This is a genomic window from Psychrobacter sp. PL15 (assembly GCF_035984995.1).
GTDB lineage: Bacteria > Pseudomonadota > Gammaproteobacteria > Pseudomonadales > Moraxellaceae > Psychrobacter.
This window is the reverse complement of sequence record NZ_JAXCIB010000006.1, coordinates 115,343-173,013: the sequence shown is the minus strand read 5'-3', so window position 1 is coordinate 173,013 and position 57,671 is coordinate 115,343. Positions and strand designations below refer to the sequence as shown.

Below are 57,671 nucleotides of genomic sequence, written 5' to 3'. Positions count from 1 at the left end.
GTACGCTAATAATTTAAATGTTAACAATAACTTAGCTTTAAAATTAATAACAAGCTAAAAAATAATACTGTGCTTTAACGATAATAAATCTTGATTGTAAACTACTTATATAAGCAGCTTTTAACTAAATAACTTTTAACTAAACGGCTTTTAACTGCCACTGCTGATCAATAAGACTCAAACGATGTGTGAGATCTACAGGGCAATCGTGAACGTCTAGTGGCATGGTGACCTGATAGCCTTGCTGACGTAAGCTGGCAACCTGCTGCTGCAATGCTTGAGTTTGCGCATTGTCTGCACTATTGATGGCCTCATAATCGACCACTACCACTGTCGGCTGATCAAGGTGAACATGAGCCAGTAAACGGCTCACATCCATACTGAAGCCAGTCGCAGCGCGCGGCTGTTTGCTATAGCTTTGCAAGCCATCAAAGCGCCCACCACGTACTAACGGCTGAGTCTCGCTATTAATATAGCCATTAAACACAATACCCGTGTGATAGTGATAGCCTGAAAGCTCAGTGACATCGATGCTCACTTGACACTGCCACTGATCTTGCAAGTGTATTGTTAGACGTTGTAATTCATCGATAGCCTCGGCAATCAATAGGTCTTGCTGGGCGGTGTCTGACAGCTTAGTTAATAGCTGGGCCATATCATGACCAAAACGTGCTAACACATAAAAATCATTACCCATTGGCAATGCTTGGCAGACACTCTTTAGTTCTGGCAAATTCTTATTAGCATATAAATGCATCAACTGCTTAGTGTCATCATCTGACAGCTGGGCCAATACTGCTAGGCGTTTAAATATGGCCACATGACCTAAATCCACATGCAGCGCAGCGCTCATGTTTAAGCTATCTATCATTGCAAATAACACATCTATCAGTTCAATATCGGCGCTAAGTGAGGCGCAACCAAATATCTCGGCGCCCAACTGTAATGGCGTACGCGAGCCAAATAAACCTGATGGTAAGGTATGAATGACATCGCCAGCATAGCAATAACGCGCAATGCCCGTGCCACCATGATGCGAATCTATACGTAAAATCTGTGGGGTAATATCAGCACGCACGCCCATCAAGCGACCACTAAGCTGATCGATAATTTTAAAAGTTTGTCGCTTCAAATCTTCGGAGGCATTACTTAATAATGACTCAGTAAATTCAATCATTGGCGGGCAAACCAACTGATAACCATAAGTAATCAGCTGCTGAGTAAGTCGGTGACGTAGTACTTCTTGCTTTTGAGCATCGTCAAACAATACATCAACCACACCATCAGGGAGCAACCAACTATTGGCAACTTCGGCAGCAAAATTACTCAGATAAGGAAGACGATTGGGTACGGTACTATTATCAGCATACTCATTAGCCATAGCAGTAGCGGCTTTATGCGTAGCATTCGATGGGGCGGCGTTAGCGGAATCAGAACTGACAGACACAATAAATCCTTGTTTGGCGTATCGCTTACCAAAAAACGCAGTATTATAGGGTTATATTTATGATTAGATCACTACTAATGAGTACGTTATTTTTTTTAGCGCACAACACCACAGGCCTAATTATCATAAACAAACTAGGTAACACCCAGAGGGTGAGTAATAAATATTAATATAAGACTAGATTAAGACGATAAAACAACTGTATTAATGCGATAAATAATCAAGGCACTTCATATTCAAGTTTAGCATAGCAGCTAAGTTTCGCCTAGTCACAATTAGCGCTAATGTTTAACTGAATCGTTACTCACCATCAGCTCAATTGACTAACATTAGCACTATTTACTCACAGTGATTAACTGATTTTTGAACATTCATTAAAATATGTATTTGATAGTCATATAGCGTTTATAAGACAATTAGCAAACGGCGTAGCACTTATCTATAACGGTCACTACCGGTACTATTTGGACTACGTCTTCATCGCAAACTCATGTTACACTAACGCATAATTTTATCTTGGAAGCCTTATGTCATCTGACTACCATCCCAATCCCGCTATCAACCAAACCAACGTGCTAGGTACTGAACTGGCCAGCTGTTGCTTCGACCCTATCACTGGCTATTACCGTAACGGTTTTTGTCATACCGGTAACCACGATGTCGGCCAACACACTGTTTGTGTCAAAATGACCAGTGCATTTTTAAACTTTTCGGCCAGTAATGGTAACGATTTGATTACCCCACTTCCGGAATATAACTTTCCTGGCTTGAAGCCTGGCGACTATTGGTGTATCTGCGCCCTACGTTGGGTTGAAGCGCTAGACTTCGATATTGCACCGAACATAAAGTTAGAAGCCTGTCACGAAAGCTTATTATCGTTAGTCGATATTGAGACTTTGAAACGTTACGCCCTATAAAGTTGTGCACTGCAATAAAATATAGGTGGTGGTTTAAAAGCACTTATTAATGGCTTAACTTTTAGACAGTTATTTATATTGGACAGTCATTTATACTTAGTCATCGAAACAATGCTTGACTGTTTTTGTGGTGTTTACTTGTGATTATTTTTTATACTTAGCTTAAGGGAGGGTGTATGAATTACGATGACGACCAACTGGTCAAAACGACAGCTCGCATCACCCCTGAATCTAATGTCAACCACACCTATTCTGATAGGGATGATGATCGCTCCTACCTCGATTACGACAGTTATATCTACGGTGATGCCGACGCGACACCCGAAGATACTATTGAGACCATGACTGTTTATGACCCAGACTCTGAACGCTATGAAGACATTGATGTGTCAAGTGCCGATGAGATCGTCAACTGCTATGCCTATTCTCGTAAAACTGGAGAGCAGCTTGACCAATTAGCACTTAGCGATGTCAGTAAAGCGCTAACCAATAGTGGTCAGTTTATTTGGCTCGGTTTATACGACCCCAGTTTGCAAACTATCGCTAAAGTGCAAAGCGCATTTGATTTACATGAGTTAGCGATTGAAGATGCATTCGCTGATCATCAGCGCGCTAAAGTCGAAAACTATGACAACGATACGATATTCTTAGTCATACGTACTGCGAAACTTGAAGACAATATTATTCGTTACGGTACGACCGCGATATTTATGGGTAAAAACTACCTCATTACTATTCGTAATGGTCCGTCGAACTCCTACACGCCAGTGCGTGAACACTGTAACCGTCGCCCTGAGAAGCTGCGAATGGGACCGATTTTTGTCTTACACGCGATTCTTGACTTTATTGTCGATAACTATATGCCGGTTACCGATCGCTTAGGCAGCTACTTACGGGAGCAAGAACGCAATATTTTTACTTACGAGTTTAATAAAGAGACTCTAAAAAAGTTATATGAACTAAAGTCACAGCTGGTACATATGCGGGCGGTCATTTTACCAGTACAAGACATCTGTAGTTTTTTTATCAATCATCAAAAAAGTGACTTGGTCTCACCATTTTCTCATGCTGCCAAGCCTTACTTCCGTGACGTCAATGACCATTTATTGCACTCTTTAGATGCGATTAATGGACTTAATGAAATGCTCAGTGTGGTAATGAATACCTACTTAGCAATGGTTAATATGGGACAGAACGAAGTGGTACGTAAACTTGCCGCCTGGGCCGGTATCTTGGCGGTACCAACCGCCATAGCCGGTATTTATGGCATGAACTTTGACTTTATGCCTGAGCTACACTGGAAATTCTCTTACCTCGTCATTATGTTATTTATCGGCTCGTTATGTAGTTATTTATACTATAACTTTAAAAAACTGGGCTGGTTATAAGTGTCGATTAATTAATATAGGATTCAACTGACAGCCAAACAGCGCATAATTTCAGCACAAAAAAAGAGCTACCATTGTTAGCTCTTTTTTTGTGCATTTTTGGTGGTACCACTTCTTTATTGTGCCACATTACAAGCTTCAATCATCACTCACGACGATGTTTCGTACTATTATCAAGTGCCTCAGCGTTATCAGGAAGAAGCGGTTTGGTACGGTATTCTGCATGCTGACTGTCCAGATTGTCTTCTGTGTCCAGATTGTCTTCTGGACGACCAAACATTTTTGCTGTCCAAGTGAGCACTACAATAGAGACGCTCAATGCCATAATAGCCACAGAAATCGTTGCCAGCAACCACAGATGAAAGTAGTCTGATACCGCCTGCACATCAACAACCAAATGTCGTGACAAGGCCGTTATGGCAATAAATATCAAAAACTGTACCGGCAAACGATGAGTCTTGAAATAAATACCAATCATTGCTAGCAGTTCAAGATAAATGAATAACATTAGGATATCTTCTAAATCTGCTGAGCCTTTTTGGACAATCACGATAAACTCTTTGCCCGCGGTCCAGACCACCACCACACTAATCAAAAGTAAGATAATGTAATGGCATATATCGACAAACTCTCTGCCGATATGTTGTAGTCGCTCATGAATACCTACGTTTTTTTTAGCCATTTTAGAACCTGTCAACTTGGGCGTGGTCGGTTCAGCCTGAGACTCTGTCGCTTCAGGCTCCTGATTTTTATCTAATGGCAATTTCGGGTCGGATGAGTGACTCATTAGTCGATCATACTGACATCGAGACCGGCTGCTTTTTCAGCAGCAGTGACCGTTTGGCGGATAAGAGTATTGATCGTCATCGGCCCCACACCGCCCGGTACTGGGGTATAAGCGCTAGCAATATCTGACACACCGCGCATTTCAATATCACCCACGCCGCCGTTATCAGTCGGGTGAAAGCCCGCATCAATGACCACAGCACCAGTTTTAATCCAGTCCGCTTTAATCAGTTCAGGCACACCTACTGCGCCAACGATAATGTCAGCACGCTTCACATGAGCAGCCAAATCTTGAGTTCTTGAATGACATATAGTCACGCTACAGTTCGAATTTAATAACATCATCGCCATTGGCTTACCTAAGATGGGGCTACGGCCTACCACCACGGCTTCTTTACCCGCAAGCTCAATATTATAATGACCCAATAGATGCATAATGCCCTGTGGAGTACATGAGCCAAAGGCGGACTCTTGCATACTCATGCGCCCAAAGCCAAGGCAAGTCACCCCATCAACATCTTTTTTAGGATCAATTTTCTCAAAACAAGCGCGTTCATTAACATGATCAGGTACCGGATGCTGCAGCAGGATACCGTGCACATCAGGGTTGTCATTCAGCTCATTTATCTTAGCTATAAGCTGCTCTGTAGTCGTACTATGCGGCAGCTCTACCTTAATGGATTTCATGCCAACCCGCTTACAGGCATTGCCTTTCATACGAACATAAGTCGCAGAGGCCGGATCTTCACCGACTAATATGGTCGCTAAGATTGGTGTACGCCCCGTTTTGTCCTTAATAGCGTCCACTCGCGTGCGTAATTGCTGTTCTATTTGTGTAGCAAGTGCTTTGCCGTCCAAAACGGTGGCGGATCCTTCGGCAGTTGACGACTCTTTAGCAGTTGACATGATGACTCCAATAGAGGATAAGATAAAAAATAAAGACAGCGCGCAAACATCTTACATGGCTGTCTTATCCTTAATGAGCGGTTGATTAAGCATCGTATTGTACCTGCCTAAGCCCAAAAATCCTAGGATTCGCTATAACTTGATTGCTTGCTAAGACCTAACAAGGCAGAATAAAGCCAGTATACAACCACTACACTTAACCTTAGTTCTTGCTTGGCTCCAAAGTAATCGCAAATCCAATCAGTGCTTATGCAGCGATGTGTTATTCAGTTAACAGTGTATTAGGTTAGCTACTTTCTAGAGATGAGCTGTCGTTTCGTAACCATACTTTCTATAAATGCACTTTCCTAGATATGCTTTTATGAAGCCATATTACTGGCAGTAAGAGTCCGCAGTTAATGTCTAGTGTGTTAGTAACACGTCAAAAAACCAGTTATTGATCATTATTTTATAATAACCAACAGACACAAAAAAACCCCAAACAATCTAATGTCTGAGGCGAAACTTGCTTAAACTCAAAGTCTAAATTCGTTTTAACTTTTTACTAAATATGGCGCAGCGGACGGGACTCGAACCCGCGACCCCCGGCGTGACAGGCCGGTATTCTAACCAACTGAACTACCGCTGCTTAGGTCGTTTTTAGCGTCTTATCCTTATAATCAGGACCCACTCGCTAAAGAGTGGTGGGTGATGACGGGTTCGAACCGCCGACATTCTGCGTGTAAGGCAGACGCTCTACCAACTGAGCTAATCACCCTGAGAAGCGTTAAAAAATTGCATTGCAATTTTAGCTTCGCAAGTGAAATTCTTTAAATAGAATTTCTTAAAGCGTAAACTAACGAAGCACTGCTTCGTCCGAGCGCAAGAGAATTTACATTTTCGTAAATTCTAAAAACTCAGCACCTACATAACGTAGGTATTTATCCGCAAGTGAAATTCTTTAGATAGAATTTCTTAGAAGCTTTGCTATCTAAAGGTGTCACACTCTAGAATCATAAAACAACCTAGAACTGTTTAAAGCCCCTTGCTGTGGGTGTGTATTATATACACTTACACCTGCCTGTCAAATATTATTTGCCTTTTAACAGGCTATTTTTCGTATTGTTACTGACTATACTGACAAGCAGTTGTTTTCGTTAAGTTTATATTTTTGTAGATCATAGTGGATATTTACTATTTATCAGCTGCTGCTGCTAGTGCCTGTTCGATATCACCCTTCATAGATTCAGGTTTAGTCGTTGATGCATAACGATCTATGACCTGTCCATCACTACCGACTAAAAATTTGCTGAAATTCCATTTAATACCGTCCGTTATTACCCCACCTTTTTGTTCCTTTAGCCAATTGAATATTGGATGGGCATCACTACCATTAACGTCTATTTTTGCCATCATAGGAAAACTTACGCCATAATTCTTTTGGCAAAATTCGCCAATCTCGTCATTACTACCCGGATCTTGACCACCAAATTGGTTACAAGGAAAGCCAATGACTGTCACGCCTTGGTCTTTATACTCTTGGTGTAATGCTTCTAAGCCCTCAAACTGCGGGGTAAATCCACATTTGCTAGCGGTATTAACAATCAACAATACTTGACCTTGATAATCAGCAAATGCTTGCGATGTACCGTCCATACGTTCAGCTGTAAAATCGTAAATGCTACTCATAACTTATCCTTAGTTTATGATCTTCATCGTCTGATGAGGTGTTTTAAAAGCGTATTTAATTAGCGTTACTAGCCTAGATGATATTAATGCTAAGAGTTGGTAGAGAGATGTTATCAATCTCCCTACCAACTGCTGAATCACAATAGAAGCCGTCTCTACTTATTTACTTACTTAGTCACTCTTGCACTGACTTGTTATTGACGGGCTTTTATACTACCACTACTTTTCAGTTTTATCTAAATCTATAGAGACTGAGTTGATGCAATAGCGCATACCGGTGGTCTCTTGTGGGCCATCAGGGAAAACGTGACCTAGATGCGCACCGCAATTGCTACAGGTGACTTCGGTACGACGCATACCTAAAGAGTCGTCAACGTGCTCGTCGATAGCTTTGTTGTCGATACCTTGGTCAAAACTCGGCCAGCCACAACCGGCATCAAACTTGCTGCCAGCATCAAATAAGTTAGCGCCACAGCCTTTACAGCGATAGACACCCTCATCTTCAGTATCATTATAAACACCAGTAAATGGACGCTCTGTACCTTTCTCACGCATCACATGATATTCATCAGCACTCAGGCGCTGCTTCCAGTCCGCTTCGGTCAGTTGGGTAATCTCTTCTTTGCTAAGTTGGTTGTCTTGCATGATTGATCCTTATTTAATTATGTATTGTCTGATCTGCTATAACTTTTTTATCGTCATCATTAGTAATTTATGATAGCAATGCGCTCTATCTGTTGGTTTTTAACCAGTATTCAAGTGCTAGCGCCATCCTTTATTGTTGGCGTTGTATAGCGATATAGACAATTAAGATATAGCAATTGCTTTTGATTATGCAATAAATAGACGCTGATGTTTACCAAATCCACACGTGCCAGAATGAGTAGTAATATGGGCGGTAATATGAGTGCTAAGGCCCTGCTTAATAAGCAGTTAAGTACGACCATATAGTGGCAATAGTAAAGCTTATATGAGAATTAGGCAAAGCGGTACTGAGAGCAATGCTGTTAGAACACACAGTTTTAATGCAAGTTTTTCTTGCATTAAAAATTATTGTAAAATACTTGCATTTCGCTACTCAATGCAATAATATCTTGCATTAGGTAATCGAGTTAACTTATTCGTTCAACACCATACTTATTGCAAAATTATTATATTAGAAAAGAAGGCTTGGATAATTATGGATAATGACCAACGCAAACAAACACAAGCCGAACGCTTAGTAAAACTACGCCGTGATAAAGGCCTTACCGCTGAGCAGTTGGCACAGGCCATGACAGAGGCTGGCGCGAAGGTCAGCCGAGGTGCTATCTCTAACTGGGAACGGGGTATCAATGGTATCGTCTCCTCAAAGCTGCCTACTCTTGCGCGCATATTGGGCTGCACTGAAGGCTATCTGTTACGCGGTGATCTTCATAATGACCTTGGTTATACTCTTGACGCTAATGCTAATACTAATACTGGTTTGAACACGCCTAACAGTGCAGAAAGTGACAACCTCACTCATGTCGTGCCAGCAGACACCCCTCTTAAGAACAAAAATCAGCCGCAAGCCAGTACTTTGGCAATAGCAGCTGACAACCGTAAAAACTCACAAAACAATACTATGGATAGTAACTCTATGAGTGCATTAAAAAAATCTGATAAATTACAGAACGTCTGCTATGACATCCGTGGTCCACTATTACAAACGGCCAATAAGATGGAAGCGGAGGGTCAGAAAATTTTAAAGCTCAATGTGGGCAACCCAGCTCCTTTTGGCTTTGAGGCACCACATGAGATTCTCCGTGATGTCGCTATGAACTTGCCTGAGGCCACCGGTTACTCAGACTCGCAAGGGATCTTTGCAGCGCGTAAAGCCGTGTTGCAATATTATCAAGCAAAAGGGCTACTGTCGGCAGTCGACGTACGTGACGTGTATTTGGGTAACGGCGTTTCTGAGCTGATTGTAATGACTATGCAAGCGCTAATGAATGATGGTGATGAAGTATTAATTCCCATGCCAGATTACCCGCTATGGACAGCAGCAGCTAACCTTGCGGGTGGTACAGCAGTGCATTATCGCTGTAATGAAGAAGACAATTGGCATCCTGACATCGAAGATATCAAGTCAAAAATTACCAGTAAAACCAAAGGTATTGTGGTCATCAATCCCAATAACCCCACAGGCGCGCTATACTCTGATGACATTCTCAAGCAAATTATCGAAGTGGCTATAGAGCATGACTTAATCATCATGGCTGATGAGATCTATGATCGGGTGTTATATGACGATATGGTTCATACCCCCATCAGTACCTTGACTGATGAGGTGCTGGTCTTATCCTATAACGGTCTATCAAAGTCGCACCGTATTGCTGGGTTCCGTGCCGGCTGGCTGATGGTATCGGGTAGAACACATCACGCTACCGACTTTATTGAAGGCTTAAATATGCTGGCCTCCATGCGCCTGTGTTCTAACGTACCCGGACAATATGCGATCCAAACGGCGATGGGTGGCTATCAAAGCATGAAAGACTTGACCTCAAAGAAGGGCCGTCTCTATAAGCAGCGTGAATTGGCTATCTCACGGCTGAATGCGATTCCAGGCATCTCTTGTACCATGCCCCAAGGTGCCTTCTATTGCTTTCCAAAAATGGACCCTAGCGTTTACCCTATCCAAGATGACATGCAGTTTATGATGGAATTATTACTCGAAGAAAAGGTCCTCATGGTGCAAGGTACCGGCTTTAACTGGAATGTGCCTGATCATTTCCGCGTGGTGTTCTTACCTAACTTACATGAGTTAGAAGATGCCATGGATCGCTTGGATCGCTTCTTTGCGAAAAAACGCCTGCAATTTGGTACGAACTCAGCTGCTTAGTCCGGATTCAGCTGTTTGGTAAGGGCTAAGTAATCGTTATTGAGGTCGAGATCTAACTCTAAACCTTATTAGCTTGTCCATAAAAAACGCTTATTGGTAATATACCAATAAGCGTTTTTTATGCTTTGTTCTGACCAGTGATGCTGTGCAGTGGCAACAATTTATAGTGACCAAAAAAGTCACTACACTTTTAGCGAGCTACAAAGCCCGTTAGAAAATTTGTTTTAAAATTATATAGCTAACGGCGGACAACGAGGCTGCGACCGGTAAGGTGATTATCCATGCCAGCCCAATAGGCTTCATCAAGGCCCAATTGGTATCTCTATTAACGATACCAATGCCTAAAACGGCACCAACTAAGGTATGGGTACTTGATACCGGTAGACCCATGGTTGATGCGCCCATTACCACGGCAGCTGCTGCTAATTCGGCTGAAAAACCAGACGCTGGGTGCATCTTGGCCAAGTTAGTACCGACCGTCTGAATGACTTCTTTACCAATGAACCAAAGACCAACGATCAGCGCCACACCAAAGGTCAACATCACCGCTGGTGGTACCGCTGCCTGAGTCGCAATGGTATTGGTACGAATAACATCCATGATCGCAGCAAAAGGACCGACTGCGTTGGCAATATCATTCGAGCCATGACTGAACGCAAACGCTGATGCGGTAAATACTTGCATCCAGCTGAACATAATAAAAGTCGCTTTGGTAAGATCTTCTTTATGCTTACCGCGGATACTTTTGGTATAGATAAAGGTGGCAAGCCAAACCAGCGCACCCACCATGCCCATGAATAAGAAGCCATGCAAGGTCGTGAGATTACTATTGACGTTTTTGAGGCCTTTAAAGACCACTAACGAAGTCATGACCACCCCGCCCATAGCGGCAATAATAGGTACCCATTTTTTTAGTGCTTTTAAAGTATCGAGACCATTACGCTCATGTTCAATCTCATAAAGGTTTTTATAATAGTCGGTTTCTAAATCTTCAAGCGTACAATCATCATCTTTATAGATGTCCTGATCGCGCAGCATCGCTGAGGTATACGATAGTTGCAGAGACTCTGACAAGCCATCGAAGAATTCTTTATGGTCTTTCTTTAAAGTTCTCTTGTCTATTTTTAATTCAGCAATATGGGCTTCGGTCTTGTCATTATAGTCAATAATGTTTTTCTTAATTTGTCCATAAAGTAAGTAGGCCAACACACCACCTAATAGTGGCGATAATACCCACGACATGGCAATTTGACCAATAGTTCCCCAGTTAACTGTCGATAATGCAGTCTCGGCACCACCCAAATCAAAACCTAAAACAATAGAACTACCGATTACACCACCGATGATGGCATGCGTTGTAGACACGGGTAAGCCTTTACGAGTGGCAAATAGTAGCCAAAATGCCGCCGCAATCAATGCAGAAAGCATCACATAAATAAATTGGTTGGGTGAGACCGCTAAACCGTCTAAGTCAACGATACCTTTGCGAATGGTATCAGTCACTTCACCACCGGCCAGCACTGCTCCTGACACTTCAAATATTGCCGCTATCACTAGTGCTTGGGGAATGGTCAAGGTTCCGGCACCTACTGAGGTACCAAAGGAGTTGGCGACGTCATTACCACCAATATTGAAGGCCATGAAAATACCAAACGCGGTGGCCATGACAAATAGCAGCGTTTGCTGATGCATGGTGTAATCAAGACCCCACCATAAGAAATAGCTGGTCATTGCAATCAGTAAAATGGCAAAAAATAGATTCATTTTCATAGTGCCAACTTGTTCGGTCGGCTCTGTAGAACTACTGCTAATACCCATAGGTTAATACGCCCTGCGTAAGCTTATTAAAAATTATGCGATTGATAACGTGGCTATTACCGGTACTATGTCGAGTATCTGACGACAAGACCATCTAAGCCGTATGATTTTTTCTAGCAATAATATGTTGAAATATGATATTAAAATACGATATTGAACTGAGCTTTTAAATTAAAAATTTGATTCTGATTCTATTTGAATGCAAGATAATACAGCCAGTACGGCAAGCGACATGTCATTAAGCCGCAAATCAAATGACCAAATCTTATGATTCAATCATCTTGCGGCTTAAATATTCTTGCGGCTGAAATATAGTATTATTGTGGCTTAAATATATAGTATGTGATGCTTTCAATCATGACGGGGTCATTTATAATCGCTAAAAGCTGGGACTTAATACCATTAACGATTGCCCGCTGTTATCACGCGCCTATTATATGAAATAAATGAACATAATGCATGATGATACTGCGAAATTTGTAACCGTAGCGGTATGGTTTTAATATTGCCCTAACAGTACACTGTTAGTTAGGCTTGATAAAAGAATAGTGCGCCTGATGGTGCGCCTGTTTGGCATCCGCCCTATTATGGTTATTTGTAGTGAATTGTCAAAGACAATCGTATCAATGATTGGTATTTAACGGTTCTGTAGTTAACCATTAAAGAATTATATTTTGGAAACTGCTGCTAACTGCTTAATAGCATGGTCTAGAACGTCTAGGCGTGCCTGACGCTTATCATTAGTCGCCACCACGCACCATGGCGCTGCTTTGGTGTCGGTACGCGCCAACATATCAGCAGCAGATTGCACATAGTCTGACCACTTGTCACGATTGCGCCAGTCATCATCGGTGAGTTTAAACTGCTTGTGCGGGGTATCATGACGGTCTTCAAAGCGCTCTAGTTGCTGTTGTTTGTCAATAGCCAGCCAGTACTTAATCACTAGGGTTCCGGCTGCTGTCAGATCTGCCTCAAAACGATTAATTTCATCGTAAGCGCGCTGCCATTCATAGTCATCCGCTAGCTGCTCAATGCGCTCAACCAAGACCCTGCCATACCAGGTGCGATCAAAGATGGCGATGCGACTAGGGCGATCGGCTTGCTCGTTGGGCAGCCGTGTCCAAAAGCGCCAGAGATACGAATGTTGACGCTCATAAAGCATGGGCGCACCAATATTATGAACCTGATATTCACGTGGATCGAGCGGTGCAACCAGCCTTTTGATGGCGCCGCCTTTGCCCGCAGCGTCCATACCTTCAAACGCAAAGACCACGTGGCGACCATCACGATTGCGTAATAATTTAGCCAATTTAGCCTGTTTAATGTCTAATTGCTCGTGATAGTCTGATTTATTCAGATCAGGATCATCGATATTTTTTAAAGTTTTGGGTATCTTGACAGGCTCAAATCTTGATAACTTTTGAGTCCTTGGTCCTGGTTTCAGCTTATCGTCTGACTGTATATCACTGTCATTATACGCAGTAGTATCAGGCGCCGGCAGGCTGCTACTACTTAATAGCGCGGTTTGCATCGCCTGCAGCACTGCATGACAAAAACGGGTCGCAGCTTGTGACTTATCACCGCCATCAATAATGATCCAGTCATCTTGTTGCTGTAACAAGCTAGTAGCGACTTGATTGAATCGCTCTAAAACCTCAGCCTTATGCCAGTCAATCTGATATAAAAATTGTGGATCTGCCTTCTCTTCACTTAAACGTTCTTGCAAGGTCTCAACCTCAACATGAAACCAACATTTTAGTAGTTTGGTTTGATTGGCATCGAGATCACGTTCAAACGTTTGTAGTTCAATGAGTTGTTGTTGCAAATAGTCTTGCCACTCAGCAACAGGTAACGCTTGCCACTCATCCGTTGGCTTATCTTTAGACTTTTTACTCAACTTTCTATTCGTATCTTCATTTTCACTACTAGTTGCCATGTGCATGACGTTATGTATCAAATCGGCATACCAATTACCAAAATAAACCATAACGTCGCCGTGACGCGGCATGGCCTTGGTATGTGCTTGCCAGAGTGGTTGGTAAGCCAACGGCGGATAACCAATGGTGGCCTCAACCTTTAGGAGGCGCGGATCCACCCATTGCCGCAGTTGCTTGACTGCGATACCCTTGCCGGCCTGCTCCATACCATTGACCAGCACCAATAAGCCAGTCGGTTTATTGCTGGTTGGCGGCGACTGTTGGCGCGTTGCTTGTAGGGCATATTGCGCCGTCACCAGCGCTAGCTTGAGCGTGTCTTTATCCATTGAAAACTGGCTTAAAGGGTTAGGTATTAAGCGCTGATTAACTACCTGCTCGCTAAATTGTGCACTTACCGCTTGTGGCGCTGCTTGTTCGGTAGTATTATTTTTTTTAGGCATATCTAGACTCGCTATGTTGTCATCAAATGATATGGTTATTGAACACCCTAATCGAATACCCTGATCGAATCGCTTAATCACTTAATAATAGCACTCACTTGGTGAGTAAATAGTGCCGCTATGTAGCAGTTTGGCATTTGTATTGTGATTTATTTTCTTTTAAAGTGGTCACTATAATAGTGGTATGCGTTACTGGTTAAGCTTACCAACAGTTTTATATTATTATTGGCTATTTTTATACTATTACAGGTTATATTGTTACTATTACTTTTTAGATCATCACCAGCTATGTAACTGGCTTAATAAGCCTGATTTTAAGACTAACGCTCTCAAAACCCAATGTTACCCACCGTTTATTTACACAGGATTCAACATCATGGCCGCTTTATCAGAGCTGCAACAGCATTTAACGCGTTATTGGGCGCTACCTTATCACGAAGACGCTAAGCTAAGGGACATTCTCAATGGCGTGCAAACATGGCAACGGGCACGTATTCAACGTACCCATAGTGCGCTGTTTGAGCAGCCAAAAAACCAAGCTATGGCGAGTTACTTTCTCACTCAACTATATGGTGGTGAAGAGTTTAAGCAATTGGCTGAGCAGCTAGCCCGTATTCTCCCTAAAGCAAAAAAGCTTGAGCGTCTCGCCAAAGAGTCAGCATTAGAAACGGGCAGTATGGCCATTCAGGCGTCTATTTTAGCGATTGAATTGGATTTGCATTTGGCTGAGTGGTTGGTTGCTCACGATTTGTCAGTGGATGAAGAAAATATACTAATGGCTTATCGCACGGTTGATGAGTCGAGTGCGCGGCGCATCCAGATTAATAACCTCAAAGACGTCTGTTATCGTACCGATAAGTATCTCAACTCGTTTATGCTAAAAAAGGCTTTCGCTTTAGCCAAAGGTACCGCCTATCGTCATAACTATCAGCCACTATATGACTTTATTAATGCCGGCTTCATTGCTATGAAACCGCTGGATAGCGTCAGCGAATTTATCGATTCTTTTTGCGAGCGTGAGCTGATGATTATTGACCAAGTACACGCGTCGGATAATGACGGCAAGACAGCCGCGTTTGGTGTATCATAACCTTATAATTTTAGTCTGACGACCATACAAAACAAGCAAACGGATGAACTAATGACTGACACTACAAATAACCATCTAAACGATAACTTAGACAGTACCCTAGATAATAACTTGGACAGTAACTTGAATAACAACTCAAATAAAAGTAGCGACCACGCTCCTCGCTACCCCAGCAGCAATGGTAATATCCAAGATAAATTGATTAGAGATAGTATTGCTCATAAGCAAAATATTACTGCCAAAGTACTAGCACGTCAAACCCCTGCGTTTAATGCGGTAGCAGAAAATGATAGTGGTGCTGACTTTACTCAAGTTCAGGATCTACCAACTGGAACACCGCAAGGCCAACAAACCAGTATGCCAAGTGGCAGTAGTAATCCGAACAACACTAGTAACCCGCAAACGCAAGCTACTAGCGCACAAAAAGCCTTTCATCAACGTGATGATATTAATAATCCGCATACAGCAGACACTGATGGCGAAGAAGAAACCCACTTTGGCTATAAAACCGTTAACAAGGCTGAGAAACAAGCCCGTGTGGCCGATGTCTTTACCTCAGTGGCCAAAAAATACGACATTATGAATGACTTGATGTCTTTTGGTATTCACCGTTTATGGAAGCGTTATGCCATCAGCTTATCTGGCGTTCGTGCCGGCCAGCACGTGCTTGATATTGCTGGCGGTACCGGTGATTTAGCCAAGGTATTTAGCCGTGAAGTGGGTCGCAACGGTAAAGTGGTGCTCTCTGATATCAATGCGGCCATGTTAGAAGTTGGCCGTGAACGCTTGATTAACGCGGGCTGTAATAACGTTGACTTCGTATTAGCCAATGCCGAAACCCTAGCACCATTCGACGACAATAGCTTTGACTTGTTGACCATTAGCTTTGGCCTACGCAATGTCACGGATAAAGAGGCCGCATTGCGCGCGATGTATCGTGTGCTCAAACCAGGTGGTCGTTTATTAATCCTAGAGTTCTCAAAACCTATTTTTGAGCCGTTATCCAAGGCCTATGATTTATACTCGTTCACAGCCCTACCGATAATGGGTAAACTGGTTGCTAACGATTCAGAAAGCTATAAATATTTAGCCGAGTCCATTCGCATGCACCCTGATCAGCAGACTTTAAAGCAAATGATGACGCAAGCAGGATTTGAGAGCTGTGACTATCATAATCTGACCGCTGGAATTGTGGCCGTACATCGTGGCTTTAAAGCGTAACGTTGAAATATAGGCAGATAGTGCAAGATTGTCATAAACAACAGACCCTAATTGCATGTGTGCCCCATTTCCACATGCTTAAATAATATGCGAGTATTTTATGCTGACTGTATTACTTTTGGCCGGTGCCGAAAAGCTAATTAATATTGCCATTGCTAGTGATGAAATCACTCAAGCGGGCCTTGCCCCGCTGGCTGGCAAAGTGCTACGACTGAATATAGTCATGCCGGAGATTCACATCGATGTTTTATTCAATCACGAACGTCTGCGTTTTGAGCCGGTGACTACTGACGGTGTGTTTGAACCAAACGGTAGCACTTTAGATGAACGCCAACGAGCAGGTTTTGATAACAGTCGTATAGGTCATAGTAGCCCTGACTGCATCATCACTGTCGACAATCCAGCCCAATTACTCAATCTAATGCGCGGCGCGGAAGGTAATTTGCCGATTGCGGGTGATTATAAAGTACTCATGCAGTTAAAACAGTTAATAGCTGGTTTTGACCCTGACATTGCTGGACAGCTTGAGCCCCTGATTGGCAGACCACTGGCCGGCCAATTACAGCTCCTTATCTCACAGCTCAAAGGCAGTTTTCGCCACAGCGCCAAACGTGCCTTTGATGATGTGAGTGACTGGGCGAATGACGTGTCAGGAAATAGTGTGCCTGATCCGGCTGAAAAAGCGCAAGCAAATGATTTGAAGCAACAAATATTACAACTGCGCGCTGACGTTGAACGCGAAGAGGCCAGACTGGCTGCCATTAAGGCGGAACAAGCGCGTTTAAGACATCAACAATAGCCATAACCCACCCTCTTATTCGCGTATTTATCTAGAATATCTATACAGATTAACGATATAAAATAACCACTTAGAGTGTCTATCGCCTATGCTACTATCTCATCGCGCCCGTCTACTTGAGCTTTGGCGCATTGCCGCCAGCTACCGCATTGACACTCACTTTTCCGTTGAAGACGCGCCGCAGCTACAACCGCTTGCGCGCTTAATTCGTCTACACCCAGCAGCTTGGGGTAAAAAGCATCAGCCAAACGCGATTAAATATGCCTTAGAAGACATGGGCACCTTGTTTTTAAAGCTCGGGCAACTGCTCTCTACCCGTCGTGACCTGGTATCGCCTGAAATCATCACCCAGTTGATTCAGCTACAAGATAAAGTCAAACCCTTCGATGTTGATATTGCCATCACTCAAATTCAAGATTCTAAGCATGGCCTTGGTCAGTCTATTGACACTTTATTTGCCCGTTTTGACGTAAAGCCGTTAGCGGCAGCCTCGATTGCGCAAGTGCATACCGCCGCCCTAAACGATGGTCGTGAAGTGGTGGTAAAAGTCGTCCGTCCTGATATTCGCACTACCATTGTTGCAGACTTTGAGCTACTACGTGAACTGGCCAATTGGGTGTCAGCACGGGTAGAAGCGGCGCGCGCGATACATATCATTGCCATTGTCGAAGACTATCGGCAAGTAATGCTTAATGAGTTGGATTTAACGCTTGAGGCAGAAAACACCACGCAGATGCGTAATAACTTCTTGGGTTCAGGCTTAATGTACGTCCCTGAAGTCTATGACGCTGCCAAAAATGTCATGGTGATGGAGCGTATTCAGGGCGTCCCAATTTCACAAACACAGATCTTTGACCAACTCGGTTATGATCGCGCTATTTTAGCCGAAAAAGGCTTAACCATATTTTTTACCCAAGTCTTTCGTGATAATTTCTTTCATGCCGATATGCATCCGGGCAATGTGTTCGTAGAGACTCCGCCAGTCACAGCAAACACCGCTGACATGGTGGCTGTTGATTTGGGACGTGAGCCACGCTACATCGGTCTTGATTGCGCCATTATGGGCACCTTATCAAAGGATGATCAGCTGATTGTAGCGCGGATGCTACTGGCAGTAATGAATAATAACTTTACCGCTGTGGTTGATATCGTCAGCCGCGCGGGCTGGATACCGCCCAATAGTAATAAGCATGCCTTGATGCGTGATATGAGCCGTACCGTTGGCCCTATGCTAAAGAAATCCATTAATGAGATAGACTTTGCCGGTGTGTTAATGCAAATTTTAGATATTGCTCGCCGTCATCATATGAGCATTCCACCGCAACTAATGCTGCTGCTCAAGACTTTGGTGCATGTCGAGGGACTGGGACGCGACCTATATCCCGATCTAGATATTTGGTCATTAGCCAAACCGATTTTAAGCAGTTGGATTAAAGAACAGCTGGATCCGATGCGTAATTTACAACAGCTACGCGCGCAGCTGCCGGAGATTTTATTGTCCGCGACCGATATTCCAAAGCTACTGGATCAAAGCTTGCAGAGCCTAGCCTCTCAAGGCTCACGCCAAGACAGTCAACTGCGTGAGATACAACAGATACGCGCTGATATGCTCAATGACCGACGCCGTGACTGGATAGCGCTAGCAGGATTTGGACTGTTCATTGCCATTGCCACCCAAGTGGTCGGTTGGCTCTCGCCAGTCTTTTATATTTTAGCACTACTGATGGTAGTTTGGCGTATTTTGGGGTAATGAAAGCGGCTTAAAATGACTTGGTTTGTGAGAGCTGTTTGTATCCACATCTATAAATTAAGATGAACATTCTCACATCTGATCAATAGCCATCTGTGTCAACACCCGTCCACGCGCAGTACGCAGCACATAGCCTTGTTGTATAAGATAAGGTTCAATCACGTCCTCGAGCGTGCCACGATCTTCAGCCATGGCTGCTGCTACCGCCTCTACTCCGGCAGGACCACCATCAAAGCGTTCGTGCAAGATTTCAATATAACGCCGATCTAAATGGTCAAGACCACGCCGATCGACCGCTAGCATATCAAGAGCACTACCAGCAATATCGCTGTTGATCCGACCATCACCTCTTACTTGAGCATAATCACGCACACGGCGTAATAAGCGATTGGCAATCCTTGGGGTACCACGCGCCCGGCGAGCAATCTCGACCGCGCCATCCTCGCTCATCGTCACCCGCATCAGACGCGCAGCGCGGCTGACAATAGTAGTCAAATCAGCTATATTATAAAATTCAAGACGCTGAACAATACCAAAACGATCTCGTAATGGCGAGGTTAATAATCCTGCTCGCGTGGTTGCTGCCACTAAGGTAAATGGTGGCAGATCAAGCTTGATGGAGCGAGCCGCCGGCCCTTCACCAATCATAATATCCAGCTGAAAATCTTCCATCGCAGGATAGAGTATCTCTTCGATTACTGGGCTTAGACGGTGAATTTCATCGATAAAAAGGATATCGCCCGCTTCCAAGTTGGTCAACATCGCGGCCAAGTCGCCTGCACGCTCTAGTACCGGTCCAGACGTAGAGCGTAGATTGCCGCCCATCTCGCGAGCGATAATATTGGCAAGGGTGGTCTTACCTAAGCCAGGAGGACCAAAGATAAGGGTATGATCCAGCGCTTCATCGCGCGCACGTGCCGCCTCGATAAAGACTTCCATTTGCTCGCGCACGACCGGCTGACCAATATACTCAGCTAGAGATGAGGGACGAATGTTGGCATCAGGAGCGTCACTTGCCCCTTCCAAAGGATTAATCAAGCGATCTTGTGTCATATATTTTATCGCTATAGTCAATGAAAAGTAATATCGATACATAACATACTGCTAGGTATAAGTTTTTCTTGCTTGCTGTGCCTACGCAGACAGAGGCTGCAAAAAGCGTATACCAGCAGTACCGTCGCGTTTTTAAGGTATTTTAACTATATATTAAAGGCAGAGACAATATACAGCAAAGCTTATAAAAATTGCAGGACTTGCTTAAAAGCCAGAGAGCTGTTGAAGGGTGGCCTTTAATAGTCCCTGCGTGTCTTCAAAAACAGTCCCATTATTCTTGGCAGCTTTAATCGCTTGCTGGGCTTCTTTTTCTTTATAGCCCAAGCTAATTAGCGCGCCTTCTACTTCAGCAATAATACTGCTTTCGTGAGAAACCGGCGCTGATTGGGTAGCAAACTCCAAATTACTGTCATCGACTTCAATATTTTTGAGCTTGTCTTTTAGCTCAATTAATAAACGCTGAGCGGTTTTTTTGCCGATACCCGGAATACGCATTAACGCCGTTTCCGAATCTTGCTCAACATGCATCTTTAACTCTGCAGCCGACATAGCCGACAGCATAGCCAGCGCCATTTTAGCGCCGACCCCATTGATCTTGATCAACTGTCGAAAGACGTCACGCTCTTTACGATCGATAAAGCCAAACAGCAGCTGCGCGTCTTCGCGGACATGTAAATGAGTCCAAATTCTCGCGGGCTCATCCACGCGTAACTGGCAAAACGAAGGCAATGGCAGCTCAACATCATAACCTACTCCAGAGGTGGTCATGATACAGGCAGTAGGTGCCATCAAATATTGCACCTGTCCAGTGATCAGTCCTATCATAATCATCACCTATCATAAATAATAAAATGAGCTGCTATAGTTGCTTCAGAATAAAAAATAGACGTCTGTAACAGCGTGCTACTGCTGCAAATCTTCTTACCTGCTGTTCGCAAGCGTGTCTCGAGACTACAAAAAATTTATACCAGTAACACTGTAACATTTTGAGATTCGATTCACTGTATTACGATAATCTACAGAGCTTCATGAACCAACTCAAGAGGTTCGCTACGTTAACTTACTGATAAAAATCAACCATGCTTTCGAGACTAATTGGGCGAATTTTATGTGCTTGACCCGCAGAGCCGAACGCTTCAAAACGATTGGTACAGATGTCGGACATTGCCACCATTGAGGCTTTGAAGTACTTACGAGGATCAAAGTTGCTGGGGTTGTGCGCTAAATGCTGACGAATAGCAGCTGTTGACGCTAGACGTAGATCAGTATCGATGTTCACTTTGCGGACACCATGCTTAATCGCTTCCACGATTTGCTCAACTGGCACACCGTAAGTTTCGCCAATATCACCACCATATTCATTAATAATTTTTAGCCATTCTTGTGGCACTGACGAAGAGCCATGCATGACTAGGTGAGTATTTGGAATACGCGCATGAATCTCTTTTACCCGCTCGATAGATAAAATGTCGCCTGTTGGTGGACGGGTAAACTTATAGGCACCATGACTGGTACCAATAGCTATGGCTAAGGCATCAACGTTGGTATCTTTGACAAACTGTTCTGCTTCGTCTGCACTGGTTAATAACTGCTCATGACCGAGCACGCCTTCTGCGCCAGAACCGTCTTCTTCGCCAGCCAAGCCAGTTTCCAGACTACCCAAACAACCAATCTCGCCTTCTACCGACACGCCGCAAGCATGCGAAAACTTAACCACTTCGCGAGTCACACTAGCATTGTAGTCATAATCCATTGGGGTTTTACCGTCTTCACCGAGTGAACCATCCATCATCACTGATGAAAAACCTAACTGGATTGAACGCTGGCAGACCGCAGGTGACATGCCATGGTCTTGATGCATCACTACCGGAATATGTGGCCATTCTTCAATAGCGGCGCTGATTAAGTGACGTAAAAAAGCCGACCCCGCATAACCGCGTGCGCCCGCGCTGGCTTGGACTATCACTGGTGAATCACAAGCATCGGCTGCCATCATGATCGCTCGCATCTGCTCTAGGTTATTGACGTTAAAAGCAGGAACACCGTAGCTGTGCTCAGCGGCATGATCTAAAAGTTGACGTAAAGAAATTAAGGCCATAACACGCTCTCTAGTTGAGTTTTAAAAATAATTTTTGCACACAGGGTTTGCTAATGACTGTCTAAAAACACTGTTTAAAAATAGTTTTACGACTATAAGTCCATAAAAGATGCCATGATCTTTGATAGTCGTCAGTACGCGGTGATTATAACAAAACTACCTACTCTTCGCAGCTGTTACGGGGCTATTTATCTGTCTGAATCGTTCTCCATCACTTATAAGAGCTTCCATATAGTCAGTTCACAATAATCAGTTCAGAATAAAAGCCCAAGCCTGTTACCTTATCCTATAATAATTACAATATAAAACACAAAAAAGCCTTGGTAATCACCAAGGCTCTTTAGATATTTTGTACGCTAATAAAATTATTACTAGGATAGTTAATAAACACTACGTGGTTTAATAAATGTTAGTGTCTACGACATATCACTATTAATTATTTTCTTAATACCACTAAAGTTACTATTTAAAACCAGTTACTATTTAAAACCAGTAAATTTTTGGAATTAGTAACTTTTTAGAATTAGTACTGTTGATCTGCAGGTACTTTTTCTTCTGCGTTGTTCGCTACATCAGTGGCACCCTCAGCAACAGAGTTAGCACCATTAGCGACGGCTTCAGCGGTATTGGCAACTGCAGTGTTAGCACCATCGGCAATTGCGTCGCCAGTGTTTGCAACTGCACCAGTAGCAGCCGCGCCAGCAGTTTGGGCACCATCAGCAAGCTCAGTACCAGCATCTTGTGCTGCAGCTTCAGCTTCAGCAGTAGCGGCTGCAGTGTTGGCGGCAATATCATCACCAGCTGACTCAGCAGTATCTACAGCTTCTGCGGCGGTGGCTTCTGCTTGTTCTTCAGTTTGTTGGCTGCATGCAGTGACTGCGAAGGTACCAGCAAGCACGCTAGCAAGTAACAAATGACGTTTTAACATAATAAACCTCTAGTAAATAATGCATGTCAAAATACATGGTGGCGCTATTTTATAGAGTGCAAATAAGACATGCAATAACAGTTTTTAGTATATTAACAAATAATAACGACTTGATAATAGTCGTTATATATTAGCTTTTGGATTGATAAGCTAGCTTTCTAACTATAACCCTATCACCCTATAAGCGCTAACTATTCACCATGGTAGAGCTTTACAGCCTAACTTATATATTTAGTACAGGTTGTAAGCGTAATGTTACTGAATCAATAAGTACTGTAAAATTACTGGTCGCTCATTTGCAATGCCGCCACTGCTGGTAAGGTTTTGCCTTCTACGAACTCTAAGAACGCACCACCACCCGTTGACATATAACTGACCCCATCGGCCACTTGATACTTGTCAATCGCCGCTAGTGTATCGCCGCCACCAGCGATCGAGAAGCCCTCACTATTCTTGACTGCAGTCGCCACAATTTGAGTGCCAGCACCAAAGGCATCTACTTCAAAAACCCCAACCGGCCCATTCCATAAGATGGTTTTTGCATGAGCAATAGCCTCGGCTAATATGGCAGCACTCTGCGGTGCAATATCTAAAATCATATCATGTTCGCCGATAGCATCAACAGCTTTGACAGTGGCGGTTACCTGTTGCAAGGAGCCAATAAAGTCGGTAAAGTCGATGTCATTTTTATCAGCAACCACGACATACTCAGGCAATAAGATCTCCGTTTTTTGCATGATTTGACGGGCAGTATCAACCAAGTCTGCCTCATACAAGGAGGCGCCAACACTATGACCTTGTGCCGCTAAGAAAGTATTGGCAATGCCACCACCAACAATAATTTGCGTACAAAGCGCTGCTAGACTGTGTAAGACTTCAAGTTTAGTCGATACTTTTGAGCCCCCAACAATAGCCAGCATCGGCTGCGCTGGCGCTTCTAGGGCTTTACTTAATGCATCTAGCTCGGCGGCTAATAAAGGGCCTGCGCACACCGTTTTATCCGCTTGACGCATCGCTTGAGTAACGCCTTCCGTTGAGGCCTGCGCACGATGAGCGGTGCCAAAGGCATCCATCACAAATATGTCGCATAAATCAGCGTATAGTTGTGCGAGCACGGTATCATTATTCTTTTCACCTTGGTTAAAGCGAACATTTTCTAACAGTACTACCTCGCCGGCCTTGATGGTTACCCCTTGAGTGAGATAATCGCGGTCAAGCGTCACTGGCTGGGTTAACTGCGCCCCTAGCTTATCTGTTAAATACTCAGCAACCGGGGCCAATGAATATTGCGCTTCGGGCGTGCCTTCAGTTGGACGACCTAAATGCGAGCAGATAATTACTGCCGCACCCTTGTCTAGCGCCATTTTAATGGACGGCAAACTGGCTTGCAAACGGGCATCACTAGTAATCTTGCCGCCTTTGATAGGTACATTTAGATCTTCGCGAATTAATACCACTTTGCCGGCTAAAACCAACTCGCTCATACGCAAAAAATTCATTACCTGCTCCTATGCTAGGTCTCAATCTATCTATTAATTTTTAATGTTTTATCTTCGTTAAGTGATCTTTATGAATTGGTTCTTATTGTTAGCTTTTTGATGGGTAATTTTATCAAAAATATTTAGTAGCAAACAATAGCCGCTGCATTCTATCAGCTTTCTACCAAGATCCTATCAAATTGCTATCAAAGCTCTATCAAATTGCTATTAAAGCCCTATAGGCAAGCTGCTATAAACTTTAGCCGTGGCTTTAAATATAGAGGTAGCGCAATCTCAAATTCTTAAGACTATTGTTAAAACCAAAAAATCAGTTGTCGACTGTAGAGATAGATCAGCCAAGGTTAATTAAAAAACCCAGTAACATTTCGTGGTGGTACTCAGTCACTACCGCCCTTATGATAGAACAGTAGACAATAACAACAATCCTTTCCACAATAATTTATTAAAAGCGATCAGGAGATCATTATGAGCGTTGACTTAGATGCTGCCAAACAGAAACTATTAACACTACAAGAAGAGTATGAGACCCGCATTGAGAAAATAAAAAATGACATTCAAAATCCGCAGGATGAGCTCAATAAAGACTGGGAAGACCAGGCAATCTCTATTCGTCAGAATGATACCCGCCAACTGCTAGCAGCTGAAGCACACCAAAACCTTATTTATGTTAAAAATGCGCTAGGCATTATTGCAAACGGGACTTACGGGGAATGCGAAGTATGTGGTAAAGATATTCAGCCCCAACGTTTGGAAGCCGTCCCCTACGCCACCTTATGTATGGATCATGCTGAATAGTTTTTAACCTTAACGCATAACCCATGCATTATAAAAACCATTGCTGCTTGCTTAAGCCAGTCACTTTTCAAACAGTTACTTGTTAAACAGTTACTGGATTTAGAGCGTGTTGAATTTAAGATATTAAGCAGGTGATTGCCATTCGGCAAGCGCCTGCTGCCACTCTTGACAACGCTTAGTAATCCTATCAAGCGGTAAATCCATAATATCACCCACAACCGCAATATAAGTAATTGGTAAGCCTGCTAGCTGTCCAATGTTTTCGGCCGTTAAACCCCCAATCACACACATATCAATGCTTTTATTAACACTGTTATCCCTACCTTGCTGACAGCCATCGATAAGCTGCGAGCGCGAGAGGGTATTGGCATTCGGTTTGGTAGTGGAGGCAAATACCGCTCCCATTGCCGCATAGCTCGCACCGTCGTCTTGCGCTGCTTTTACTAAATCCACATTACCATGACAAGTCCGTCCAATAATCGTATTGGGCATTAATTGCTGTTTTGCCTGACTAATACTGCCGTCCTGCTGTCCTAAATGTACCCCAACTCCCAGCTGAGCTGCCAGTGTGAGGTCATCATTTATTACTACTAGCACGTTATATTCTGCGGCCAATGCCACAATTTTCACCGCTTCGTCATATAGCAATGTTTGTCCATTTGGCATTGCGAGTACTTGTTTGCGCCGAATCTGTAATAATCCTATCAATCCTGTGGCCAAGGCAGTCTCGAGCTTGCGGTAGAGCAACTCAAACTCGTCATCATTGGTAAGTAAATACAACTTAGGCACGGGTACTAGCGTTAGGAGTTTAGCCATATGAATATCCTCAAACTCTGAGCAAAAAAAAGACCGTTATAGCAGATAACAGCCTTTTTATTTACGTTACGACGTAATTTTTATGGGGGAAATAACATCATAAATATTTATAAAAATTTTATTTAAACTGTACGGCGAGTTGCTAAGCTACTTAAGATATTTTTAGCATCGCCCCAACGCGTTGCTGAACTGTTAGCGCCTAGGATAACAATAATGGCTGGACGATTGTTAACCCGAGTTTCCATGACCACACAACGACCCGCTTCATTGATAAAACCTGTTTTTGAGATACCAATTGGATAGTCACCAGAACGTACTAGGCTGCTGGTATTGTTAGCTTTATAAGTGCGGTTACCGCTAGAGTTATTACCCACGAAAAAGTCATAGCTTTTGGTGGTAGAAAAACGGCGGATGACATCATAGTTGCCAGCAGCACGTACCATTTTGACCAAATCATTTGATGAAGCAACGTTACGGGCATCAAGACCGGTTGGATCACCAAAAAAAGCGCTACTCATCCCTAAATCTTGCGCTTTACGGTTCATCGCACGCATAAAGGCATCGTAGCCACCTGGATAATTACGGGCTAAGGTTTTTGCCGCAGGGTTTTCTGATTTCATTAAGGTCATTAACAGCACCTCAGCACGGTTCATGCGATCACCTGACTTCAGATTTGAGCTGGCACGCTTTGGACCCACAAAATCACTGGGCACCAGGGTAATCTCTTGGCGCATATCTTGTCCGCTATCTAATACTACCATGGCGGTCATAAGCTTGGTGATCGATGCCATAGGACGAGCAATGTCCGCATCTTTTTCGTATATCGACTTGCCAGTTTCCACATCAATCACTACCACGCTGCGCGAATCAGTGCTGATCGGTAACATATCACTGCTACCAAAACTGCCACGATAGGTGGTGTTATAGGTATTAGTATTAGTGTTATTATAACTATTACTGCTGTTGCTATTACTGCCGCTACCATAACTGTTCGCATTGGTAACATTAGTAGTACCGTAGCCATTATCGACTTTTTTGATAGCGGAACCACTGGGCGTATACATAATATTGCGTGCTTCTGACAAGCTATCAGCACCACCCCAGCTCATGCGAGCACTAGAGTTAGCTTCAGCGCTACCATTAATAGTAAGTGCCGCTTGTGCAACACTGCCCAAACTCAACGAAATCAGTGCAGCGGTTACTTGCTGTTTGGTTAATGGTAGATGCTTCATTCTTCCCCCTGCTGTCGATATCACGTCGGTTACAAATAGCTTGACGCTGATAACATACCTAGCTTGTATGAATGTGTTTGTAGAGACTCATATAGAGTATTTGTATTTTTAGTGTATCATGATTTGCATTTAAGTTTGATCCGCTGCACCAATTTCATAGCATTTTTTTGATTCTGTTCAATGTTTGCTACACTTGCTTTAGTTTCAAGCAAGATTAACTAACATTCAAGCAATATATAATAATTTTCCAGCCAAATACGCTCACAATTACCTCATCATAGTGTAAAGTCAGTAGCAGCATGGCTATTGCTTGGGTGAAGTACCAATATTTACATGGTTTGTATGAATTACAAACATTAGTTGAAGTAGATTCACTTTAATGATTCACTTTAATGATTCACTTTAATGATTCACTTTAATGATTCACTTTAATGACATAGCTTCCATTTTGTCAGATAGCAAAGAGTATACCTATGATTCGAGTATTAGTAGTAGATGATCATGATCTGGTGCGAATGGGCATCAGTCGTATGTTGGCTGATAGTGCTGATATTGAGGTAGTGGGCGAAGCAGACAGTGGCGACATGGCTATCAAGTTGGCCAAACAGCTGCGCCCTGATGTGGTGTTACTGGATGTCAACATGCCTAATATCGGTGGCATTGAAGCAACCAAACGCTTGGTACAACTGGATATGGGCATTAAGATTTTGGCAGTAAGTAGTATGTCCGCACAGCCTTATCCATCGATGCTCCTCAAAGCGGGCGTTAATGGTTACATCACCAAGGGTACCCCACTGGATGAGATGTTAATGGCCGTCAAAAAAGTCTATCAAGGCGGGCGTTATTTTAGTCAGGACGTGGCCGAGCAGCTGGCCGAAGTGCTGTTATCAGATAATGCCGCATCCCCTTTTGATTTATTAAGTGATCGCGAAAAACAGGTCGCGTTGATGGTGGTTAATTGTCAAAGCCCACAGGAAATTGCGGATCAATTATTTGTCAGCGTCAAAACCATTAACACTTATCGCTACCGTATTTATGAAAAGGTCAATGTCGATAGTGATGTGAAATTGACTCATTTAGCGATACGTCATGGCTTAATCCAACCGTAAACTAAATTCCTAATACTTAGGACGTGTTGAACACTTGGTAGGTATCCTTATTGTTTGAGTCAATTTATGAAAGTCGCTGTAAAAACCATCACGGCCCTTACCACCTATTTACAACAAGTTAATACCTTGCCCGCATCGCAGTTACGCCGGATTGGGTTAATTTATAGCAGTTATCGGTTGATCATCAGTATCTTTTTTATGTTGATGGTGTATATCACTACCAAAACTGATGGCAGTTTGCTACTGCCGAGCTTATTACAGCAAACCGTGCTTAGTTTTTATGTATTACTCAGCTTAATTATGCTGGGGTTGTTTTATGTGGCTACCAAACAGTTACGGCGGCAGCTCGCTTTTGGACTGGCGCTAGATGTCATTATATTAAGTCTACTGCTTTATACCAAGGGCGCGCCTGATCTACAGCTCACTATGCTGTACATGGTGGTAGTAGCGGCGAGCTTTATGATGCTACACAGCTCACAAGCGCTAGTTATCACCCTGCTCGCCATTATCTTTGTCATTTATCAGCAGTTTTTTTATGCTATCGCCAATAGCATGAGTTTGTCCAACTTAGGTGATGCATTGCTGATGTCAGCAAGCTTTTTGGCAGTGGGATTTTTAAGCTGGTCTATCTCGCAGCGCTTGGTACACGCTGAAAGGGTGGCTGCACACCACGCTAAAGAGGTCGCGCGACTTCATGACCTCAACCAAGAAGTCATCAGTCAAATGGTCAATGGGGTCATAGTAATCGATAGACAATGGATCATCTTAGCAAACCTTGCCACCTACCAACTACTGAGCATCCCTAAACACTTACTGCTGTCGCTGCCTGACGCTGCTAGCGAGATACTTACCAAAACAGTAGCCGATTCTGATATCTACCCTACTGTTCAGGACAAGTCGGCACAAAATCAGAATGACGATCAGCAAACAGATACTGACAGCAGTCTATTATCTGCCTTTCAACAACAGCTCGCTGAGCAGCATCCTCAACTGCTTGACGGCTGCTTATCAGTCGCAATTGGTCAATCACGTACCTTTACTTATGAGTTACCCGCGGCGGCCAGCGCTTCAGTAGTCGGTAAACTGCGCGTACAGATCATCCCTTTGAAAGATTGCAGCCAGCTGGTGATATTAGAAGATTTGCGCCGTGAACAGGCCAGCGCTCAGCAATTAAAATTAGCGTCACTTGGACAGTTAACCGCCAGTATTGCTCATGAAATAAGGAATCCTCTAGCAGCCATTTCCCAAGCCAGTCAGCTATTAATGGAAGAGGTCGTAGAAAGGGTTACAGATAATAATATTGCTTCTGATACTACAAGTGGCAACATCAATGCAGCAGCCCGTGATGCTCATGCTGATAGCAATCATACTAGTGAGCTAACTGGCAACCATGAGCTTTATAAAATGATCTTTGCCCAAACTAAGCGGGTCAATCATATTATTGAGAATGTGTTAAAGCTATCTCGGCAGCAGATACCTAAGCAACAAACCCTAGTGCTGGCTGAGTGGATACCACTATTCTTGGATAATTATTTTCGAGACCACGACGTTTTCTTACGCATGCACACACAACCAATCATACTGTTTGATACCCACCAGTTAGAGCAGATTTTAATCAACTTAATTAACAATGGCTTACGCCATAGTAGCTACGCTCACCCTCATGCTTATGTAGAAATCGAGATTTATTGTGCTGAGAACGATGTTATAGTTGACGTGTTAGATAATGGTACTGGTGTTAGCACTACTAATTTGCTGCATTTATTCAATCCGTTCTTTACTACCGGTAAGTCGGGGACAGGTTTAGGACTGTATTTATCTCAATCATTTTGTGAGGCCAATCAAGCCCGCCTACTTTATGTTCCTGAGCATGAAAAAACCTGCTTTCGCTTAGTTGCGCCTGCTGCTGATACTGCAGCCATGAATGACTAATGCTCACTAATTTTTTAACCAGCAGTACCGTCGCGTTTTTAAGGTATTTTAACTATAGAGCACTTATTTGAATAGAGCACTCATATAGATATATGATTCATTCAATACGAAAGAGCATCACTTGATAAAAGAACGTCACTTGTAGCAATGAACACACTGAGGTTATGTATGACAAAAACTGCGCTAGTCGTCGATGATGAAGTGGATTTATGCCGGCTGATGCAAATTACCCTAACCAAGATGGGTATTAAAAGCGACGTGGCTTACACTTTATCGCAAGCAAAATCATACTGGCAAGACAATCATTATGACTTTTGTTTGACCGATTTAAAGCTGCCTGATGGTTCAGGGCTGGAGTTGGTCAAGCAGATTAGTGACAGCTCTAGCACCCCAGTAGCCGTCATTACTGCCTATGGCAACATGGATTTGGCTATTGAGGCGCTAAAACTTGGGGCGTTTGACTTCGTCAATAAACCACTCGAACTCCCCCGTTTACGCCAGTTGGTCGAAAATGCTCTTAAGGTTATCCATCAAGATTATAGTACAGAGGTACCCACTGAAGGCTCACCTGAACAGCAGATGCTAGACAGCCGTCTGATCGGTGATTCGGCAGTCATGCAAACCCTTAAACACACTATTTTGAAGCTAGCACGCTCACAAGCGCCGGTATTTTTATCTGGTGCTTCAGGGACCGGTAAAGAGGTGGTAGCGAGATTGATTCATGATTTGAGTCCGCGCCGAGACGGCAATTTTGTACCGGTGAACTGTGGTGCAATACCTACGGAATTGATGGAGTCAGAGTTTTTTGGTCATAAAAAAGGCAGCTTTACCGGTGCCTTTGCGGACAAACAAGGTTTGTTTCAGCAGGCCAATGGCGGTACTTTATTCTTGGATGAAGTTGCAGACTTGCCACTGGCAATGCAGGTTAAACTGCTGCGCGCTATTCAAGAAAAAACCGTACGAGCTATTGGCGACACAAAAGAGGTGCCAGTAGATACTCGTATCCTGTCAGCGACTCATAAAGACTTAAATCAACTGGTACAAGAGGGCACATTCCGACAAGATTTGTACTACCGTATCAACGTTATTGAGCTTAAGCTGCCCACTCTTAATGCCCGTCGTGAGGATATTCCAGTCTTAGCCCAACATTTTTTGGCGCTCATTACTGAAGAATGGCAACTTGGTACGCCGCCGTCGTTAACGGCAGACGCTTGCCTGCGACTACAGAATCATGGGTTTGCTGGTAATGTCCGCGAGCTGCGTAATGTCCTTGAACGCGCGGTGACGCTAGCTGAAACGTCAACGATTGATATCAGTCACCTAGGGCTACCTGAGCTTAGCATCGATTATGAGACTACAAGGCATGGTGAAAAGACGATTACCGATAATCATACTGCTGCGATCTCTAAAGTTCAGAGCTCGGCGGCTGGTCCAGCAAAACCCTCTGAGCATTTAACTGACTCATTTGAGCAAAGACCAGCGGCTAGCGCTATTGTTCGAACGGAAGATAATCCACAGGTAGTAGGCAGCTCTGACAGCGAATTATCGTTTGACGGTGAGTTACCCTTAAAAGGCTTGGCAGCGTACTTACAAGACCAAGAAAAACATCTGATTATTACGGCGCTTAAACAGACTGACTGGAATAAGACCCAAGCAGCAGAGCTGCTAGGCACCACTTTTCGCTCCTTACGCTATCGGATGAAAAAGCTTGATATCGCTGAAGATCAACATGGTAAGTAGTTTTGAGTGTACCGATTGTGAATATAGGGATGGTTTTATTTTAACGGGTCTTGTCGCACAAAACGAAGTCCCGAAGACTGCACTTGTTGGCGAAGTAGATTAAGTGCTTGCTGCTCCCAGGTACTCTCATTACCCGATAAGCGCACATCGGGCTGCACGCCAATTTTATCTATTTTTTTGCCAGCGGCAGTCAGATAGTTGGCGACGGTAAGCTTAACAGCCTGCTCATCATTGAGCGGTATTACCGACTGTACCGAGCCTTTACCATAACTGATCTCGCCTACGATAGTCGCCCGCTTTTGTGCCTGTAAGCTACTTGCCAGCACTTCAGCGGCTGATGCCGAATAGCGATTTTGTAGGACGACAACTGGCAATGGTTTAAGTACTGCAGTGCCTTGGGTCGACAAGGTACGCGGGGCGCTTTGGCGACCTTTTACTTGCACTACATCGGTATCGGTCATAAATAAGCTGGCTACTTTTACGGCTGAAGTCAGTACACCACCAGGATTGTCACGCATATCTAGCAAGATACCAGTAACGGGCGCATCTAAGCCAATCAAGCTTTGTAAGATTTGCTCGCGACTGTTATTTTGAAAGGCCGGTAGCCTAATAATGGCAACACCATCAATCAGCTGGGTTTCGATAGCCTGAGGATGAGCATTGTTGCGTTGTAAAGTAGTGGTACGTTTGCGGCGACCTGCTTTTGAGACCACCACATCCACTTGCGTGCCTGCAATACCGGTCAGCAGCTGCTTGATATCATTAGATTGCTTATTTTCATCTAGCTTAAAGTCATCGATTTGATGCAAATAATCACCAATAGCAATGCCTTTTTTATCAGCAGGCGAGTCAGTAATCACCTCGGTAATGACCCAGTAACCACTCTTCGGTTGATACGTGGCTGTCAATCCGATATCACCCACATCCCCTTGAGTAAAAGCCCGTAGGTTTTCATAGGCCTCGGCATCTAAAAACTCAGCATGACTGTCAAGCTTGGTCAACATGCCACTCATGGCATTTATAAACAGCTCCTCATCGTTGACCGCCTCAACATATTCACGCCGTACTAGATCCACAACAGCAACAAAGGTCTTTAAAGTCTCAGGTGCAATAGCATTTAAAGAAACCTCGGCAACTTCAGCAGGAATATCCGTAGTTATCTCGTTTGAATCGTTATAGTCTGAGTCGATATCTAGAGCGCTGGCATCAGGTACATTGTCTATCCAGTCATCAGCTTGATCGGCTTGATCGGCTTGATCGGCTTGATCGGCTTGATCGGCTTGATCAGCAGCATCCAACATATCGTCTACCTCAGATAAGTCATCAGTACCATTCTCTACTGCCACTGCATCATCTTTTAAACTAATAAGCTGTATGCCTGCTGTAGGACTACTGACACTGGTATCGACAGGTACGGTAACGGCCGCCTGAGTAGCCGCTTGTGCGGATAGACTGGCGCTACCTAAACCGACGAGACCAATCATAAGCGCAGACTTAACGTTGACAGGCTTGATAGAGGTTGACATCACTGGGTTTGTTGGTCGTTTAAAAGCGGATAGACGCATAGAAGGACTCATCTAAAATAAGGAAGTACACAGGGTGGCTATTATAATACTATAATATTACGCTCAAATAATACCTTGTAAGATAGCATTAACAGCGCGCTAAAAACTAGGACTGTATTGCAAGTGCGCGTCTTGCCCACGAAAATATGGGCCTATAAAAAAGGGAGGGATAATAATTACCCTTCCCTTCTGTTATAGGCGTGTCGCAGTTAGAAAAACTGTCAATCCTTTGTCATTCCTTTGTCATTCCTTTGTCAATCTTATGGTTATAATGCTGGAATCAGTAAATTTTCTCCAGTCATCTCAGTAGGTGGCTCGATACTCATAAGTGCCAAAATGGTAGGGGCCACATCGCTAAGCTTACCGCCACTACGTACCTTCACCTTTTGCTCTCCGATATAAATCAAGGGCACATGCTCGGTGGTGTGCTGGGTATGTACTTGCCCGCTATCGTAATCTTGCATTTGCTCACAGTTGCCATGATCAGCGGTAATTATCATATTGCCATCCGCCGCGCGTACAGCGGACTCAATACGACCTACGCAGGTATCTAACACTTCTACAGCTTGTACAGCGGCATCAAAAATACCCGTATGCCCAACCATGTCGCCATTGGCATAATTCACGATCAATACGTCATATTTGCCTGATTCAATCGCTGCTACTAGCTTATCAGTAACCTCATGAGCACTCATTTCGGGCTGCAAGTCATAAGTCGCCACATCAGGGGACGGTATTAAGATACGCGCCTCTCCCTCATATTCTGCTTCACGACCACCACTAAAAAAGAAGGTCACGTGAGCGTACTTTTCAGTCTCAGCGATACGCAGCTGGGTTTTGCCTTTGTCCTGCAAAAATTCGCCCAGCGTATTGGTTAATGGTGCTGGATAATAAGCAATGCTAGTCTTGGCATTGTCCGCTAACACGTCTGAATATCGGGTCAGCATGACAAAAGCGGCAAGCTTCGGACGTTTGTGACGGGCAAAGCCTGAAAACTCATGGTCTGGCAATACAAATGCTTGTGCCAACTCGCGGGCGCGGTCAGCGCGGAAATTCATAAAGATTAACGCATCATTATCATCAACGGTAAACGGCGTTTCATCACGTCCAATAACGACAGTAGGGCTGATAAACTCATCGGTCTCGCGCGCTTTATAAGCGGCTTGTACCGCTCCGTCTGCACGGGTTGCCAAGCGATCGGCTTTACCTTCGGTAATTAACTCATAAGCTTTTTGCACTCGGTCCCAGCGGTTATCCCGATCCATCGCATAGTAACGGCCGATGATACTGGCAATTTGTACCCGACCGTCATAGTGGGCATTGAGTTTATTAAGATACTCACGTAAACGATTGATATATCTGTCAGCAGACTTGGGCGGGGTATCGCGGCCATCTAAAAAGCAATGAACAAAGACTTTTTTCGCGCCATGCACTAACGCGGAATGACACATGGCTTCAATATGATCTTGGTGCGAATGGACGCCGCCATCAGACAATAGACCCATGATATGCACATTGCCGCCCCGCTCATTAGCGGCGGTCACGGCGCCAACTAACGCTTCGTTTTTATAAAACTCACGATCAGCGACCTCACTTGAGATCCGAGTTGAATCTTGGTAAAGGACTCGGCCTGCCCCTAGGTTCATATGTCCAACTTCCGAGTTACCAAACTGCCCTTCTGGCAAACCAACATCTTGCCCTGACGCTGATATTAGTCCATGAGGATATTGTTGGTAAATTTTATCTAAATTTGGCATATTAGCGGCAGCGACGGCATTGTCTTTCTCATCTTCACGATGCCCAAAGCCATCTAAGATCATTAAGACATGCGGTATTTTCTTATTATTGCCCTGACTGTCTTCAATAGACTCTGATTGTTGCTGCATACTGGTCATAGATTACCGCTCCTCAAGTGGATGAACGCTTATAATGTTGTATTAGGATGTTTAAAGCCCTCTATACTACCACAAATCTCAAAATTGCCTAAAACCCGACATTTTTAGGTATTATTTCAGAAGTTATTGACCCCGTTTCTTCTGAAATAAAATTTAAAACAGCCAATTATTAGGACAGCTAAAACGATTATTAACGCAACCGACCAATCTATAAAACAGACTTGCAATCGGCTATTTCATTGGTTAAGATAGAGCTATTCTGGAGTGTTGGCTAGTGAATGTTATTTCCCTGAGCCGATAATGCTATACCTGGATGCGCTACCTATTGCTTCATTGTGTATACCTGCACCGTCCGCGGTGTCTCAGGAAACCTGCCGAGGCAATGACGTATCCGCCCTGAACTTCACGGTTCATGGGTCGCCATTTTACAGCGGCACTCCGGTTGTTATATTCAGTTACTATTACTTATTATTTGGTTGCTTTTATCTGATTAGATATCCAGTTATCCACTGGTTGTCTGCCAAAAGCCACTTAGCAAAAATGCTATGAGAGTAATACGACTAACCAGTTAGCACTGCAAATCAATAAATACTAAAAAGCCCTCTTTGTCATAACAAAGAGGGCTTTTTTTATGGCGGATTTTGTTTTGGCTTAAATCCTAGTTTAAGAGGGGCAGATCAATGATCTTCATTACTCGACTATTCGTAAATTCCGAGAGTCACTGAATTGTCTTTACTGATCCGCTTTTACAAAAAACTTCATAATATAATCGCTACTGTCTAACGACCAATCAACTACTCGTCATTAGCGGATTTAGTAATCTTCTTGACATCTTTCGGGATATTTTTGGCTGTGCCATCAACGGTGGTATGCTGTTTGAAAACATTACCAAAAGAATTTTGTTGCTGCTTATCAAACGGGTTTTGACCACCCATGCCGCCTGAACCGCCGAATGGATTCTGACCACCCATACCACCAGCGCCGCCAAATGGATTTTGGCCACCCATTTGGCCGCCCATTTGGCCACCCATCTGCTTGGCCATCATTTCCATCATTTTTTGCTGATTGTTCATGACATATTTATTGGCCACATCTTTTAGCTTCTTTTGCACAGGTGGTAATATCACTAATAATGCTAGCAGATCACTGACGACGCCTGGAATAAGCAATAAAATACCCGCGGCAGCCATAGCGACACTCTTAATCATGGTGGTCTCTGGTGGGCGCGACGACGAGTTCATCATGCCACCCGCTTTCATTTGCTGCGCCATGGGATTGAGAGTAGCCAAACCTTTGCGAATAAAAGAGACACCAATGACAGCGGCAATGATAAACCAAACAAACACCAGCCAGCCACTAACGAACTGGGCAATTAAGTACCACAGCAGCATCTCGATAATAAACCAAACAATGGCAATACCAACTATCTGACCCATAAAATGTCGTCCTATAAAATTAAAACTGAAAAAATTAAGCACTATGCAAATTAAAATATTGATCTTGTCATGTATATGGGGATGGCTTGCTATACTATCAAACTTGCAGCTTATGCTATCAAACTTACGCCCTATACTATCAAACTTACGGCGGTTTTTTAAGCTAAAAAATTATATAGAAGTAACCCGCAATACTAAAATGGAGTGTTATGGCAATTATTATTGGAATTGATCCGGGTTCACGTATGACCGGCTATGGTATCGTCCAGCAAACTGGCGATAAGCTGACGTATATTGATGCCGGTACTATTCGCACTGACACCAAAGAGATGCCTGAGCGTCTGAAGCGCATCTTTAATGGTTTGACTCGCATTACTCAGCATCACCTAAAGTACGCCGAAGAGCCTATTTATGCGGCTATCGAACAAGTATTTATGGCAGAAAACCCCGACTCTGCGCTCAAACTCGGGCAAGCGCGTGGCGCGGCCATTGCTGCTATGGTGGCCTTGGATTTAGAAGTATCAGAATATACCGCGCGGCAGATTAAACAAGCGGTTTGTGGTTATGGCGCCGCCGCTAAAGAGCAAGTGCAAGAGATGGTTTGTCGCATACTGTCGCTAGATGTAGTGCCACAACAGGATGCCGCCGACGGACTTGCTTGCGCCATCTGTCATGCACACTCCAGCCACTCTATGAATAAGCTCCTGCTCAACAGCGGTGCGCGCGGTCGCGGCGCCTCTAAGAAAAAGGGCCGCTGGCGCTTAACGGAAGAAGATTTAGGCAACTTACGTTAACAATCTGGCGTTCTTTATAAAGAGCGACGCGTGGTTTTTAGTTGAGCGGCTACTAATTTATGTCGCATTATTTATGTGACTGGCACTATTGACCCTAGCTTATTTGGCGACGGCACTTTCTATAACCGTGTCTAACACGTAGGCATATTCTTCGCCCAACGCATCCTTATCTGACCTATCGTTTGTATTCAGCTTATAACGCTGTAAACGCAATACATCATCATGCTTTCCGTCAGGCTGATAACCATCAATATCCCCTACAAAATTAGCCCACTGGCCTTCACTGATCTTCACGCCTTGCTCATTGTAAGTAACAGACCTAACTTGCAGACACATCGCTGCACTATTATCTGTACAAGGTTTGGTCTCAGAATTCACAGCCCAAAATAAGGTCTCACCTTTACTGTGATATTTTGCTTGAGAAGTCATTTTTCCTTGCCAAACTAGGGTCGCAGAATCGCTAGTAACCTGGGTGAGCATGAGTGGTTCGCCCTCAGCTAGACTTAACTGACTTTCACCCTGCATCAATGTATTTAAGCGGTTTTCAGCCACATTTAAGTCATCGCATAGCATTTTTGTACTCATACTGTCTTCAGTCGTTATCGTCTGGCCTTGGAGCTGGTAGGCGGCGCCCATCGTATTACAGCCGACGCTGTAGCTCACCGTATCTTGACCTTGATACTCACCAAAAGTCAGGATGACTTGGTCTTTAATAGCCAGTAGTGAGGTTAACGGCTGAGCATCACTATCGGTAGCAGTGGCCAATGTCCAACGATAATGGGCCAAATTATCAATCATTTTTTGCTCGGCAGTGATGTTATCAGTGGCCGGTGTGGCTTCAGCAGCCATAGCAGAGAGTACCACCTCACTGGCAGGGTCATTGGCACTGTTTCCTTCTGCCTCTGCTCCAGTAGTCGTTGAGGCATCGTTACAAGCGCTCAAAACCAAGCTGGCCGCTAGCAAACTTGGTAATAAGGCTAATTTCAAAGTCGGGGTCATAATTACACCTATCGTATTACTTATCTATTAGAGTACTTTTTTAGAGCATCTATTGGTGATAGTCGCTATTTCTAAAATACTCACCTTTAATAACCCATTCACTTTTAAAGTGGTGGTTATTAATTGGGTATTAATTGGGTATTGATTTGGGTACTAATTTAGGAACTGGCTGGGGTACTGGTTTGAGAACTAGCTAGTTTGGGAACGAACTAGGGTGCCTATTTGGTCTATTATTTTTGGTCTATTATTTTTGGTCTATTATTTTTGGTCTATTATTTGACACATAGTCGGTTCAACATAAAAGAGGGTCAGTTGTAGCAAGGTAGCACTGTGCCGTTTCTAAATTAGGTTAATGATATCGCGCCGATCAAAAACACGGAATCACCCGACCACTATAGCCTTGATGTCTATATACCTTGTAATGAAGTGTTGAGTTTCATTGCCCATATTTCTGACACGTTATTTGCAATATAGTCAATGAAAAGTAATATCGATACATAATCTACTGCTGGCATACGTTTTTCTTGCTTGCTGTGCCTAGGCAGACAGAGGCGGTAAAAAGCTGATACCAGCAGTACCGTCGCTTTTTTAAGGTATTTTAACGATAGCTACTTTTGAATTTTCTAAATGTCTATAAAAAAATATGGATAATTGCTTATAGTTGCAACTATCCACATTGTTATATCGAGCCCAGCTTAAATATTTTACAACCACTTGCACTGCTTCTAATCAACCGTTTTAGATACGGCTTTGGCCATTTTTTGGTTGCTAAAGCGCTCATGCATCATACGATAAAAACGTGCCAGATTGTCACCCTGCTTAACAGGATTTACTTTTAATAACTTACCAAAATCTAAGCCCAGATATAACACAATATCAGCAAAGCTTAGCTGATCATTTACCAAGTACTCACGATCTTGCAAAGCTGCTTCAAAATAAGCCAAGGCTTTAACTGCGCGCGCGATAGACGACGCTACGAAATCTGCTACCTGATCGACGCGCTGAGCTTTGGAGGGGTGGCCATGCTGAAAGGCCAACATAAGATTATACAACACTTCAAGCTCAGCAATACGGCGCATGGCACAGACTTGTGCACGCTGTATCACATCATTGCCCATAACCGAACGCTCACCATAGACGCGATCCAGATATTCACAGATGGCCTGGGAGTCGTTAAGTACGGTGCCGTCATCTAACGTTAATACCGGTACCGTTTGCATGGGATTAATTTTTGTAAAGGCTTCTGAGAGCTGTTCCTCAGCACCAAAGTCGATATCTATCACATCGATATCATCCATATTGTCGATATCGATGCCTTTTGAGGCCAATAAAATAATAGCTTTGCGTGGATTGGGTGCAGTGCGGGTTAGATATAGCTTTTTCATGGCAAACTCCCCATAAGGTTAATAAAGTAAGGTTAATAAAGTAGCGATTCAGCGCTTTTATCTGACCTTGCTATCATAGCAAAACCTTATCAACTCTTGTTAGGTAAATATGTCAGGCAAATAGCAAAAAGCCCCACAATCTTAAATTGTGAGGCTTTTAAATATTAGTCGTGATACTGCTTTTTTGTGCTGTACGTTGTCGAGCTTACTTGTTTGGTGCAGGCGTCGTCCGTAAATAAGGCTTAATCTCTGTATGGCCTTTAGGATAATTGGCTGCAATATCTTCGTTTTTGACACTGGGTGGAATGATGACGTCATCGCCTTCTTTCCAATCAACCGGAGTCGCGACGTTGTATTTATCAGACAGTTGCATGGCGTCAATTACTCGTACGATTTCATCAAAGTTACGACCACAGCTGGCAGGATACGTCAGCGTCAAGCGCACTTTTTTCTTAGGATCGATAATGAATACGCTTCTAACCGTAGCAGTATTATCAGCATTTGGATGGATCATGTCATATAGGTTTGCCACTTTGCGATCCGGATCAGCAATAATAGGGAAGTTCACGGCAGTGCCCTGAGTTTCTTCAATATCACTAACCCAGCCTTTATGGTCTTCTAAGCCGTCAACTGATAGTGCGATTGACTTGGTATTGCGCTTTTGAAACTCACCGCCCAATGCGGCGGTACGGCCCAGCTCAGTAGTACATACTGGCGTATAGTCAGCAGGATGTGAGAAAAAAACGACCCAGCCATCCCCCGCCCAATCATAAAAATTGATATCGCCTTCTGTTGTGCTCGCGTCAAAATTTGGTGCGTCATCACCCAAACGTAAATGTGCCATGCTTAATTCCTTATTTATGAGTAGTTTTGAGCGCTCATGCCGACGCTAATGTCGAAGTGTGCCATTGCGCTATATTATTATCATCGCGGGTTCAGCTATTAATGAATAACTTAACTAATAACTTAACTAATAACTTAACTAATAACTTAACTAATAACTAAAGCCGCGTCCTTGGAAGCTCATTCCATCTTAACAAACTGGTTACCAATGTCTTGTGATGGATTGTAATGCCATTATAACACCTGCAATACTGCTATATGAGGCTGACTACTTTCAGTAAGACCTAGATATAGTCAATGAAAAGTAATATCGATATATAACGCACTGCTGGTATAATTTTTTCTTGCTTGCTGTGCCTACGCAGACAGAGGCTGCAAAAAACTTATACCAGCAGTACCGTCACGTTTTTAAGCTATTTTAACGATAGCTATTTTAACTATAGCTATTGAAGCGCTTAGCGTTTTCCATAAAAAAGCCCACCTCTAGCCTACTAGAAATGGGCGTGCTTGCAAACCACTATTGTCAGATCTTAATTTGTTAAGTCTTAACTCACAACTCTAAGCTGTGTCAATTAAGCTGGTTTATAGCTGTCACGTAAGCTCACGATTTGGTTAAATACCGGCTTCTCATTGCTATGCTCGAGAGCATCGCTAATAAAGTAGCCTTCACGCTCAAACTGAAAGCGTGTGCCAGCATCGGCATTGACCAATGACGGCTCAACCACTGCGTTAAGCTCAGTCAAGGAATTGGGGTTTAGCGCGCCATGAACATCGCTCACGCTACCCGGGTCTTCGACACTAAACAGCGACTGATATAAACGTACAGTAGCGGGCACGCCTTGACTGGCCGATACCCAATGAATCACACCCTTGACCTTGCGACCTTCAGGATTGTTACCTAGGGTAGTTGGATCTATGGTCGCTTTTAACTCAATAACCTGGCCGTTTTCATCAGTAATATGCTCGCTCACTGCCAATATATAAGTATTGCGCAGACGAATTTCAGTCTTTTCGGGTGACAAACGTTTGTAACCCGCTGGTGGCTCAATTTCGTAGTCACCTTGGTCAATATAAAGCGTCTCAGTAAAGGGGATTTCACGCTCGCCCATATCGGCGACGTTCGGATGGTTAGGCTGCGTTAACCACAAGGTTTTTGACTGATCGTCCCAGCGTGCATTAACGCTGTCCGCTTTTTGCGACTCCCAACTACTAACCGCTTCTACGAAGTTAGTAATGGTCACTTTTAACGGTTTTAGTACGGCCATACCGCGGGCAGTGGTGTCATCTAATGACTGACGAATACTAAACTCTAGCAGACGCATATCAACCACGCCGTCCGATTTAGCGATACCGACCCGATTACAAAAGTCGCGCAAGCCTGCAGGGGTATAACCACGGCGGCGCATGCCAGCCACCGTGGGCATACGCGGGTCATCCCAACCATCGACGATACCTTCATCGACCAATTGCTTGAGCTTACGCTTACTGGTCAAGGTATGGTCCACGTTCAAGCGGGAAAATTCATACTGATGCGGTGGCTGCTCAAAGCCAATTTTATTGACGATCCAATCATAAAACGGGCGATGGTCTTCAAACTCCAAGGTACACAATGAATGGGTAATATTTTCAATGGCATCTGATAGCGGATGGGCAAAATCATACATTGGATAGATGCACCATTTATCGCCGGTCTGATGATGCTCTTGATGCATGACCCGATAAATAATTGGGTCGCGCATGTTCATATTGGCATCAGACATGTCAATCTTGGCACGCAAAACCGCTTTACCTTCCGCGTATTTAGCATTTTTCATATCAGCAAACAATTGCAAGTTATCGGCAACACTGGCATCACGCTGCGGCGATGGCTTGCCGGCTTCCTTGTATGAACCACGATGGTCTTTGATTTGCTCAGGCGTTTGCAAGTCTACATAGGCCTCGCCCTGCTCAATTAATTGTACCGCCCACGCATGTAGTTGGTCAAAATAGCTAGACGCATGTAACGCCTCGCCTGCCCACTCAAAGCCCAACCAATGCAAATCTTTTTTGATATTATCGATGTAGTCCTGTTTCTCAGCCGTTGGATTGGTGTCGTCATAACGCAAATGACAAATACCATCAAACTCTTCGGCAACGCCAAAGTTTAAGCAGATAGACTTCACATGGCCAAGATGCAAATAACCATTGGGCTCAGGTGGAAAGCGAGTGACAATCTGGTTGTATTTTTGTGCCTTAATGTCCTCACGAATTATATTACGAATAAAGTCGTTTTTTGGTTCCACTTTTTGTTCAGTATTGCTCGAGTGCTCACTCATGGGGCATTGCTCCTAACGCAAATTAATCAGACTATAGTGCGTGCCATCACGCATCATAGAAAAATTCAAAAGTCATGAAGAAAATAAAAGTTATGACAAAGATACAGTCGGTTTACTTTACAACGGGTACAGTGTGGCTGGGATAAATTTTTGCAGTACATGCACACATAGTTAAACCAATTTAAAAAAGATACAGTGCTACTGTTATGAATTTTTCGCAGCCTCTGTCACGCTTGCGAACAGCAAGCAAGAAAAATTTATACCAGTAGCACGCTGACATAAATGTGCCTATTTTATTTTAAACTGGCTATAGCGTATCTATTTTATTTGCTATTAACTATATTAATAATTTATAAGGTTGCGTTATTCTATCAGGTTTCTCAAACGCATTAACAGCCTGATACATGACAGGCGACAAAAAAGCCGTTAGACTAAGCCTAACTTTTTATCAACAACTCACCACAGTGCCATTTTAGGTACTGCAATTAGAAAGGAATACAGTATGGTAGATATGCCAGTAGTAGAACTTGACACCACTATGGGTGCAATCGTTATCGAACTTAACGAAGAAAAAGCGCCAAAAACCGTAGAAAACTTTTTAAACTACGTCAAATCTGGTCAGTATGACGGTACCATCTTTCATCGCATCATCGACGGCTTTATGATTCAAGGCGGCGGTATGGATGCTGAGATGAATGAAAAAGGCACCAATGCACCTATTCAAAACGAAGCAGACAATGGTCTGAAAAATAACGCTGGCACGCTAGCCATGGCGCGTACTCAAGATCCACACTCAGCAACCAGCCAGTTCTTTGTCAACGTAAAAGACAATGACTTTTTAAACCATACTGGCAAAAATGCCCAAGGTTGGGGCTATACCGTCTTTGGTAAAGTCACGAGCGGTATGGACGTCATCGAAAAAATGCGCGGCGTCCCTACTGGTCGTTTCGGTATGCATGCTGATGTGCCAAAAGAAGCGGTTATCATCAACTCAGCGACCATTGTTTCTAAATAAGTAGTTTCTGAATAAGTAGTTTCTAAATAAGTACTTTCTAAATAAATAACCAGCCATCATTTAAGGTTATGATAAATGCAAAATTTTAATCATCTGATTACCACCCGCCCTCATGAAGTGCGGCAAGTACTCATTAGCGATTTGCATTTATCGCCTGAAGAGCCTGCCCTAGTGCAGGCTTTTTTGGCGCTGCTTGATGATTGCCTAGCCTTGCCAGCCCTCAAACGCTTATTCATTTTAGGCGATTGGTTTGAAGTGTGGTTGGGTGATGACGCTTATTTGATTTTAGCAGAAGCAGAACAGCAAGCCCATTGGCTCACGCCGCTGATTGCTAAACTAAAGCAGCTACGAGTAGACGGTTGCGAAATCCTAGTCATGCATGGCAATCGTGATTTTTTATTAGGTCAGCCCTTTTGTAGTCTATTCGGTGGCGAGATCATCTATGAGCCTTATAAGCTGGCTATTGGTGAGCAGAGTTACCGTTTAGAACATGGCGACGCGCTGTGTACTGATGATAAAAAATATCAATTTTTTCGCAAAATAATGCGCCATCGCTTAACTCAATGGTATCTACTCAATAAATCACTAGAAAAACGCCTAGCGATTGCCGATAAAATGCGCCATAAAAGCCGGCAGAACAATACTACTAAAGCGTCCTACATCATGGATGTCAATGAAGCATCAGTCAACAGAGCCGTTTACAGCTTTGACGCGCTGCTACATGGTCACACCCATCGCCCTAAGATTCATCGCAGCTCTGACGGCAAAAGCCGCTACGTGCTAGGAGATTGGCGGTTATCAGATACAGAAACACGCCAGCCGAAAGTTAGCGCGGTTATTGGTACGATTACCGCCGACGTAAACGCAGACCATAATGATCCTAGCGCTGAGTTTAACTTGATTGAATTTAAGTTTTTGCCCAGATAAAGCCGCGATATCAAAAATTCATTGTATTAAAAAAGGTCTGTTGAATATTCAACAGACCTTTGTTTAAAATAGCCTTTCTAACTTAACACTAGCTTAGTCCTGCGGCATTAATTTAAAGAAGTGTTGACGATAATGCTTGAGCTCACGGATAGAATCACGAATGTCATCTAGTGCTAAGTGACTGCCACCTTTTTCAAAGTTTCTAAGGATGTCGGGACGCCAGCGGAAGCACAGCTCTTTAATAGAAGACACATCAAGATTGCGATAATGAAAGAACTTCTCCAGCTCTGGCATTTGCCGCGCCATAAAGCGGCGATCTTGGCAAATAGAATTACCACACATCGGCGACTTACCGCTATCGACCCATTTGTTCAAAAACTTGATAGTTTCAGCTTCCGCTTCGGCCAGAGTTACGGTACTGCGCCGTACACGATCAACCAAACCTGATTGACCATGCTGCTTGGTATTCCAGTCATCCATACCGTTTAACTTACGGTCGGATACCTTGATCGCAAACACTGGCCCTTCGGCTAGGACATTTAAATCTTCATCGGTCACCACGGTGGCAATCTCAATAATCTCATCGTTCAGGGTGTCGAGTCCGGTCATTTCTAAATCAATCCATACCAGCCCTTTTTTACCTTGGTTCTTAATTCTAATCTTGTTGGGGTGGTCGCTGGTACTGGTACTCATAAGGTGTCCTATAATTGATAACTTAATCAGTCGTTTTTCAAGCCAGGTTGCATTCATTAGGCTTTTAATGCGGTCTTAATACAGTCAATGGTCTAAAAAGTAGCCTGCCATAGGCCTCAGCATTGATCAGGACCAAAGCGTTACAAAACCACTGTCAGGCGCGTGCGCTTTAAGCTGTATGTTAGCAAATTTTCACGCTACACTTAGCAATATTTTTATAATAGGTCACCACCCATGGCATTAATCCGGCAACGCAAACTGACCAAACAGCAGATTCGTCGCATCGATAAACAACAGCTGTCCAATCAAGACAGCATTGACGACAGCTTAATGGATGGCGTAGTCATGGCGCATTATGGTAAGCAGTTAGAAGTACAGGTGACCAGTTTGCCCGCTTTTATAGCGGTGCAACCTGAGATTGCACCCGATGACCCTGAGCCATTTTGGCAAGCGTTGGCCTTAGGAGATATTTGGCGCTGTCATGTGCGCACCAACCTACCGATGCTCGCAGCCGGCGATCAAGTACGCTGGAATGCCGATTCTAATACTGGCTTTGGCCGCATTGAGTCGGTAAAGCCGCGTACGTCTCTAGTATCGCGTCCTGACCGCTATCATAAGCTCAAGCCGGTAGCGGCTAATGTCGATATTCTAGCGATCGTATTTGCACCACTGCCCGCGGCTGCCCCAACCTTAATCGATCGTTATTTGGTGGTCTGCCACCATGCCGGTATCCAGCCGCTATTGGTGTTAAACAAAGCGGACCTATTAGCAGAAAATGATGAAGCCAATACCAATGAACTGCTGACCCAGTATGCGGCGCTGGGTTATGAAAGCGTGCTGACCTCTGTTGATTGTCCTGAAAACGTCGCCGATAGTAACGACCAACAAGGTCTGAGTGAACTGAAACGTTATATCGATAACAAGTTAGTCATTTTCGCCGGTCAATCGGGAGTCGGAAAAAGCAGCTTAATCAATGCGCTATTGCCTGAGTCTGCACAAAGCGTCAATATTATCTCGGAGAACTCGCAGCTCGGTCAACACACCACCACTACCAGCCGGTTATTGCCCTTTAATCCGGATGACCTGACCCAAGGTGGCATCGTTGATACCCCCGGCATTCGCGAGTACGGTATTTGGCATTTGACCCCTGATGATATTATCTCCGGCTTTATTGAGCTGGCCCCGTTATCTGGTGACTGTCAATTCCGTGATTGCCGCCACACTCATAACAGTAAAGGCTGCGCGTTATGGCAAGCAGTTGCTGATGGCGAGGTGCTCCAGCGCCGCGTTGAAAACCTCATCACTTTGCGGATCGAGGCCGATACTAAGCCCTACTAGCCTTACTTAAGCTTACTTAAGCTTAAGTAAGGCTAGTAGGGCTGAGCGCTTATTGCCCTATCGTTAGAATACCTTAAAAACGCGACGGTACCGCTGGTATAAGCTTTTTGCCGCCTTTGTCTGCCTAGGCACAGCAAGCAAGAAAAACGTATACCAGTAGTAGGTTATGTATCAATATTACTTTTTATTGACTATAGCTACTGCCTCAGCGATCAAATGCAGTCGGTGGTTATCGCACGTTTACTATAGAGGACCTAATCGGTATAATAGCGCCTTGTTCGGTATCATTGGGCTGTATTCGCAGCTCAATAGAACGCTTATTTTTTGGAGGTATGGTTTGGATCGTGCGCTTGGATTTGTGGGCAACCACCCGTTTTTATTTGGCCTTTTAGCAGTACTTGCCGTACTGTTTTTTGCTATTGAAAACAAACGTAGCGGCAAAAAAGTGTCGCCCAATACACTAGGCATGATGGTCAACTCCCAAAATGCGCAACTTATCGATATTCGCCCTAAGAAGAAGTTTACGGCTGGCTATATCCAAGGCAGTCGCAATATTCCTTTCACCCAGCTGAAAGAAAGCCTAGAAGAGGTGCGTGCGATTGAGTCGCCAGTGATTATCATCTGCGATGTGGGCGTGCAAGCAGGCGCAGCGGTACAGATGATTGGCAAAGACAATATCTATCGTCTAGAAGGTGGGGTCGGTGGCTGGCAAGGTGCCGGTATGCCCTTGGTTGGCATCAAGGACGCCCAGACCAAAAATAAAGGCAAAGCGAAACCAAGCTTACGTAAATAACTGGCTTGTGTTATGGCTGATTAATTTAAAAAAGACACGACCTAATGGCGTGTCTTTTTTTATGGCGGGTCTTTTTTTGTGGCGAGTCTCTTATCTTTGGCTTGTGTTACTTTTCGCAAGTTTAAGGGCTGCTGGCTTGAATTTGGCCCTCCCATCCCCACTTTGGTAATGAGCGCAATCGAATACAGGCTTGTAATTAACTTGATTGCAGCCGACCAGATCGAATCTTATAATACTGTTTTCTATAGCACTATTTTCTACAACACTATTCTCTATAATATGAATATCGCGTTACACACTTATAAATTAAGGATTTACTATGACTGTATCTGTTAAAGTTTACACCACCCCTATTTGCCCTTACTGCTCAAACGCCAAACAACTATTAAAATCTAAAGGTGTTGAGTACGAAGAAATCGGCATGCATGACATGAGCAGCGACGAGCGCCGGGCGCTAATGCAAAAGACCAATAACTATCGTACCGTCCCACAAATTTTCGTTGGTGATACCTTCGTCGGTGGTTTTAGTGAGCTCAGTCAGTTTAACCAACAAGGTAAGCTTGATGAGCTACTAGCCGGTTAATCTGCTGGCGGGCTTTACTGATTTGCCTTACTGGCTGATTTATCTTACTATTGATCATTGCCTCCGCTAGTTAAGTGGGCAATGACTGAGTGAGCAATCATCAGTAGATAAGATATTAATAACAAAGCATTGAGATTAAGTGACCTTTAAGATTAGAATGATTAAGTAAGATTAGAATGATATTGTTATTTTGTCCGAACATTTGACCCACTATTATAGGAGTTATCATGGCTGAAGAACAAGCACAACCACAACTGGCCCTAGAACGCATTTATGTAAAAGATATGTCACTTGAAGTGCCTGGCGCTGACGTGTTCACCAAAGAGTGGAATCCTGAGCTGGATATCAATTTATCAAGCAATGCAGATAAGCTAGACGATGACCATTATCAAGTGATTTTGACCGTGAGTGTCACTGCCAAAAATGCTGAAGAAGCCGCATTTATCGCAGAAGTACATCAAGCGGGTATCTTCTTATTAAAAGACATTCCAGAAGATCAAATCGGTCAGATCTTAGGTGCCTACTGCCCTAACGTGTTGTTCCCTTATGCCCGTGAAGTGATTAGCGACATCGTCACTCGTGGTAGCTTCCCGCAGTTATTGTTAGCGCCCGTTAACTTTGACCAAGCCTATGCCCAAAGCCAACAGCAAGCACAAATAGACGCTGAAGGTAATGCATAAGCTCTAGGTTAGGCTTAGCAATATAATATAGAAGACCTAGTAACAGAAATTTAGTGTAAAAAAGCCCTGCTGATTAGCAGGGCTTTTTTACACTATCCAATAAAATCGTTGGCTACCAATACTTAGCCTTGTAGAGCGGCTAATATTTGTGCTTTAACCTCATCGATAGACTGAGTACCATCAAACTTGTCATAGCCGGGAGCATTACTACCAGCATTGCCATCTTGTTGGGCTTTGTCTTGATAAAAACCAACCAAGGCTGAAGTTTGCTGATGATAGGTCGCTAAACGCTCACGAATAGTAGACTCTTTATCGTCTTCACGCTGGATAAGCGCTTCGCCAGTGACATCATCGATACCCTCTTGCTTGGGTGGATTGTGATCGATGTGATACACACGACCTGAGTCTGAATGCTGGCGGCGGCCCGATAGACGCTTGACAATCTCATCATCCGGCACACTGATTTCGACCACATGATTAATCGTGACGTCAGCGTCAGCAAGCGCTTGGGCTTGAGGAATAGTACGCGGAAAACCATCAAGAATACAACCATTGATACAATCAGGCTTAGCGATGCGTTCTTTTACTAAGTTAATGATCAGGTCGTCAGACACCAAACCACCAGCATTCATAATGCCTTTGGCTTGCTTGCCAAGCTCGCTGCCTTCTTTAATGGCCGCACGTAGCATATCACCGGTTGAGATCTGCGGGATATCATATTGTTTAGAAATAAATTGAGCTTGAGTACCTTTACCGGCACCTGGTGGACCTAGCAAAATAATACGCATCATTACACGACTCTCCTCAATATATGGGATTTTAGGATAAATAAAACTTAGGGATTGGCCAATTACGAGGCTTACCTTACCTTGTGGCTTTAAAAATCTCAAGTTTTTTTAGTCTTGATGCGGTAAGTTACCATGACTTATCTGTTCACTGGCTACTATTAAGCGCCGTAGAAAGCAACTACGGCGCTGGTATATTAGGTAAATTATCGGAGGCTATGTGGCTATATGATTAGCAAGCTATAACACTTAGAACTGGGTTATAGCGCTTATCTAATCCGGCTTGCTAGCTTGCTAGGGTCGATCCAAGTTAGAAAATACCCCTGCTGCTGGTATGGATTTTTTGTAGCCTCTGTCACGCTTGCGAACAGCCAGCGAAAAAAATGCTACCCGTAGCAGGTTGCTATGCTCCGTGCTCTTTTATTTTGCACAGAGCGCGGAGCATAGAACATAGCTTGCTTGTTGATCAAGGTACTTGCTGATTGATCAAGGTACTTGCTGATTAATAGTCACGTTGACTTGGTTTTGATCCGGGCTGATCACTACTGGATTACCCGATAGATCTCCTGACTCGGCCAGCGCATTGCCACTATGGCTGATGCGCGCCACTACCGCTAACTGAACTTGGTCAGCACGAGCCGCTTTTAACGTGCGCTCTGGCATCATCGCATCCAGATCGCTGAGACTGATATTGGCTTGACCTTGTTGAATAACGCTAATAGGCAAACGCTTGGCGGCAAAGGGTGGGCCACCTTTGACATCACGAATCGCGACGAATAACACGTCATCACCTTTTACCAATGGCAATAAACTGGCATTAATGGTTATGGTCACGTCGATACCAGCGGCCGCTTGCTGCTGTTGCACGGTGACATTAGCGCTCAGCTCGTCCAAACTTGCCAATGCCTGAGTATGATCGCCGGGCTTGGCCTCGATACTGGCACGCAAGCGGCGAATCCAGCCTTGGGCTTGCTGAAAGTTACTACCCCGTGCCTCGCCCATGGCCATTAGCATTTGTGCGCCTTCATGCTCTGGGTTTTTGGCCAGTACGTCTTGTAGTACTCGGCGGCTAGTGGCATCTAGCTGGCCTTCATTAGTAAAAAAGCTAATCTGAGCATAGGTGGTGGCAATCTGTTCGTTATCAGGTGATAACCGATAGGCACGAGACAAGGCTTCTAGCGCGGAATCTGTCGCTTCTAGCGATAAGAACAGCTCTGACAGCCGCATCCAACGATCGGGGTCACTCGCGTTACGGTGGACGTTGGTCTGCATCGCGGTAATCAGCTGACGGCTGTCTTCAATCGCCCACTCTGGCGGCTGATCAATCTTACCAGTTAATAGGTCATCAGCCACTTGACCGACCTTGTCTTCAGCAGCCCATAGATCGAACACCGGCGTGCGGTCACCAATCAATAAATAAGCCATCGCGGCTAATACTGGCACACCAATAGTAATGATTATGCGACTTTTAATACCAGGAACAACCATCGGCGCGATTTGGCGCTGGGCATCTAATAGCTGACGCTCAAGCTCGAGCTTTTGGTTTTGATAATGGCTGTCATCGATAGTACCGCTGTCTTTGTCGGTTTTGAGTTCTGCTAGCCGCTCACGAAATACTGCCACGTTGATGTCTAGCAGCTTATTGTCTAGTGGTTTTTCGGGGGCGCGGGCGGCACGCAACCACGGCATAATGACAATAACCGCCAGTAATAGAGCAATGAGTAAGCTTAAGGCAATAAATAAGCCAACAGTAGAGAATAGGGTCATTTTTTGTCCTCGGTGCTTGTGATGTCAAGATCAGTGTTATCAGGGCGCGACAACAGACGATCAAGCTGGGCCTGCTCCGCAGATGTCAGGGCTTCGACAGCGCTATCAACCGTTACGCCATCTTGGCCACGGGCGCTAACTTGACGGCGTTTGCTCTGCCAAAACCAGCCAATAATGAGAAAGAGTAATAATAATGGTGGAAAGAACCAAAGTATCCAGGTCGATGGACGCACGGGTGGGTTGTAAGTGATAAAGTCACCATAGCGATCTTGCATGTAGTTCCGAATCTCTCCATCACTACGGCCATCTTTAATCAGGTCATAAGTTTTTTGTTTGAGATCTTGGGCAATCGGTGCATCAGAACCGGCCAAGTTTTGGTTTTGGCATTTTGGACAACGCAGCTCTTCGATCATGCCGCGATACTGGGCTTCTTGCTGAACGGAATCAAATTCATAGACGTTAATAGCCGCGTATGAGGTGATGCTCAGCACACATGCCAGCATCACGCCTAATAGTCTCGAAACTAATAGCCTCGAAACTAATAGCCTCGAAACTGTGGCTGCAGTGGCTTTTGACTGTGGCGCTCTTGCTTGAACCGCTATCATTTGCACATCTCCTCAACCTGACTGGGATCAGGATCGCCGTTGTTCTTACTCGCTTCATTGAGCAGGCTCAAGCACGGAGTAATACGACTCTGCCAATTGGCTTCATTGATTTCACCAACAATATGCTGGCGAATGATACCTTTGCCATCGACAATGAAGGTCTCAGGCGCGCCGGTTAACCCTAAGTCTAAGGCAAACTGCCCAGACAAATCTTGAATAGACATGGAGAATGGGTCGCCGCGCTGGTTTAGATAACTGAGCGCGTCACCAATATCGTCTTTGTAATTTACCCCAACGATATTGATCCCGCGTTCTTCGAGCGCCATCAAAAAGGGGTGCTCAACGATACAGGTGGGACACCAAGAGCCCCAAATATTCATTAAAAATGGCTGGTCAGGCAGATTGTCATTGGTCATGGTGCGGGTGGTATCTGCTAATAACGGCAGCTCAAAAGTCGGCACCGGACGCTCCAGAGCGGTATTGGTGACGATATCTGTCGGTTTGCCCAAGCGCATATATAGCATAACGATTAACCCCATAAATATGATCAGCGGGATTAAAAACCATATTTTGAGTTGGTTTTGTTTCATCATTTGACCCCCTGACTGTTATTACGCTGGCCATTTTGGCCGCCTTTAAAATCAGGGCTGTTGTCGGGGGTAGTCATATTATTTCTCCCCCGTCGCGGTCACTGGTATTTCGCTACCCGTAATGCTGCTTGCAACCGTATTATCAGCAACCTGGTCTGGACCTTTGGTCTTTTTGAGGCGATAGCGTTTGTCCAGCATGCTTATTAAACCACCGAGGGCCATAATAATCGCCCCTAGCCATATCCAGCGAATCAAGGGTTTAACGTAGATACGTACGGCCCATTGGTTACTGTCTGCGGAAATAGGCTCACCCAATGCGACATAGAGATCACGCATCAAGCTGGCATCGATTGCGGCCTCAGTCATCGGCATCATACTGATGATATAGGTGCGTTTTTCAGGATATAAGGTGGCTACCGGATTACCATCTTTGGTGACGTCCACTTGCGCTTGTACCGCATCAAAGTTACTGCCTTGCACTTTACGGAAGTCAGCAAGTTCAAAGTCGTAGCCTTGCACGTTGACCGTGTCACCAACACCCAGCGCCACGTCACGCTCAATACTTAAGCTGCTGGTAAAGGCCACCCCAATCACAGCGATAATTACCCCAATATGGGCGGTTTGCTGACCCCAATAGCTGAGGCGTAATTGACGCAAGCCTTTAAAGAAGTTTGGCGCATTTTTGGTCTTATCTCTAAAGTCGACCACCATCCAAAATAGGACCCAAAAGCTGACTAATAAAGTCACGCCGATATTGAGCATGGACGACGGATTGACGAAGTAAGTAATAATAGCTGCTAACAACAAGCTACTGGCAGCCACGACCATCCCAACGCCCAATAATGGACGCTTGTCTTGTTTCCAGCGAATATTAGAGCCCATGCCCATTGCAAATAACAGCAACCAGGTCAAGGGTACAAATAACGCATTAAAGTAAGGGGTTCCTACCGAGACCTGACCTAAATTAAAGGCATCAGCAATAATAGGATATAGGGTGCCCAACAGCACGACTAAAGTGGATATTAGAATGATGACGTTGTTCATCACCAAAAACGACTCGCGTGAAATCAGTTGATACTGACTTTCGACCGTCAAACGCCAGCCGCGAAACGCGAACATCAATAAGCCACTACCCACGATCACACCTAAAATGGCTAAAATCACTAGACCACGGGTCGGATCAGCGGCGAATGAATGCACCGAGGTAATAACCCCTGAGCGTACCAAAAACGTCCCTAACAAACTAAGCGCAAAGGCGAAAATCGACAGCATGATGGTCCATGCTTTGAATACGCCACGCTTTTCGGTCACCGCTAAAGAGTGCAGCAAGGCTAGACCTGCCAGCCAAGGTAATAACGAGGCGTTTTCTACTGGATCCCAGAACCACCAACCGCCCCAGCCAAGCTCGTAATAGGCCCACCACGAGCCCAAGGCGATACCAATAGTCAAAAAACCCCAGGCGGCTAACGCCCACGGACGTGACCAGCGTGTCCATACCGCATCCAAGCGCCCTTCCCACAATGCCGCCATACAGAACGCAAACGGCACCACCATACCCACATAACCCATGTACAGCATCGGTGGGTGAATGATCAGGCCAAAATCTTGTAGTACTGGGTTTAGATCGGCCCCATCGACTGCTAAGTTCGGCAAGGTACGATCAAATGGTGACGAGGTAAAGATCATCATCGCCAGCATCATCAGCTGTACAGCGGCTAGAATAACGAGTACTCGCGCCCGCATTGACAGCGGTAGACCGCGACTGAAGTACGATACTAGCGCGCACCAGGTGGCCATGATGGTCATCCAAAGCAACAGCGAGCCTTCGTGCCCGCCCCAAGTCGCCGATAACTTATAGTACCAAGGCAACAAGGTATTGGAGTGCTGTGTGACGTAGACTAGGCTAAAGTCATTATAAAAAAAGCCGGCCATTAACGCGCTAAATGACGTTATCATCGCTGCAAATTGCGCCCAAGCCAAGCTAGGTGCGAGACGCTGCAAGGCGATTTGATCACGCATGACGCCCATGGTTGGTAATACCACTTGCAAAATCGCCAATACAAAAGCGGCCAGCAAGGCAAAATAACCTAATTCTGTTATTAACATACGGTCTAACCTTGTTTACCTTAATACGTTACAGTTATGGATTGGGCCATTTAATGCTTTTAAAAGAGCCCAGTAGTGATGCAGGTATAGCGGTTATTAGTGTTTGGTAACTTGATAGTATAATTTGGTGACTTAATTGTATCGTTTAATGCACTTACAGTCGCGTACATTACCGTCAGTTTATTGCGCTGGCATATCTGAGTTGTACGGGCTATGTATAGGACCAATATCACCCTATAAATGCCCTATTGCATGGCGGGAAAAAACACCAAAACTAAGTGCAACCAACCAGCTAAAAACCCAGTTAACCCGCCCAACACGATCAAGGTCAGCTCATCTTCATGAAAGGCAGGACGCAACAGGTTTTGAAATTCATGGGGTGACAACCCCCGAATGCGATCTCGAAACAGACCAAATATTTTGCTAGCGCGGCTCTCATTGAGCTCAGGATCACGCATCGGTACCATAGTGGCTATGATAGATTTATCAAGAATGGTGTTTTTTAGCTGACCAAACTCCCGGCGACCGAGACCCATACGCAAGGTGGTATTGACCACGGGTGACTCTAACACCTGATAAAGATGCGACTTCATAAGATCACGCGTTTGCGCCGCACGCTCGCCATACATCATTTCATTCATGATGTTCTCTAGAGTCACCAAATCATTGACCACGATCTCAGCGAAGACCACCGACACTTCTTCTTGACGCTTCATAAAGCCGCCTTGCCAGCGAAACGTCGCTATGTGTGGCAATTGCAGGCTAATAAAGGGAAAGGTCTGACGGCGTGCAAACAGCTGCAAATATGAGATAAAACGCGGTTCTACCGGATTAAACACCATCCAGATCGCAATCCAGTTGGTCAATAGCCCCCAGATCGCGGCAAAAAACGGCACGGTCCAATGGACGGGTATGACCAAAAAGATAAACATCTGGATGATGCCAAAGAGCAGCCCGATCAGCGCACTAATATGCCAGATAAAATCGATTTCTTTTTGACCGACCTTTAGAAACATATTGACCATCAAGCGCCGGTCACTTTCCATCTTATTGACGATCATTTGCCGCATATCGACCAGCTGTTCGACATTTTGGGTCAAGTCGATCACCAGCGAACTCATGATACCAGGCAGTGCTTGATGCGCTTGCTTATAGATCCGACGCTTTAGCGCATAAGGAATATTGTTCCATAGGGTCTCTGAGCGCTCCAGCATAATCTCGTCAATCAGAGCTTCAAGATTCTTATCAATGGTATCGGTAATGAATACCGCCATCTGCTCTGGTTCCATCGCTTGAAAAAACTCGTCAAGCGAGCCCAGTTTGGATAGCGTCTGATCAACGATAACACCCGCTATCTTGCCAGCCTTGCGCGGCACAATACCTTGCCAACCAATACCAGGTAGGCCAAAGAATGGAAAATGCGGTACGCGAATACCCCGAAACTTAATGGGATAGAACAGCATTTTTAGCGCCATCCACACATGCACCCAGGTGACAAATGCGGTTACTGGTGGAATAGTCAGCATGGCGAGAAACTCTGGATGCTCAGCGAATGTCTGCCATATTGAAGTTGCGAGCATGGTTTTTTATACCCCTGACCTACGGTGGTGGTTAATGGTGGTGGTTAATGTGTCTTTAGTCAATAATGCAAATTAAATCGCCTAATATTAGCATACTTGCTCGCTATTAACACCGCTAGACCCTAGGTAAGTTGTGACTGTTGGTGACACGTTTTGCGGTCTCCTATCAAGCACCAATAACCTACCCGGTCAGCCAATGGTTATTGACAGCAGCCTGGCTAAATCCAGCGGCTAAACTCAACGTCATAAGCGTTATTCTGTTATAATTTATAGCAGGGTGTGACAGCGGCTACGAAAAAAATATATACACTTGTGTCAGCGTACTACTGTTATAAATTTTTCTTGCTTGCTGTTCGCAAGCGTGACAGAGGCTGCGAAAAATTTATAACAGCAGCACTGTATCGTTTTTGAATTGGATTGACTATTCGCCAACCTTTATCTTGATCTTTATTAATCGCCCTCTATTGCTTTTCTAGGTACTGACCTTTTATGAACAAACCGCATGCACCCGATACCGAACAGATCAACCGCATTTTTATGCAGCGGATCGCTATTTTTGGGGTTTTGGTGTTCATCGGTCTGAGTGGTTTGTTATTGCGTTATGGTTTTTTGCAGGTCTATGCTCACGAGAAATATACCACTCAGGCAGACAATAACCGCATCAAGCTGATATCAGCGCCGCCCAGCCGGGGTTATATCTATGATCGCAATGGCATACTACTGGCAGACAATCAGCCGGTATTTA

At 44.3% G+C, this 57,671-nt stretch carries 47 protein-coding genes, 2 tRNA genes and 1 other RNA gene (1 of these 50 cut by a window edge); 20 read left to right on the top strand and 30 right to left on the bottom strand.

Annotated elements, in window-relative coordinates; all coding sequences use genetic code 11:
* Positions 1–139 precede the first annotated feature (139 nt).
* Positions 140–1,447 (bottom strand): ATP phosphoribosyltransferase regulatory subunit, encoded by a 1,308-nt coding sequence (locus RCH20_RS07330; RefSeq protein WP_327193108.1) that lies wholly within the window; start codon positions 1,445–1,447, stop codon positions 140–142.
* 527 nt (positions 1,448–1,974) lie between these two features.
* Between RCH20_RS07330 and RCH20_RS07325 the strand changes: the two genes are divergently transcribed.
* Both RCH20_RS07325 and corA read left to right on the top strand, forming a co-directional pair.
* On the top strand, positions 1,975–2,364 hold the full coding sequence (locus RCH20_RS07325; RefSeq protein WP_209958203.1) for a DUF2237 family protein: 390 nt from the start codon (positions 1,975–1,977) through the stop codon (positions 2,362–2,364).
* A 176-nt stretch (positions 2,365–2,540) separates the two neighbouring features.
* Positions 2,541–3,752 (top strand): magnesium/cobalt transporter CorA, encoded by a 1,212-nt coding sequence (corA, locus tag RCH20_RS07320; RefSeq protein ID WP_327193107.1) that lies wholly within the window; start codon positions 2,541–2,543, stop codon positions 3,750–3,752.
* 145 nt (positions 3,753–3,897) lie between these two features.
* Here corA and RCH20_RS07315 read toward each other — a convergent pair whose 3' ends face one another.
* The 6 genes from RCH20_RS07315 to msrB all read right to left on the bottom strand — a co-directional run bounded on the left by RCH20_RS07315 (position 3,898) and on the right by msrB (position 7,757).
* Positions 3,898–4,539: a phosphate-starvation-inducible protein PsiE gene (locus tag RCH20_RS07315; protein WP_327193106.1), complete on the bottom strand. Its 642-nt coding sequence runs from the start codon at positions 4,537–4,539 to the stop codon at positions 3,898–3,900.
* Positions 4,539–5,444: a bifunctional methylenetetrahydrofolate dehydrogenase/methenyltetrahydrofolate cyclohydrolase FolD gene (folD, locus tag RCH20_RS07310; RefSeq protein ID WP_327193105.1), complete on the bottom strand. Its 906-nt coding sequence runs from the start codon at positions 5,442–5,444 to the stop codon at positions 4,539–4,541. The genes RCH20_RS07315 and folD overlap by 1 nt, the downstream gene beginning before the upstream one ends.
* A 551-nt stretch (positions 5,445–5,995) precedes the next feature.
* Positions 5,996–6,072: transfer RNA gene (locus RCH20_RS07305), tRNA-Asp, on the bottom strand.
* A 53-nt stretch (positions 6,073–6,125) separates the two neighbouring features.
* Positions 6,126–6,201 (bottom strand) — tRNA-Val (locus tag RCH20_RS07300).
* A gap of 416 nt (positions 6,202–6,617) precedes the next feature.
* Positions 6,618–7,112, bottom strand: coding sequence for a glutathione peroxidase (locus tag RCH20_RS07295; protein WP_209958209.1), 495 nt, complete (start codon positions 7,110–7,112; stop codon positions 6,618–6,620).
* A 219-nt stretch (positions 7,113–7,331) separates the two neighbouring features.
* Complete coding sequence (msrB, locus tag RCH20_RS07290) at positions 7,332–7,757, bottom strand: peptide-methionine (R)-S-oxide reductase MsrB (RefSeq protein ID WP_209958211.1); 426 nt, start codon at positions 7,755–7,757, stop codon at positions 7,332–7,334.
* A 535-nt stretch (positions 7,758–8,292) separates the two neighbouring features.
* Here msrB and RCH20_RS07285 point away from each other — a divergent pair.
* Positions 8,293–9,975 carry an aminotransferase class I/II-fold pyridoxal phosphate-dependent enzyme gene (locus tag RCH20_RS07285; protein ID WP_327193104.1) on the top strand — a complete coding sequence of 561 codons (1,683 nt, stop codon included), beginning with the start codon at positions 8,293–8,295 and terminating at the stop codon, positions 9,973–9,975.
* 210 nt (positions 9,976–10,185) lie between these two features.
* On the opposite strand, the gene RCH20_RS07280 is transcribed toward RCH20_RS07285, so the two are convergent.
* Positions 10,186–11,793: an inorganic phosphate transporter gene (locus tag RCH20_RS07280; RefSeq protein WP_327193103.1), complete on the bottom strand. Its 1,608-nt coding sequence runs from the start codon at positions 11,791–11,793 to the stop codon at positions 10,186–10,188.
* Positions 11,794–12,460: 667 nt separating this feature from the next.
* Positions 12,461–14,170: an ATPase gene (locus tag RCH20_RS07275; RefSeq protein ID WP_327193102.1), complete on the bottom strand. Its 1,710-nt coding sequence runs from the start codon at positions 14,168–14,170 to the stop codon at positions 12,461–12,463.
* Between the two features lie 376 nt (positions 14,171–14,546).
* On the opposite strand from RCH20_RS07275, the gene RCH20_RS07270 reads away from it, so the two are divergent.
* The 4 genes from RCH20_RS07270 to RCH20_RS07255 all read left to right on the top strand — a co-directional run bounded on the left by RCH20_RS07270 (position 14,547) and on the right by RCH20_RS07255 (position 19,030).
* Positions 14,547–15,260 (top strand): FFLEELY motif protein, encoded by a 714-nt coding sequence (locus RCH20_RS07270; protein ID WP_209958219.1) that lies wholly within the window; start codon positions 14,547–14,549, stop codon positions 15,258–15,260.
* 357 nt (positions 15,261–15,617) lie between these two features.
* Positions 15,618–16,481, top strand: a complete 864-nt coding sequence (gene ubiE / locus RCH20_RS07265) for a bifunctional demethylmenaquinone methyltransferase/2-methoxy-6-polyprenyl-1,4-benzoquinol methylase UbiE (RefSeq protein ID WP_327193135.1) — start codon at positions 15,618–15,620, stop codon at positions 16,479–16,481.
* Positions 16,482–16,581: 100 nt separating this feature from the next.
* Positions 16,582–17,280 carry a ubiquinone biosynthesis accessory factor UbiJ gene (locus tag RCH20_RS07260; RefSeq protein WP_209958221.1) on the top strand — a complete coding sequence of 233 codons (699 nt, stop codon included), beginning with the start codon at positions 16,582–16,584 and terminating at the stop codon, positions 17,278–17,280.
* A gap of 88 nt (positions 17,281–17,368) precedes the next feature.
* On the top strand, positions 17,369–19,030 hold the full coding sequence (locus RCH20_RS07255) for an ABC1 kinase family protein (RefSeq protein ID WP_209958223.1): 1,662 nt from the start codon (positions 17,369–17,371) through the stop codon (positions 19,028–19,030).
* A 72-nt stretch (positions 19,031–19,102) separates the two neighbouring features.
* Here the strand turns inward: RCH20_RS07255 and ruvB are convergent, their stop codons facing one another.
* The 5 genes from ruvB to RCH20_RS07230 all read right to left on the bottom strand — a co-directional run bounded on the left by ruvB (position 19,103) and on the right by RCH20_RS07230 (position 24,608).
* On the bottom strand, positions 19,103–20,083 hold the full coding sequence (gene ruvB / locus RCH20_RS07250) for a Holliday junction branch migration DNA helicase RuvB (protein WP_327193101.1): 981 nt from the start codon (positions 20,081–20,083) through the stop codon (positions 19,103–19,105).
* 204 nt (positions 20,084–20,287) lie between these two features.
* Entirely contained in the window at positions 20,288–20,908 is a 621-nt protein-coding gene (gene ruvA / locus RCH20_RS07245) for a Holliday junction branch migration protein RuvA (RefSeq protein WP_209958228.1), read from the bottom strand.
* 235 nt (positions 20,909–21,143) lie between these two features.
* The gene (gene fba, locus RCH20_RS07240; protein ID WP_209958230.1) at positions 21,144–22,181 is read right to left on the bottom strand and encodes a class II fructose-bisphosphate aldolase; all 1,038 of its coding nucleotides are present in this window, start codon (positions 22,179–22,181) and stop codon (positions 21,144–21,146) included.
* Between the two features lie 523 nt (positions 22,182–22,704).
* Positions 22,705–23,109 (bottom strand): hypothetical protein, encoded by a 405-nt coding sequence (locus RCH20_RS07235; RefSeq protein WP_209958232.1) that lies wholly within the window; start codon positions 23,107–23,109, stop codon positions 22,705–22,707.
* A gap of 281 nt (positions 23,110–23,390) precedes the next feature.
* Complete coding sequence (locus RCH20_RS07230; protein ID WP_209958234.1) at positions 23,391–24,608, bottom strand: phosphoglycerate kinase; 1,218 nt, start codon at positions 24,606–24,608, stop codon at positions 23,391–23,393.
* A 465-nt stretch (positions 24,609–25,073) separates the two neighbouring features.
* On the opposite strand from RCH20_RS07230, the gene RCH20_RS07225 reads away from it, so the two are divergent.
* A complete protein-coding gene (locus tag RCH20_RS07225) occupies positions 25,074–25,403 on the top strand; it encodes a TraR/DksA family transcriptional regulator (protein WP_327193100.1) in 330 nt (109 codons plus the stop codon).
* A 123-nt stretch (positions 25,404–25,526) separates the two neighbouring features.
* On the opposite strand, the gene RCH20_RS07220 is transcribed toward RCH20_RS07225, so the two are convergent.
* On the bottom strand, positions 25,527–26,219 hold the full coding sequence (locus tag RCH20_RS07220; RefSeq protein ID WP_327193099.1) for a thiamine phosphate synthase: 693 nt from the start codon (positions 26,217–26,219) through the stop codon (positions 25,527–25,529).
* A gap of 122 nt (positions 26,220–26,341) precedes the next feature.
* Positions 26,342–27,451, bottom strand: a complete 1,110-nt coding sequence (locus RCH20_RS07215; protein WP_327193098.1) for a D-alanyl-D-alanine carboxypeptidase family protein — start codon at positions 27,449–27,451, stop codon at positions 26,342–26,344.
* Positions 27,452–27,924: 473 nt separating this feature from the next.
* On the opposite strand from RCH20_RS07215, the gene RCH20_RS07210 reads away from it, so the two are divergent.
* The 3 genes from RCH20_RS07210 (at position 27,925) to RCH20_RS07200 (ending at position 32,232) form a co-directional block, all read left to right on the top strand.
* Complete coding sequence (locus tag RCH20_RS07210) at positions 27,925–28,560, top strand: response regulator (protein ID WP_327193097.1); 636 nt, start codon at positions 27,925–27,927, stop codon at positions 28,558–28,560.
* A 66-nt stretch (positions 28,561–28,626) separates the two neighbouring features.
* Positions 28,627–30,492 carry a sensor histidine kinase gene (locus RCH20_RS07205; protein WP_327193096.1) on the top strand — a complete coding sequence of 622 codons (1,866 nt, stop codon included), beginning with the start codon at positions 28,627–28,629 and terminating at the stop codon, positions 30,490–30,492.
* Positions 30,493–30,660: 168 nt separating this feature from the next.
* Positions 30,661–32,232: a sigma-54-dependent transcriptional regulator gene (locus RCH20_RS07200; RefSeq protein ID WP_327193095.1), complete on the top strand. Its 1,572-nt coding sequence runs from the start codon at positions 30,661–30,663 to the stop codon at positions 32,230–32,232.
* A gap of 35 nt (positions 32,233–32,267) precedes the next feature.
* Here the strand turns inward: RCH20_RS07200 and RCH20_RS07195 are convergent, their stop codons facing one another.
* Both RCH20_RS07195 and gpmI read right to left on the bottom strand, forming a co-directional pair.
* Complete coding sequence (locus RCH20_RS07195; RefSeq protein ID WP_327193094.1) at positions 32,268–33,797, bottom strand: S41 family peptidase; 1,530 nt, start codon at positions 33,795–33,797, stop codon at positions 32,268–32,270.
* Between the two features lie 266 nt (positions 33,798–34,063).
* Positions 34,064–35,692: a 2,3-bisphosphoglycerate-independent phosphoglycerate mutase gene (gene gpmI, locus RCH20_RS07190; protein WP_209958252.1), complete on the bottom strand. Its 1,629-nt coding sequence runs from the start codon at positions 35,690–35,692 to the stop codon at positions 34,064–34,066.
* A 253-nt stretch (positions 35,693–35,945) separates the two neighbouring features.
* Between gpmI and ssrS the strand changes: the two genes are divergently transcribed.
* A non-coding RNA gene (gene ssrS / locus RCH20_RS07185) (6S RNA) lies at positions 35,946–36,141 on the top strand.
* A 345-nt stretch (positions 36,142–36,486) separates the two neighbouring features.
* Here ssrS and RCH20_RS07180 read toward each other — a convergent pair.
* A complete protein-coding gene (locus tag RCH20_RS07180; RefSeq protein WP_209958254.1) occupies positions 36,487–37,128 on the bottom strand; it encodes an FxsA family protein in 642 nt (213 codons plus the stop codon).
* Between the two features lie 209 nt (positions 37,129–37,337).
* Here RCH20_RS07180 and ruvC point away from each other — a divergent pair, with 209 nt between their 5' ends.
* The gene (gene ruvC, locus RCH20_RS07175; protein WP_209958257.1) at positions 37,338–37,922 is read left to right on the top strand and encodes a crossover junction endodeoxyribonuclease RuvC; all 585 of its coding nucleotides are present in this window, start codon (positions 37,338–37,340) and stop codon (positions 37,920–37,922) included.
* 99 nt (positions 37,923–38,021) lie between these two features.
* Here the strand turns inward: ruvC and RCH20_RS07170 are convergent, their stop codons facing one another.
* The 4 genes from RCH20_RS07170 to RCH20_RS07155 form a co-directional block, all read right to left on the bottom strand.
* Positions 38,022–38,921: an META domain-containing protein gene (locus RCH20_RS07170; RefSeq protein ID WP_327193093.1), complete on the bottom strand. Its 900-nt coding sequence runs from the start codon at positions 38,919–38,921 to the stop codon at positions 38,022–38,024.
* 725 nt (positions 38,922–39,646) lie between these two features.
* Positions 39,647–40,306 carry a glutathione S-transferase family protein gene (locus RCH20_RS07165; protein ID WP_327193092.1) on the bottom strand — a complete coding sequence of 220 codons (660 nt, stop codon included), beginning with the start codon at positions 40,304–40,306 and terminating at the stop codon, positions 39,647–39,649.
* Positions 40,307–40,511: 205 nt separating this feature from the next.
* Entirely contained in the window at positions 40,512–41,150 is a 639-nt protein-coding gene (locus tag RCH20_RS07160) for a peroxiredoxin (RefSeq protein ID WP_209958264.1), read from the bottom strand.
* 571 nt (positions 41,151–41,721) lie between these two features.
* Positions 41,722–43,464, bottom strand: a complete 1,743-nt coding sequence (locus RCH20_RS07155; protein WP_327193091.1) for a glutamine--tRNA ligase/YqeY domain fusion protein — start codon at positions 43,462–43,464, stop codon at positions 41,722–41,724.
* A gap of 502 nt (positions 43,465–43,966) precedes the next feature.
* On the opposite strand from RCH20_RS07155, the gene RCH20_RS07150 reads away from it, so the two are divergent.
* Together RCH20_RS07150 and RCH20_RS07145 are read left to right on the top strand one after the other, a co-directional pair.
* Positions 43,967–44,479, top strand: a complete 513-nt coding sequence (locus RCH20_RS07150) for a peptidylprolyl isomerase (RefSeq protein WP_327193090.1) — start codon at positions 43,967–43,969, stop codon at positions 44,477–44,479.
* A 75-nt stretch (positions 44,480–44,554) separates the two neighbouring features.
* A complete protein-coding gene (locus RCH20_RS07145) occupies positions 44,555–45,406 on the top strand; it encodes a UDP-2,3-diacylglucosamine diphosphatase (RefSeq protein WP_327193089.1) in 852 nt (283 codons plus the stop codon).
* 93 nt (positions 45,407–45,499) lie between these two features.
* Here the strand turns inward: RCH20_RS07145 and orn are convergent, their stop codons facing one another.
* Positions 45,500–46,099: an oligoribonuclease gene (gene orn, locus RCH20_RS07140; RefSeq protein WP_209958272.1), complete on the bottom strand. Its 600-nt coding sequence runs from the start codon at positions 46,097–46,099 to the stop codon at positions 45,500–45,502.
* Positions 46,100–46,333: 234 nt separating this feature from the next.
* Between orn and rsgA the strand changes: the two genes are divergently transcribed.
* The 4 genes from rsgA to secB all read left to right on the top strand — a co-directional run bounded on the left by rsgA (position 46,334) and on the right by secB (position 49,493).
* Positions 46,334–47,437, top strand: a complete 1,104-nt coding sequence (gene rsgA, locus RCH20_RS07135) for a ribosome small subunit-dependent GTPase A (RefSeq protein WP_327193088.1) — start codon at positions 46,334–46,336, stop codon at positions 47,435–47,437.
* Positions 47,438–47,774: 337 nt separating this feature from the next.
* Positions 47,775–48,230: a rhodanese-like domain-containing protein gene (locus RCH20_RS07130; RefSeq protein WP_209958276.1), complete on the top strand. Its 456-nt coding sequence runs from the start codon at positions 47,775–47,777 to the stop codon at positions 48,228–48,230.
* A gap of 319 nt (positions 48,231–48,549) precedes the next feature.
* Entirely contained in the window at positions 48,550–48,813 is a 264-nt protein-coding gene (grxC, locus tag RCH20_RS07125; protein ID WP_209958278.1) for a glutaredoxin 3, read from the top strand.
* A gap of 227 nt (positions 48,814–49,040) precedes the next feature.
* Positions 49,041–49,493: a protein-export chaperone SecB gene (gene secB, locus RCH20_RS07120; protein WP_209958281.1), complete on the top strand. Its 453-nt coding sequence runs from the start codon at positions 49,041–49,043 to the stop codon at positions 49,491–49,493.
* 122 nt (positions 49,494–49,615) lie between these two features.
* Here secB and adk read toward each other — a convergent pair whose 3' ends face one another.
* From adk to RCH20_RS07090, 6 genes are all read right to left on the bottom strand, one after another.
* Positions 49,616–50,281: an adenylate kinase gene (gene adk / locus RCH20_RS07115; RefSeq protein ID WP_209959214.1), complete on the bottom strand. Its 666-nt coding sequence runs from the start codon at positions 50,279–50,281 to the stop codon at positions 49,616–49,618.
* Between the two features lie 483 nt (positions 50,282–50,764).
* On the bottom strand, positions 50,765–52,045 hold the full coding sequence (gene ccmI / locus RCH20_RS07110; RefSeq protein ID WP_209958283.1) for a c-type cytochrome biogenesis protein CcmI: 1,281 nt from the start codon (positions 52,043–52,045) through the stop codon (positions 50,765–50,767).
* Entirely contained in the window at positions 52,042–52,548 is a 507-nt protein-coding gene (locus RCH20_RS07105; RefSeq protein WP_327193134.1) for a cytochrome c-type biogenesis protein, read from the bottom strand. The genes ccmI and RCH20_RS07105 overlap by 4 nt, the downstream gene beginning before the upstream one ends.
* A gap of 98 nt (positions 52,549–52,646) precedes the next feature.
* On the bottom strand, positions 52,647–53,243 hold the full coding sequence (locus RCH20_RS07100) for a DsbE family thiol:disulfide interchange protein (RefSeq protein ID WP_327193087.1): 597 nt from the start codon (positions 53,241–53,243) through the stop codon (positions 52,647–52,649).
* Between the two features lie 75 nt (positions 53,244–53,318).
* Positions 53,319–55,346 carry a heme lyase CcmF/NrfE family subunit gene (locus tag RCH20_RS07095; protein WP_327193086.1) on the bottom strand — a complete coding sequence of 676 codons (2,028 nt, stop codon included), beginning with the start codon at positions 55,344–55,346 and terminating at the stop codon, positions 53,319–53,321.
* A 245-nt stretch (positions 55,347–55,591) separates the two neighbouring features.
* On the bottom strand, positions 55,592–56,926 hold the full coding sequence (locus RCH20_RS07090; protein WP_209958287.1) for a hypothetical protein: 1,335 nt from the start codon (positions 56,924–56,926) through the stop codon (positions 55,592–55,594).
* Between the two features lie 489 nt (positions 56,927–57,415).
* Between RCH20_RS07090 and mrdA the strand changes: the two genes are divergently transcribed.
* A protein-coding gene (mrdA, locus tag RCH20_RS07085; protein WP_327193085.1) for a penicillin-binding protein 2 crosses the window boundary here: on the top strand, positions 57,416–57,671 show its beginning. Its footprint extends 1,730 nt past the window's final position; 256 of the gene's 1,986 nt are visible here — the first part of the coding sequence; the start codon lies at positions 57,416–57,418; its stop codon lies off the right edge, out of view.

Coding starts and splice junctions, on each gene's coding strand:
- RCH20_RS07200 (WP_327193095.1), top strand. CDS start 30,661: ATGACAAAAACTGCGCTAGTCGTCGATGATGAAGTGGATTTATGCCGG.
- grxC (WP_209958278.1), top strand. CDS start 48,550: ATGACTGTATCTGTTAAAGTTTACACCACCCCTATTTGCCCTTACTGC.
- RCH20_RS07280 (WP_327193103.1), bottom strand. CDS start 11,793: ATGGGTATTAGCAGTAGTTCTACAGAGCCGACCGAACAAGTTGGCACT.
- ubiE (WP_327193135.1), top strand. CDS start 15,618: ATGCCAAGTGGCAGTAGTAATCCGAACAACACTAGTAACCCGCAAACG.
- RCH20_RS07235 (WP_209958232.1), bottom strand. CDS start 23,109: ATGTTAAAACGTCATTTGTTACTTGCTAGCGTGCTTGCTGGTACCTTC.
- ccmI (WP_209958283.1), bottom strand. CDS start 52,045: ATGACCCTATTCTCTACTGTTGGCTTATTTATTGCCTTAAGCTTACTC.
- RCH20_RS07170 (WP_327193093.1), bottom strand. CDS start 38,921: ATGACCCCGACTTTGAAATTAGCCTTATTACCAAGTTTGCTAGCGGCC.
- RCH20_RS07325 (WP_209958203.1), top strand. CDS start 1,975: ATGTCATCTGACTACCATCCCAATCCCGCTATCAACCAAACCAACGTG.
- msrB (WP_209958211.1), bottom strand. CDS start 7,757: ATGCAAGACAACCAACTTAGCAAAGAAGAGATTACCCAACTGACCGAA.
- RCH20_RS07155 (WP_327193091.1), bottom strand. CDS start 43,464: ATGAGTGAGCACTCGAGCAATACTGAACAAAAAGTGGAACCAAAAAAC.
- RCH20_RS07260 (WP_209958221.1), top strand. CDS start 16,582: ATGCTGACTGTATTACTTTTGGCCGGTGCCGAAAAGCTAATTAATATT.
- ruvC (WP_209958257.1), top strand. CDS start 37,338: ATGGCAATTATTATTGGAATTGATCCGGGTTCACGTATGACCGGCTAT.
- RCH20_RS07205 (WP_327193096.1), top strand. CDS start 28,627: ATGAAAGTCGCTGTAAAAACCATCACGGCCCTTACCACCTATTTACAA.
- RCH20_RS07230 (WP_209958234.1), bottom strand. CDS start 24,608: ATGAATTTTTTGCGTATGAGCGAGTTGGTTTTAGCCGGCAAAGTGGTA.
- adk (WP_209959214.1), bottom strand. CDS start 50,281: ATGCGTATTATTTTGCTAGGTCCACCAGGTGCCGGTAAAGGTACTCAA.
- RCH20_RS07295 (WP_209958209.1), bottom strand. CDS start 7,112: ATGAGTAGCATTTACGATTTTACAGCTGAACGTATGGACGGTACATCG.
- RCH20_RS07285 (WP_327193104.1), top strand. CDS start 8,293: ATGGATAATGACCAACGCAAACAAACACAAGCCGAACGCTTAGTAAAA.
- RCH20_RS07145 (WP_327193089.1), top strand. CDS start 44,555: ATGCAAAATTTTAATCATCTGATTACCACCCGCCCTCATGAAGTGCGG.
- orn (WP_209958272.1), bottom strand. CDS start 46,099: ATGAGTACCAGTACCAGCGACCACCCCAACAAGATTAGAATTAAGAAC.
- ruvA (WP_209958228.1), bottom strand. CDS start 20,908: ATGATAGGACTGATCACTGGACAGGTGCAATATTTGATGGCACCTACT.
- RCH20_RS07150 (WP_327193090.1), top strand. CDS start 43,967: ATGGTAGATATGCCAGTAGTAGAACTTGACACCACTATGGGTGCAATC.
- RCH20_RS07090 (WP_209958287.1), bottom strand. CDS start 56,926: ATGCTCGCAACTTCAATATGGCAGACATTCGCTGAGCATCCAGAGTTT.
- RCH20_RS07255 (WP_209958223.1), top strand. CDS start 17,369: ATGCTACTATCTCATCGCGCCCGTCTACTTGAGCTTTGGCGCATTGCC.
- RCH20_RS07095 (WP_327193086.1), bottom strand. CDS start 55,346: ATGTTAATAACAGAATTAGGTTATTTTGCCTTGCTGGCCGCTTTTGTA.
- RCH20_RS07105 (WP_327193134.1), bottom strand. CDS start 52,548: ATGCTGGCATGTGTGCTGAGCATCACCTCATACGCGGCTATTAACGTC.
- RCH20_RS07165 (WP_327193092.1), bottom strand. CDS start 40,306: ATGAAAAAGCTATATCTAACCCGCACTGCACCCAATCCACGCAAAGCT.
- RCH20_RS07195 (WP_327193094.1), bottom strand. CDS start 33,797: ATGCGTCTATCCGCTTTTAAACGACCAACAAACCCAGTGATGTCAACC.
- RCH20_RS07275 (WP_327193102.1), bottom strand. CDS start 14,170: ATGCCTAAAAAAAATAATACTACCGAACAAGCAGCGCCACAAGCGGTA.
- RCH20_RS07220 (WP_327193099.1), bottom strand. CDS start 26,219: ATGGCTAAACTCCTAACGCTAGTACCCGTGCCTAAGTTGTATTTACTT.
- folD (WP_327193105.1), bottom strand. CDS start 5,444: ATGTCAACTGCTAAAGAGTCGTCAACTGCCGAAGGATCCGCCACCGTT.
- RCH20_RS07270 (WP_209958219.1), top strand. CDS start 14,547: ATGGCCGCTTTATCAGAGCTGCAACAGCATTTAACGCGTTATTGGGCG.
- rsgA (WP_327193088.1), top strand. CDS start 46,334: ATGGCATTAATCCGGCAACGCAAACTGACCAAACAGCAGATTCGTCGC.
- RCH20_RS07160 (WP_209958264.1), bottom strand. CDS start 41,150: ATGGCACATTTACGTTTGGGTGATGACGCACCAAATTTTGACGCGAGC.
- fba (WP_209958230.1), bottom strand. CDS start 22,181: ATGGCCTTAATTTCTTTACGTCAACTTTTAGATCATGCCGCTGAGCAC.
- RCH20_RS07210 (WP_327193097.1), top strand. CDS start 27,925: ATGATTCGAGTATTAGTAGTAGATGATCATGATCTGGTGCGAATGGGC.
- RCH20_RS07100 (WP_327193087.1), bottom strand. CDS start 53,243: ATGATGAAACAAAACCAACTCAAAATATGGTTTTTAATCCCGCTGATC.
- gpmI (WP_209958252.1), bottom strand. CDS start 35,692: ATGACCAGTATGCAGCAACAATCAGAGTCTATTGAAGACAGTCAGGGC.
- secB (WP_209958281.1), top strand. CDS start 49,041: ATGGCTGAAGAACAAGCACAACCACAACTGGCCCTAGAACGCATTTAT.
- ruvB (WP_327193101.1), bottom strand. CDS start 20,083: ATGACACAAGATCGCTTGATTAATCCTTTGGAAGGGGCAAGTGACGCT.
- RCH20_RS07315 (WP_327193106.1), bottom strand. CDS start 4,539: ATGAGTCACTCATCCGACCCGAAATTGCCATTAGATAAAAATCAGGAG.
- RCH20_RS07215 (WP_327193098.1), bottom strand. CDS start 27,451: ATGAAGCATCTACCATTAACCAAACAGCAAGTAACCGCTGCACTGATT.
- corA (WP_327193107.1), top strand. CDS start 2,541: ATGAATTACGATGACGACCAACTGGTCAAAACGACAGCTCGCATCACC.
- RCH20_RS07180 (WP_209958254.1), bottom strand. CDS start 37,128: ATGGGTCAGATAGTTGGTATTGCCATTGTTTGGTTTATTATCGAGATG.
- RCH20_RS07225 (WP_327193100.1), top strand. CDS start 25,074: ATGAGCGTTGACTTAGATGCTGCCAAACAGAAACTATTAACACTACAA.